Origin of the sequence: Stenomitos frigidus ULC18, assembly GCF_003003795.1 — a bacterium.
GTDB classification, from domain to species: Bacteria; Cyanobacteriota; Cyanobacteriia; order Leptolyngbyales; family Leptolyngbyaceae; genus Stenomitos; species Stenomitos frigidus_A.
Genome location: NZ_PVWK01000157.1, coordinates 1 through 54,495, shown reverse-complemented (window position 1 = coordinate 54,495; position 54,495 = coordinate 1). Strand labels below are relative to the sequence as shown.

Genomic DNA, 54,495 nt, shown 5'->3' with positions numbered 1-54,495 from the left:
CCTGCAAAAATAGCTCGGTGCCAGGTTAATTAATGACAACTAGAGCGGCATTCTTTCAATAAGAATGCCGCTCTAGTTGTGTCATACTTGCTTAAATTTAATTCGCTTTCTTGCTCTATCTATATGCAAGATAAAGAAGGTTTTTGGTTTTAACTGATGAATTTACCTTCTTTTATCTGGCTTTGGAAAATTGCGGCATGGTCAATGGGATTTGCGCTCGCAGCGTATTGCATATTGGCTATTACGGGTATATTGATCTTTGCTAAGCGGCAGCAACAGCAATTTCGCGCTTCTTGGTTACGCCCCTTGCACGCTACAACTGGTGGTGTAATGATAGTGCTAGTGTTGCTGCTTTTGGGCATTGGTATTGTTGGTACATTAGGGCACTTTGGAAGCTTAGGACATTCCTGGCACTTACTCGCAGGACTAGCTGTTGCCAGTCTGATGTTTCTCTCTGCGTGGAGTGCCATGCAAATCAATCTGATGCGTCCTTGGGCGAGGTCACTTCATGTCAGCACCAATTTAGTCTTGTTTCTTGGATTACTTTGGGTCTCATTAACGGGATGGGGTGTTGTGCAAAAGTATTTGCCTTGATTGACCTATTAGAGTCTTGCTGCGGAGGCTACCTTAGCATGTTTGTTGTGAATTAATTAAGCTAGCCTCATATTTAATTGCATCTACAAGAGATTTCATTTATGGCATCTAGCGTCACCGTTATTGGGCATCCTCTGATTCAACACAAATTGACTCTGATGCGCCGAGCTGAAACCAGCACTGCTAAGTTTCGGTTACTTATGACTGAGATTAGTATGTTGTTGGCTTATGAGGTAACGCGCGATTTGCCACTCAAGTATGAATCAATTAATACGCCGCTATGTCTTATGAATGCACCTGTGTTGGCTTCTGACAAAAAGCTTGTGATTGTTTCTATCATGCGTGCAGGGCAGGGTATTTTGGATGGAATGCTACAACTGATGCCGTCTGCAAGAGTTGGGCACATTGGCTTGTACCGCGAACCGACAACTCTAGAACCAGTGGAGTACTACTTTAAAGTGCCACATGATATTCAGGAGCGCGATATGATCGTAGTCGACCCGATGGTTGCTACAGGAAATTCTGCAGCTGCAGCAGTGCAGCGCCTGAAAGAAATTAACCCACGATCGCTCAAACTGGTGTGTCTATTAGCAGCACCTGAAGGTATCAGTAACTTTCACGAGCAGCATCCGGATGTACCGATTTTCACAGCAGCGATCGATGAGAAACTAGACGAACACGGGTATATTGTGCCGGGGTTAGGTGACGCAGGTGATCGTTTATTCGGAACGAAATAGGGTTTATGGTGCAGTACTGTACGTTTGTGCGAGTAACGAATAGAACGGTAATTGTATGGTAGAAAATGTTCTAAGTTCGGAGCAGTTGCACCAACTGTCGACAGAAGCGCTGAAGCAAGAACTATTGCGATTGACTGCAAACCGGGATACTGATTCTCTCAGTCAAAAAGTACAGTTTTTTAAGGATACGCTGAAACCAGTGTTTGACGAACTGAGTACCCGCAATCCTACTGTAAGAGTAGAAGAGCAAGTTCCGCTTGTCATCGGTGCCTGGAAACCGATTTGGTCTACCATTCCCTTTCAAGATACGATTCCTGGACGGCTTCGAGAGCAGTCTTACCAGATTTTTCATGATGACGGCTATTACGCCAACGTGGCTCGCTATGCTCCAGGAAAGCAGCTACCGTTGCTGAAGAACATGCCATCTTTTCTATTTGCCTACGACTTCATGATCCTTCAGAAATATCAAATAGTTGACGGGCATTGGTATATACAAAATGTTGTTATCAAGCAGAAGTTGAGATTTGGGCACGTGCCACTCAGCGTTGAACGAGCCGAGGCTTGGTTTACTAAGGTCGCTCAGGCGTCAACGTTTGCTGCTTTAGAAAAAGACTTTTTAGAAGTGCCTGACTTTGAAAATTTGGATCAAAAAACTGCTAAGAGGTTTGCAACAATCTTCAAGTCAAAGCCACAGCTAGAACATCTTTATATAGATCCAGAGTTTCGACTAGTGAAATCTCAACGAGAAGCTAAGCAGCGTCCTTCGTACACCATCACAGTGCGCTTGCGCTGACCACTACTTTCTCCTGAATCCCTGTTTTTGTTTGAGTCGTTGCTTTATGTGCGCTGAGCGATCGCGATCGCCCGATCCAAAACGGTTGCTTTATAGTTTTTCTCAGAGTACTGGTCAAGATGTTGAAAGAGGGCCAAGGGCGGCACCACTCGACAGCTAAAAAATTCGATCGCTGCTCTTCCATCAGCAAACAAGAGCACTTTAGGGGATAGATCTTTCGGTATTTCAATTTTCCATTGCCATTGTGCCTGTGCTGGCACGGCCTTAATGAGTCGATGGTGTGACCAATGACTAGCTTTGCCAAAACACCCAAACTCTGCCAGTTCGCGTTGTAGAAGAGAGGCAATGATAAAAGAAACTGCCGAGTGATCGCCTTCTACCGCTTCCATTAGGTTCGTGAAAGCCCCGGCGGGGCAAGGGGGATGGGTGCTATCGCCGCTGCCAGCCAGCGCTTTTTCCAGTTGGGCTGTGGTACTTAGCGACTCCGGGACTGCCCAAATGACCCCCCTTCCTTCCTCTAATTGCCGATGAAGGTAGCAGACTAGACGCACATCCGGTTTGAGCGTGAGGCCAGGAAGTTTCTGCAGCACTGAGCCCGGATTTGTAGCACTGATGAACCACTCTCCACGAGTATTTGGTGCATGGGTGGGCTCATCCATTGCACTGCCAAAATTAAACAGATCGCCCAGACCACTCAGCGAGTCTGGTTCCGGAATCTCTATTGCTTCATCGAATGATGCTAGAGATCGGGGGTGGTTCTCCGATTCAGGCAGTGCAAAGCCATGTTGAATATGCTGCCGAATTTTTTGAAGTGCTTCAAGCTGAATCTTTTGCACAGACATAGCTTTGTGACGCGCCTTAATGCTGAATGAACAAGCAGGTAAGCCTCTGCACCACCTACTTCACCTTTAGTATGCCCATTCCAGCTTGGGATCATTGATAGTACAGCCTTGAGTCATTGTTGAAGGAAGAGATTGGCAAAACTCTTCCCTATGGAAAAAAGCTTTCTCAATCCACTTGGATTGCGATATGCGCTGGTTACTTTGCCTGAAACGGCGTGTACTTACCACCCAGGCCTTCAACAATAGCTTTTGTATTCGCGATAAAAAACGTCTGGTAGGTATCGCCTTTGCTGCCCTTTTCACCCAGTCCATCGGCGAATAACTCTTGTTCTGCAACCTTAATCCCCGCTTCGTTGGCGACAGCTTCAATGAGCTTTGGGTTGATTGTTGCTTCGGCAAAAATTGTCGGGACGTTCGCGGCTTTGATCTCTTGAACCAATGTTTTCACCCTGCTCGGTGTGGCTTTCTCGTCGGTACTAAGCCCTTGTAAGGCACCAACTACGGGAATGCCATAGGCTTTGGAATAGTAACCAAAAGCATCGTGAGTCGTCATAAGTTTCCGTTGGCTGACAGGAATAGTCGCAATTTCTGCCTTGATCCAGGTATGAATTTGGGTCAATTCATCAGTCACTTTTTTGGTGTTGGCTGCGTATAGAGTTACCTGACTGGGTTGCAGTTGAATCAGACTTTTGCTAATGACAGTGGCGATTAACGCACCATTTGCGGCAGTGTGAAACACATGTGGATCGGTCTCAGTTTTGCCATGCTCTTCAAACTGTTGTGGTTTGGAGACGGCCAACTCATTCACAGCCACCTTGGGAGCCGTATTAGCGCTCGCTTGAATGAGCCTGATCGCTTCAGGCTCGAAATTGTAGCCCCCGTAGAGGATCAGTTTTGCTTGCTCGATCGCCTTGCTATCCTCTGGCTTCGGTTTATATTCGTGAGGATCAGCGCCCGCGTCAATCAGACATTTGAGCGTCACTGTATCGGCGGCAATCTGTCGCGTCAGGTCACAAACAACAGTGTTAGTGGCGACAACAAGAGGGCGATCGCTACTAGACGGAGCCTTGCTTGCCGATGAGGCGTTTGTTGGCTCTGATGCTGTTGGTTTGGCAGATTGAAGCGGTGCCGACACGCAACCGCTCAAGCTGAACACCAAAAATAGTCTAGCTAAGCCACTTAGATGGCTTGGCCGAGGGGGCAAAGGTTTACACAAGATGATACTTCCGGTATGGTGATGAAAATGATTCTCATTCTATCTAAATCGTCATGCTACAGGTTCAGCATCTCACTGTCAATTACCGTCGGTTACAAGCGCTTGACGATATTGGTTTCAGGCTACCCAGTGGCTCATTGGTGGGGCTGATTGGTCCGAATGGAGCGGGTAAGAGTACGCTTATTAAAGCGTTGCTGGGGTTGATTCCAACACAGGCGGGGCAGGTGCTTTATCGAAATAAGCCACTCAAACAGCAGCTTCGGCGAGTCGCTTATGTGCCACAGCGATCGCAAATCGATTGGGATTACCCGATTACCGTCTGGAATGTAGTAATGATGGCGCGCACTCCTCACACTGGGTGGTTCCGATCGCCCAGCCGCCAGTCGCGGGACATCGTCAGAGACTCGTTGCAACGCGTTGAAATGCTAGATTTGCGCGATCGCCCGATCGGATCGCTGTCTGGCGGGCAGCAACAACGGGTTTTTCTGGCGAGGGCGATCGCGCAGCAAGCCGATTTACTGCTGCTAGATGAACCACTTGCCGCTGTCGATAAGAAAACTGAAGCGTTAATTTTTCAAATTTACGACGAACTGAAAGCTCAGGGTAAAACCCTTCTGGTTAGCTGTCATGAATGGGGCGGTATTCTCAATCACTATGACCAGTTACTCTTACTCAACCAGCGGTTGATTGCACATGGATCACCAACAGAAGTGATGACTCAGAAAAATATTCAAGTTGCCTACGGCATTCCGCCAGCATTGCCGCATTTTCATGATTCATTAGAAAGTAATTTTTTCTGTTAGAAGCAGGATTCAGGAGTCAGTGGTCGGTAGCCGGTGGTCAAAGTTAATTCAAAACTCAAAATTCAAAACTCAAAATTCTCTTCATCCCTCATCCCTCTAACCTCTTATGCTCGACTGGCTACTTGAGCCGCTTGGCTTTGAATTTATGCGAAACGCTCTAGCCGTTGGCGTTCTGATTGGGATTCTATGTCCCATCATTGGGGCTTACCTGATTGTCCAGCGGATGTCGCTTCTGGGGGATGTGATGGCACATTCGGTGCTACCGGGACTGGCGATCGCCTTTTTTCTGCGAATCAATATTTTGATCGGTGCTTTTGTCTCTGGCATTATCAGCGCTTTTTTGATTGCCTGGCTGCGTTCTCAAACTCGCATTAAGGTGGATGCGGCGATGGCGATCGTGTTTAGCAGCTTTTTCGCGTTGGGTATTTTGCTGCTGACGCTTTTACGCAACAAGCTTGATTTAGATAGCTTTCTGTTTGGCGATATTTTAGGTGTGACCTGGCAGGATGTGGTGCGGACGGCGCTGATTACAGCGATGGTGTTGCTGCTGGTACGAGTTTTCTACAAAGAACTTTTATTTTATACCTTTGATCCGTTGGGTGCACAGGCGATCGGGTTACCAGTTGAGAGCCTTTATCTTGGTTTAATGGCTGCTGTGACGCTCACGATTATTGCCAGTATGCAGACTGTGGGCGTTGTGCTGGTCGTTGCTATGCTAATTGGGCCGGGCACAACGGCGTATTTGCTGGTGAAGGAACTGCATCAAATGATGGGCTTAGGAGCGGTGATTGGTGTGGTTGCCAGTGTTAGCGGCATGTATGTCAGCTATTACCTGAATGTACCGTCAGGGCCCTGTATTGTGCTGCTAAGTTTTGGCTTGCTGCTCTTGGCGTTGCTGTTCAGTCCTTCTCAAGGGCTATTGACTCAGCACGATCGTGCTTAATTAGCTACCACTTTGGAATTGGCAGCTAGGGAATGGCTTCTGGCCTTTCCTAAAGTTGAAACCCCTTAAAAAGTTTTTCCAGAGTAGACTTGGCACAATACCAGCCTTTCTGATTTGCATACCGTTAAATTAAATCTTAAGGAGTAGGGTGTCGCGTTTAACCTGAGATAGAATTGCAGCTAGTTTTAAGTCATTTCTAAAGCACTCGCACAAAGCAGGCTGTTTGTAGGGCGCACTACCCGTCCATACTCCTGTGATTGTGGTGAGAATTTTGCAGTAAGTTGCTCAGTGTCTCGATCCCGATGGGTATTGGATGCATCGCTTCTTCAAGTTTGTTGGAATAGGGCAGGGTTTTTGACAACACGCTTCCTTAACAGAAATTTTCGTTGGAATCGGTCACATCAACTGAGTGTGCGCATCTCACTCACGTCTGCGAGCAGGACGCTCGCACTGTGGCTGACCCATTTGCAACCGGCTGTAATAACTAAAGTCGCCACATTCGCCACACCTGGGGAGTCTCACTTTTAAGATGATGCTGGAATTGCTGCAGAATTTGTTCTCGCCCAATGCTTATATGCCGCATGGGTACTGCTATTTGTGGCAGACGCCATTAGTTGGGCTGCATGTTGTGAGTAATGCGCTGATTGCGATCGCTTATTTTTCCATCCCAGCCATGCTGGTCTACTTTGTTCACAAGCGTCAAGACGTCCCGTTCTCCAAAGTCTTCATCATGTTTGGGGCGTTCATTGTGCTGTGTGGCACAGGGCATTTACTAGACATTTGGACACTGTGGCATCCGGCCTATTGGCTGGCTGGTGGTGTGCGTGCGCTAACGGCTCTAGTCTCTTGCTATACCGCCTTGCAGTTGCTTACGCTGCTGCCTCAGTTTTTGGCGCTCAAAACACCTGACCAACTCGAGGCCATCAACCAGAAATTGCAACAAGAAATTGTTGAGCGTCAACGGGCTGAGGCGACGCTACAAAGTATTGTGGCAGGTACTGCTTCGGCAACCGGTAAGGCGTTCTTTCCAGCACTGGTAAAGCATTTGGCGATCGCGCTAGACGTGCCCTACGTGATCGTGGCACAACGATTGCCAGAGCAACCTACTGAGCTTAAAACGTTAGCGGTATGGGCACATGAAACGCTAGCGGAGAACCTAACCATCCCTCTTCTTGGCAACCCTTGCGGAGCCGTCATTCAAGACGGTTGTCTGTGCTATTACCCCGATACGTTACAAGAGCGGTTTCCCACATCTGCCATCGTCAAAGACCTGCAAGCAGAGAGCTATTTGGGTATGCCCTTAGTGAATGCAGCAGGGCATGTGATTGGGCATTTATCTCTGCTGCACTCACAGCCACTAGCCTTGGACGAAAACAAGTATGCCCTTGTGAGCGTGTTTGCAACTCGGGCGGCGGCTGAGCTTGAACGTCAATGGGCAGAGCAAGCCCGTAACTACGCGTATGAGGCACTGGAATTTCGGGTGGAAGAACGAACCACCGAGCTCATTGAAATCAACACAGCACTCGAAACCGAAATTCAGGAGCGGATCGCGGCAGAAGCAGAACTGCAACGCATGGCAGAACTGGAACGGGCAACCACTCGCGTAATTCTGCGGATGCGTCAGAGTTTAGATCTAGACGACATTTTCAGTACAACAACCATTGAAGTGCGGCAAGCGATGCGGTGTGATCGTGCTCTCATTTATCGCTTTAACCCAGACTGGAGCGGCAATGTGGTCGCTGAGTCGGTGGGGGCTGGTTGGAATGCGATCATCCCGTTTCGCCTTGACGATCCAGCACTGGTAACGACAGCTGTTGATCAGCCAGACTGTATTATCAAGCGCTTAGATGGCAACGCAGTTTTGATTCAAGACACCTACCTACAAGCAAACGAAGGTGGGCTCTACCGTGAGAAAGCAAACTATTGCTGTGTGCCTGACGTTTACGCAGCAGGGTTTGATACCTGCTACCTTGAACTCCTTGAATCTTTGCAGGCACGCGCTTATATCACCGTCCCGATCTTTTGCGGTAACCAGCTTTGGGGCTTGCTGTCAGCCTACCAGAACACGCTTCCTCGCCAGTGGCAAGAGGCAGAAATCCGAGTAGTCTCTCAAATCAGTAGTCAGCTAGGAGTCGCGGTACAGCAAGCTGAATTGTTTGCCCAAACGCAGCAGCAGTCAGTCGCACTGCAACAGGCGAAAGAACTTGCTGATGATGCTAACCGGGCGAAAAGTGAGTTTTTGGCAAACATGAGTCATGAATTGCGTACTCCTTTAAATGCAGTGTTGGGTTTTTCTCAGCTGATGTCCTGCGATGCGTCGCTGACGCAGAAGCAACAAGAGCATCTTCAGACTATCAACCGTAGTGGTGAACACCTGCTGAAGCTGATTAATGATGTGTTGGAGATGTCTAAAATTGAGGCGGGACGGCTCTCGTTAGACACTGATCATTTCGATCTTTATAATCTTCTGCACAATTTAGAGGAAATGCTGCAGTTGCGAGCTGAAACCAAACACTTACAGTTCACGATCGAGTGTTCAAACGATGTTCCTAAATGGGTCATTGCTGATGAAGGTAAGCTCCAACAAGTTTTGATTAACCTGTTAGGCAATGCGATTAAGTTTACTCAACAAGGGATCATTATACTAAAGCTTTCAAAAGGCATTGAGCTTCCTCGCTATCTGCATTTTAAAAAAGCAGCCTCCGAGCCCAGAATGATACTACATTTTGAGGTGGAAGACACTGGTGCAGGCATGACGCTGGCTGAACAGCAAAGCCTCTTTAAGCCGTTTGAACAAACTCGAGCTGGCTTATTGTCTGCAGAAGGCACAGGGTTGGGACTAGCTATCAGCCAAAAATTCGTGCAATTAATGGGTGGCGAAATTACCGTTACCAGTCAACGCGATCAAGGTAGCGTTTTTTCCTTTGACATTCCGGTTGGTTACGATCCATCGATCACCACCGACACGCTTCGATCAAGCACTCAAACGGTGATTGGATTGGCGCCCAATCAACCGATTTATCGCATTCTTATTGCTGAAGATAATGCTACTAATCGCTATTTGCTCTCACAAATATTGAACCTGCAAGGTTTAGAACTGAAAGAAGTGGACAATGGACTCGACGCGATCGCACTTTGTAGGGAATGGCGACCACACCTAATTTTGATGGACATGCGCATGCCTGTGCTGAATGGTGTTGAAGCAACGCAACAGATTAAAGCGGATGCCCACATCCAAGACACGATTATTATTGCTCTCACAGCCAGTGCGTTTGAAGAACAGCGGCAGGTATTTCTTGCCGTTGGCTGTGATGACTTTCTCAGCAAACCGTTTCAACGGCACACCTTGTTTGCCAAAATCAGTCAACACTTAGGTGTGCAGTACCTTTATGCAGTAACTGAGTCGGCACAAATACGCTCTCTCCAGCAACGCAATCAGCAAACCTCTCAACTGACTGAAGAGGCTTTGCAAGCCACTTTGGCCGCACTGTCAGCGACGTGGAGGCTGCAGCTATACCATGCAGCTTTAGAGTGCAGCGATGCGCGAGTACTAGAGTTACTGCAGCAAATACCGTCTGCACACACCGCCTTGAAAGATGCCTTGATTGAGCTTGCTGAAGGCTTTCAATTTGACCAAATTTTAACGATGCTGGCTATGCCTGACTTTGTCATTAACGACGCTGAATCGTTCTCAACCTGAAGGCCAATGATCGATAGATCATATGCGATCGAGCGAGGCTTAGAGAATGGCTGAGTAGACTCCAATTGCCCCTTACCGCATCAGCGTTCCTCACCTAAGTTCCTCACCTAATGGCGATAGCATCATGCTTTCCAATCGTAGTCAAACTAGCCTTCAAACGGCCGATATTCTCATTGTTGATGACACAGCAGAGAATATTCGCTTGCTCTCTGCTTTGCTGCTGCAACAAGGCTATGACGTCCGCAAAGCCATTAACGGTAAAATGGCACTGATGGCTGCTCAAACCACCCCTCCTGATTTAATTCTCCTAGACGTGAACATGCCTGATATGAATGGGTATGAGGTGTGCAAGCAACTAAAAGCGGATGCCAAAACTTCAAGAGTGCCTGTAATTTTCTTAAGTGCATTAGATGAGGTAACTGATAAAGTAAAAGCGTTTCAGGTCGGCGGTGTTGACTTTATTACTAAACCGTTTCAATTTGAAGACGTTTTGGTTCGCATTCAAACCCATCTGAAAATTCAAGATCTACAAACGCAATTACAAGCCAAGAATGATCAGGTTCAACAAGCCTTTGATCACTTAAAACAGATGCAAGCGCAGCTAATTCGCAAAGAGAAAATGTTGGGTTTAGGGCAACTGGTCGCTGGTGTTTGTCATGAGTTGAATAACCCAATGAGCTTCATTGTGGGCAATCTCAACCCAGCGAGTGTCTATGTGGAAACCTTGTTAGCAGTCGTCAATGCTTATCAGCAAGCATATCCAGAGCCGACACCAGCGATCGCAGCGATGCTGAAAGAAGCCGACCTAGATTTTGTGACTGCGGATCTAGAAAGCATCATTAAATCAATGCGAGGCGGTAGCGATCGCGTCTGCACGATTATTTCAGCCCTGCGCAACTTTTCCCGCTTGGGCGAAGCAGAGGTTAAAGCGATCGATATTCATGAAGGTTTAGAAAATACGGTTCTGCTGTTAGGCCAGCGGCTGGTAGATAAGCCTGATATGCCCTCGATCAACGTCATCCGAAACTATGCCAAGCTGCCGCTGGTAACGTGTTCGGTGGGTGAATTAAATCAAGTCTTTCTAAATTTGCTCAATAACGCGATCGATGCCTTAGAACGGCAGTTTGTTCAGTCACCAGCCCTCGACTTGTCGCCAACGATTTTGCTGAGTACAGAACTAACAGAAGCGCAAACTATCACGATTCGCGTTAAAGATAATGGCGTTGGCATTTCAGAAACTGTAGGCATGCGGTTATTCGAACCATTTTTTACAACAAAACCTGTGGGGCAGGGAATGGGGTTAGGTCTTGCGATTAGTTACCAAATCGTTGTAGAGAAGCATAATGGTCAACTGAGCTACCGTTCAACGCCCGGTCAAGGGACGGAGTTCGTCATGCAATTGCCCCTCACTTTAACTAACCACTGAGCACTAGCCATGATGGTCTAGCTGATGGGTGACAAAGACTGGTGTCTTCCTGCAATCATACAGCCTTAATTCTCCTGCACGGCCTCGCTAGTAAGGGCAAAATTTAGGGCAGTATAACGGTAGGAACGATCGTGAAAATAGGTAGAAATGCCATAGCAGGAGGCTCAGGGATGTCTATAGAAAGTGCGAATCGATTTCTTGAAGCGGTTGCCTATGACGAGACGTTGCGCGATCGGTTTGAAGGCGTGACGAATCCAGACGACTTTTTGAGAATCACGGAACAACTCGGCTATAGCTTTAGCACCGATGAGCTGATGGCGATCGCGAAAGAACAAAGCCAGGGCATCATGGTCAGGCGCAACACGGGTGTGTGGAAATGGCTACGCAGCATTAGTTGGGTTTAAGCAGCAGGACGCTCAGCTATCAGAACATTGCGCCCAATATGCTTCGTTGACTGCTTGCGCCTCTACTGTCAGTAGTGTGGCTACATGCAGATCGCTTATCTTTTGACTTTTTAAGCTTTACCGTGTAACTTGTTTTAAGTTGCCGTGTGATTTTAGCTGCATAGCGTCATTTGAGGGTGTGGCTATGCCCTGTTTCCTCAGCCCTGTCTGGCGTTAGAGCAGTCGTTCACATGGGTTGGGACGGGGTGCGGGAGTGGAACTCCTGGCTGCCTTTTGATCTCAACGCCTTAAGCTCTGTGACGACAGCTATAGCACGCGGTAGTTAAGACAATGTTTATGCCATCCTGGGTTAGCACAATGCCTGAAAATTTCTTGCTTTCTGCCAATGACGCCTCTCCTCTTGTCGTTAACACAACGCCTAAAGAGCAAACGTCCGATCGTGAACCTTTGCGCATTTTAGTCATTGGTTCTCGCCAAGGCGTGACGAACACGATTCAAACCTTGCATCGCCTGCGGTTTGCTGAAGTGCGTGAGTGGAGCCCATTGTTGCCTGGGCCTAACGCTGGTGAAGTGATGAGTATTTTGGCTCGGTATATCTCGTTGGTACGGTGAGTCAATGAACACATTCTACTGAGAAGGGTGCCGACTAGAATTGGATAGTCATTTTGAGTTTCGCTCACTATCCGGGTGCGAGCCATCGTTAGACATAGCATCCTTCACAGAGCAATGGATTGTCTTTACAGAACCTTCAATGTAGATGTGAAAAAGCGTTTTAACTTAGGGGATATTGCAGGGTGATGAATAAAAACGGTATAAAGTAAGACAATAAATCGTTTAGGTTGCCCAATGTTCGCCGATCGCCATAATCGTGCCTCCGACATTGCCTCATCCTCTGGCCTATCCTCAGCCGCAGCGATACTGGCGACCAGTCAGTTAGTGAGCCCAAGCAGCCCTACCAGTGACTTGAGTACGCTAAGCCTCAGCCCATCCAGTGCTTCTGGAGCGAGTGCTGCGACTCCTGATTCGCAGCCAGCTGTGGTGCCAACGGTGCCGACTGCGTCTTCGGCCCCACGTTCCCTTAACGTGGGGGCAGATTTCAATAATGATGGTCAGACGGATTTGCTTTGGCGCAACTATGCCACTGGAGAGAATGTCATTTGGTTTATGAAGGGCGCGGATCGGCTCTCTAGTGCATCGTTGACGACAGTTGGCGACATCAATTGGCGCATAGAGGGGGCAAATGATTTTAACGGTGATGGTAAGACCGATATTGTGTGGCGCAACTATGCGACTGGGCAGAATGTGATCTGGCTCATGGATGGTGCTGCATTGCACTCAAGCGTCTTTTTGACTCCACTTGCAAGCTCTAATTGGCAAATTCAAGGTACGGCAGATTTTACGGGTGATGGGAAGCCCGATCTTCTCTGGCGTAATTATGCGACTGGGGAGAATGCAATTTGGGCACTCAATGGCACGACCGTAAGCAACACAGCTTACCTACCAAGCGCCTTAGGAACCAATCTCAGAATTCAGGCAGCAGCAGACTTTAACCGCGATGGCAAGCCAGAAATTCTGTGGCGCAATGACCTTTCCGGTGAGACGTTTATCTGGTCATTGGGCGGCACCACGTGGAGCAACATGACGATTGCAAGCACCACTTTTTTGACTACGGTTAGCGACGTGAACTGGCAAATTCAGGGTGCTGGCGATAGCAATAACGATGGCAAAACGGACATTTTTTGGCGTAACGTTGCGACCGGGCAAAATGGGGTTTGGTTCCTGGATGACCTTAAGGATACGAACCAAGCGGCTAATCTGCCAGCAGTGAGTGACTTGAATTGGCGGATTGCTCTACAAGATACGTTGATCGCTTCCAACCCAATCAAAATTAGTAATTTCGCATTTAGTGGTCAAGAAGGTGATGGTGGGACGTTTAAAGTGGAATTGACGCAGGCTCCCACTACGAATGTGACCCTCACTTTCTCGACGGGCAGCTTTGTGGTGGTGGATGCTGATAGCACGGTTGTGAATGGGACGCAAAACACGCTTACGTTTACCCCTCAAGATTGGAAAGCGGTGCGCACGGTGTCGTTTATCGCTGAAGCTGACAACTCTAGTGCCGATCGTTTGCTAGGCAATACCGTTAGCTATACGCTCAGCGGTGGTTTAGCGGGTAGCGCTGTTTACGAACTGGGCAAAGTGACCAATACCTATGCTCCTGATCCGACGCGCTTCAACATTGATTTGGATTTCCGCAATGACCCGTTTGGCTTTTGGACACCTGAGCATCGGGCGATCGCCCAAAAAGCCGCTAATGATTGGGCTGCGCAAATTGCCAGCGAGTGGACTAATTTCCAGCTCAACAGCACGATCAGTAAGTTGGGTGCTAACTCCAGTCGTTCTTATAGCTTTACGAGCAAACGTTACGTTGATGATCTGCTCATTTTTCTGAATCCTTACCAGGGGAACGCTGGGCTGGAAGCCGCCAATGGTGGCCCTGATTATGAGTTTGGTGGTTGGATTTCTTCTCCAGACTTGATGCCGCGGGTCGGACAGATTGCAATCAATGCTGATACCTTTTCTGCTACTAATGATCCCACGGGCTGGCTGCTGTACCAGGTCGTGACGCATGAGATTGGGCATGTGCTCGGCCTCGTTGGGCTGAACTGGCAAGGCTATAACCTGACGGATCGCTCAACTCCTCAGACAGCTGTTTTCAAAGGAGAATATGCTAGGGCAGCCAATGGCGGCAACTACGTGCCTCTGCAAGCTCAGAACGGAGCCAACCCTGTGACGGGCACCTATGATTATTCCCATCCTGCGGATAGCGTTCAATCCATCCTGTCTTATGGGTGGCTCTATCGCCTGTATGCCCCCAGCACCATAGACTACGCCATGCTTGCCGATAGTGGCTATCGCGTTTATGGGTTTAATGCTTAATAGGAGAGTAGTCGATAGTCAGTAGTCGGTAATCGGCATTGGCGTCATAGCTGATTGCTGTTCTAGGCGTGGACAGTTTTTAGATACGCTCTTAGCGTAACCATGCTTAGAGAAAGGCTAGTGCTACTATCTCAGACTCTAATGAGGTCATATGGTATTGCGGGAAGAGTCGCTCTGAGTTGCGCCCGTTTTACTGCTGGGCCTTGTGACATAGCCATTCACCTCGGTCTTGGTATTTAAGAGCGGTAAGGTGACGGTGAATGTCGATCCTTGATCGACGCCTTCACTCTCTGCATGCACACTGCCCTCATGCTGTTCGACCAGATGCCGCACGATCGCCAACCCCAACCCTAGTCCATTTTGAGGGCGACTGGTCGTGCTGTCTGCCTGCCGAAAGCGATCAAACACGTGTGGTAAAAACTCTGGATGAATGCCACTGCCTGTATCGCTGATGCTGATTTGGGTGTAGTGTTTGCTGGGGTTCTGTCTGCTGTCGGCTGCTAATTGCGACTGCATAACTGCTAACCGCACTGTAACGGTGCCGTTTGCAGGCGTAAATTTGATGGCATTGGTCAGCAGGTTCCACACCACTTGTTGTAACCGAACAGAATCGCCCCAAACCTGCCCAACCGCTGGATCAAGAAACGACTCTAGCTGAATGGCCTTGACTTCAAGCATCGGGCGGACGGATTCAATCGCTCCTTCAACCACTGCTGCCAGGTTCAACGCCTGACACTGTAGCCGCAGTTTGCCGCGTACAATTTGCGAGACATCCAGAATGTCGTCGATTAACTGTGCTTGTGCTAAAGCGTTGCGTTCAATGGTTTCTAGCGCACGGGTGACGGTCTCATCGTCTAATTGGCGTGTGCGCAGCAAGCGAGACCAGCCTAGCATCGAGTTGAGCGGTGTTCGGAGTTCGTGAGAGAGCACGGCGAGAAACTCATCTTTCATGCGGTTGGCTGCTTCTGCTTCTTTTCGTGCTGCTTGTTCGCGAAAAACCTGCGTACGGGCTTCTTCTGCCTGTCTACGTTCTGTAAGGTCTTCAACAGTGCCAACATACCCAGTCAGTTCGCATAAATCAGAAAACAGCGGCGAGCAACGGGCGTAGACCCAGCGTACATTGCCATCACGGTGCTGAAAACGGTACTCAGTGGCATGCTCAGAGGCATGACCGTTTGTGTAAGCCTGCCATTCTTTCACCACGCGATCGCGATCGTCCACATGGATGCGTGTTGTCCAACCGTCGCCGAGCCCCTCTGAGAACGTAAAGTCGCCGATTGTTTGCAGGCAGGGATTCGTGTAGGTGCAGGAGCCAGTCGTATCGTTCATAAAAATACCGACTGGCGCATAGGCGCTGAGAGAGCGAAACCGTTCTTCACTTTCACTTAATTCAGCGTTAATCGTGGTAAGTTGTGCTGCCTGTGCCTTAACTGCTTCAGTTTTGCGAAATAAATCAACAAAGACCGTTACCTTAGAGGTCAAAATACTGGCGTTGATTGGCTTGTGCAGATAATCCACCGCGCCTAACGAGTAACCCTTGAACATAAGCTGTTCGCTGGTACTAAAGGCCGTGAGAAAAATGATGGGTGTCTGGCGCGATCGCTCTCGACTACGGATCAGCGTTGCTGTTTCAAAGCCATCCATATCAGGCATCTGGACATCCAGCAAAATGACAGCAAAATCCTGATTTAACAGGCACCGTAACGCCTCCTGTCCAGAATTTGCCCGCACTAGCGTTGCGCCCAGGTTGCCCAAAACCGCCTCCAACGCGAGCAAATTCTCTGGGTGATCATCAACAAGGAGAATGTTGACTGTAGATGGCAACGTCATGGCATTAACTCCGCACACGAGATAACAGATTGACCAGGTAAGGTGCAATGTCTGGCAGCGGTAAGATTGCATCCACCTTCGTTGTGGCGATCGCGGCTTGGGGCATCATGCCCGTTTCAGCCGTTGCTGGATCTTGGACTATCGTTAGCCCACCGCAGGCTTTAATGCGTGCCAGACCGTTGGTACCATCACGATTGGCTCCCGTTAAGATGATGCCAATGGCGCGATCGGCATAGGCATCGGCGGCTGATTCAAACAACACGTCGATCGAGGGTCGGGCAAAGCAGACGGGTTCGTCCACTGAGAGCGTTAGATAACCCCATTCGATGAGCAGGTGATAGTCGGCTGGAGCGAGATAAATATGCCCTGGTAGCAGTTCGTCTTTATCTTCTGCTTCAAGCACGGGTAGAGTTGTGTACTGCTGCATGTATTCACTCATTACATGGCCAGATTCTTTGTGCCGATGTTGCACGACCGCGATCGCTAGTGGAAAGGGGTCTGCCAGGCCACCTAACAGCACTTTAAGCGCCGACAACCCACCAAGGGACGTGCCAATGACGACCAATTCAAACGCCATTAGTCGAGCCTCCGATAGAGCCGCTCTCCCTTGACCACTTCTTCATAACAGGGCTCGTAAGGCGACAATTTTAGTGACTCTCGTCGCCCCAAACCCAAGATGCCAAACGAACAGAGACTATCGTAAAACAGTTGATGTACCCGTTGTTGCAGCGTGCGGTTGAAATAAATTAAAACGTTACGGCAAAGAATGACGTTGAACTCATTAAAGGAATGATCGGTCGCCAAATTGTGTTGTGAAAAGACAATATTTTCTTTCAAGGATGAGCGAAAGATGGCGTTACCGTAACCCGCTGTGTAGTACTCGGAGAACGATCGCTTGCCGCCTGCTTTCAAATAAAGCTGTGTGTATTCCTGCATGAGTGCGATCGGATAAATACCTTGTTTTGCTTTCTGTAAAACAAGCTCATTGGTATCGGTTGCGTAAAGGCGACAGCGATGATACAGCCCTTCTTCCTGCAACAGAATAGCCAGCGAATAGACTTCCTGTCCGGTCGAACAACCGGCATGCCAGACGCGAATAAAAGGATAGGTGCGTAGCAGCGGTACGATCGTCTCTCGAAAGGACGCAAAAAAGCTAGGGTCACGATACATCGACGTGACATTGACCGTTAAACCAAGCAAAAACCGTTCAAAACAGCCCGCATCGTGCAACAAACGATCTTGCAGCGCAGAGATGTTTGGCAATGCTTCTGCGGCCAAAATTTTGCGAATACGTCGCTTCATCGATGAAAGCGCATAGTCTCGGAAGTCAAAGCCGTAATAGCGGTAGATGCCCTCTAAAAGCAACTGAACCTCAATCTCTTCTAAATTAGGATCGGGCGGAGCCATGGGTTCGTCATTAAAAATACTGACTCCAAATCTACAACCTGTGGTGTACAGCTTGAGATAGATTAACCCATCGAACGTAACAGGTTTCAGCATGCTCTTAGCACTACCTAAAGATAGAAAGTGCTGGCAAGGGGATGCCCCCCAGATTCAGCAACGCCAGATCGTGAGCGATAGCGATACGAGCGCTTAACGGTAGAGCCACACCCGCAGTAAAGAGAGTAACTGTTCGGTATCAACGGGTTTGGTGATATAGTCTGACGCGCCTGCTTCCAGACACTTTTCACGATCGCCCTGCATGGCTTTTGCCGTCAAGGCAATGATGGGTAAGGAGCGAAAGGAGTCGATCTGACGAATGGCTCGCGTGCTTTCATAGCCATCCAGTTCCGGCATCATGACATCCATCAATACCACATCAATGTCGGGATGGTTTTGGAGTGACGCAATGCCATCAACCCCGTTCTCAGCGTAGGACACTTGCATCTGGTAGCGTTCTAGCAGGCTGGTAAGGGCAAAAATATTGCGTACATCATCATCCACAATCAGCACCTTTTTGTGCGCCAGCACTGGATCACTCTGATGCAATTGCTCCAGCATTTGTCGCTTCGACTCCGGCAACGCTGCCTGGACTCGATGTAAGAAGAGGGCGGTTTCATCAAGCAGCCGTTCAGGCGATCGTACATCCTTAACGATGATGGTTTCTGCCAGTCGTCTGAGCTGTGTTTCCTGCTGCTGGGTGAGTTCTCTGCCTGTGTAGACAATGATGGGTAGCCGCAAGAACTCTGGCTGTTGTTTAATTTGCTCGATCAAGTCGAAGCCAGTCATGTCGGGCAAACCGAGATCCAACACGACACAATCAAAGAGGCTCGATCGCAACGTTGCCAGTGCTGCGGCTCCTGTCCCCACGATGGTTGTCGAAACATCGCCATTGCCAATGAGTGCTCGAATGCTTTGTGCCTGTACTGGATCGTCTTCCACTACCAACAGGTTCTTCACCGGACGTTCCACAAACCCTTTGATATTGACAAGAGCTTGTGTCAGGGCTTGTGGCGAGACGGGTTTTTGCAGGTAGGCGATCGCGCCCAATTGCAAGCTGCGCTGCTGTTCATCGTCAACCGAGAGAATATGCACTGGAATGTGACGTGTCTCTGGGTCATGCTTCAGCCGATCGAGCACCGTCCAGCCATCCATATCCGGTAGACGGATATCTAGCATGATGGCATCGGGCTTAAAGACCTGTGCCAGCGCCAGCCCTGGCTGACTCCGTAATGAAGCCAACACTCTGAAGCCTTGCTGACGCGCCATCTCCATCAGAATGCGGGCAAAGTGCTGATCATCTTCAATGATTAGCAACACCCGATCGCCAGGCTGAATCAGGGCGCGATCGTCATCAACTTCGTTGGGAGCGGTAAGGGTTGAGGCGTGAGGCGTGAGTGGCGGTTGCGAGTGAGTTTTAAAAGCTGATGGCTGACGGCTGACCGCTGACCGCTCTTCTCTCCTCCCTTCTCTCTTCTCATCCCTCTCTCCTCTCTCCTCTCTCCCCTCTCCCATTAGCAGCACCAGCGTGAAAGTACTTCCCTGTCCTGGTTGACTAGTCAGCTCAATGCGACCGCCCAGTCGTTGAGCCAGTTCGCGGCTGATTGACAAGCCGAGCCCAGTTCCGCCATATTTGCGGCTGGTAGTGCCATCGGCTTGCTGAAACGCTTCAAAAATCACGGCTTGTTTTTCAGGGGCAATGCCAACGCCAGTGTCGGTGACGGCAAAGGCAATCATGGGTTCTGGATTGTTGGCGAACAGCGGCGCGCGATCGTCCGCTGCAGGGGTAATCTGTACGGTCACGCTGCCATGCTCAGTGAACTTAAAAGCATTAGATAAAAGGTTCTTGAGAATTTGCTGCAGACGTTTGGGGTCAGTCTGTATGGATGGGGGCAAGGCTGGGTCTAACTCGACGCGAAACTCCAGCTCCACATCGTGGGCCACCTGCTGAAACGTGCGCTCCAGGAATTGCTGTAAATCGGTTAAGCGGAGGTCTTCAACATCGATGGAGATAGTGCCCGATTCAATTTTGGCTAGATCGAGAATTTCGTTGATTAGTTCGAGTAGGTCGCTACCAGCCGCGTGAATCGTGCGGCTGTATTCCACCTGTTTATCGGTCAAGTTACCGTCGCCGTTCTCACTCAACAGGCGTGCCAGGATCAGCAAACTATTGAGCGGGGTGCGCAGCTCGTGCGACATATTGGCGAGAAACTCAGACTTGTAGCGAGAGCTGAGGGTCAGCTGTGCGGCTTTTTCTTCGATCGCCTGTCTCGCCAGTTCGATCGCTTGATTCTTCTGCTCGCCCTCTTGCTTTTGTTCTGCCAGCAGTTGAGCTTTTTCTTCCAGTTCTTCGTTCAATTGCTGCAGTTCTTCGTTTGTCTGCTGCAGCTCTTCCTGTTGCTCTTTCAGTTGTGCTTCCGATAAACGCAGCGTTTCGGTTTGTTCTTCGAGCAAGCGGCTGCTTTCTTGAATTTCATCTTGCTGCTGCTGTAGTTCCTCGGTGAGGGTCTGGGATTCTTGCAGCAGTTCATTTGTGCGAAGGTCGGCGGCGATCGTATTCAGCACTGCGCCAATGCTCTCACTTACCTCATCTAACAACGTCAGTTGGATCTCATTAAACCGTTGCAGAGATGCCAATTCCATTACTCCAGTCACTGCTTGCTCAAACAGAATCGGCAACACCACAATGTTGAGGGGTGGCGCTTCACCCAAGCCAGACGCAATGCGAATGTAGTCGCTGGGCACGTCGGTGAGCAGAATGCGCTGTTTTTCTAGAGCGCATTGCCCCACCAGCCCTTCACCCAACCGGAACTGATTAGCCAGATGCTTGCGTTCCCGATAGGCGTAGCTACTAAGCAACTTTAGCTGGGGCGGATGGGTGTCGGTCTCCATCAAGTAGAAAACGCCTTGCTGTGCGCCAATGAGGGGTGCCAGCTTGGAGAGGATCTGACGGGCGACGGCTTCTTGATCGCGCTGTCCCTGAAGCATGCGTCCAACGTCTGCCAGGTTTGACTTCAGCCAGGTTTGCTCGTCGTTCCGTCGATTGGTATCGCGTAGATTGGTGATCATCTGGTTAAAGGTGCGCGTGAGCGTGCCAATCTCATCCTGCCGATCGCTCGTCGGTACACTGACATCTAAATCACCGTCACCAATGCGATCGGCCACTTCGGAAACGTGGCGCAATGGCCGCGAAATATGTCGCGCTAACGCCCAGCCAATGAGAACCAACAGCAGCGAGTAAACGGGAATGCCATAGGTGACGCTATCGGTGGTTTGTTTGGCGGCGGCAGCAGCGTCTTGAGATCGTTGCTTTAGGAGCTTTCGCTCTTCAACTTCCATCTCTAAGAGTATTCTCCGGATGTTGCCCATCAGTTGGCTGCCACGATCCGTTTGAACCGCTTTTTGGGCAGCGGTAAACCCCTGTTGCCGGCGTAGCCTAATGCTCTCATCCAACTCAGTGAGCTTGGCTGTGATGATTGGGTCTACCGTTTCCAGGCGCTGCTGCTGCGTAGGATTATCTTGAATCAACACACGCAGTCGCTCTCTGGTTCTGCCATCAAGCACGCGAACAGCCGCGTTATAAGGCTCCAGATATTTTTCGTCGCCCGTAATCACATAGCCACGCTGCCCTGTTTCCGCGTCTTTTAAGTGCGATAAGAGGTCTTCTATTTGTCCAATCACTTCATACGTATGTGATTCGCGCTCGGCAGTGCCAATTAACTGATGGGTACTACGGTAGGAGATGGCTGAGAGCGCTACGAAAAAGAGTAAACCCAGTGCAAAGCTGGCTCCGATTTTGGTACCAATTTTCAAGCGATTTAGCATGGCGATCGACGAAAGATAACTAAAGTCATGGGACGCAGGACAGGGCAAGGCAAGCAAACGTGATGGCTGTTGCAGCCGTCTCTACTGTAGGTATGTTTCAGCTCATGACCTCAAGCGGTATGTCGAAGGCTGAAGCCTGTATGCAAACCGCCTTTGCTGCGCTACTGTTGATCCTTTCCCATTACCTTGTCCCGGTCTTTTATTGTAAGTTCATGTTCTTCCTATCTAAAGGGTAAATGCGACTGAGCGATCGGATCAAGCAGGTAAAGTCCAGTCAAAAATGGCTGAGTTAGCTATCAACACTAGGTTTTTCCTGGTGAGCCTGACGACCATAGCCGCAAAGATCAGCCCTAAGGTAGAATAGATGTCTACATTTTGAGCGGTGAAATACCCGTGCTAAAGGGCTTTTTTCTTCAGAAGATAGATTTGCTTCAAGCGGGTGATCTGTATGGCTATTTCTCAGTTATCGCCAATGTCTGATTTGAGCCAATTGCTCACTGAGCGATCGCACATCATTACAGAAGAGTGGGTTGAAGCCGTTTTCCAGGATCAGCAGATTAAAAGTGCTGATCCGCTTTTGCCAACCGCCATTCGTGACCATATCCCCTATATTCTGGCGGCGTTGGCAACGGTGCTGGCAGACACTCAGGAAAGCGATATTTCAACCATCATCCAGGCCAGTCTCAAGCATGGTGCTCTTCGTGCTGAGCAAGGGTTTGACCCCACTGAAATAGCCCGAGAATACCATCTACTGCGTGCGAAAATTCTCCAGGTACTGCAGGTGCCCTTACTGGAACGGACTGCTGAAGAGGTACTGCGAGCCGTCTCTCTGATTAATGCCGTTGTGGATGGCGCGATCGCCCAGTGCTTCAAAAGCTATGTTGGTGAACGTCTGCATGAATTGGAGAAGCTCCGGGGACAACTTCTCCTGACGCACCAGGAACTGGATCGTTTGGTGCAGTCGAATCAGGAGAATCTGTCGGTGCTCGCGCATGAGCTGAAAACCCCATTGACCTCGATCATTGGCTACTCCGAACTCTTTTTGCGGCAGCAGCGTCAGCCAGCCGTGCGTGACACGCTACATAGTTTGGAACATATTGAGCGCGTTGTACGGAATAGTCGCCAGCTTTTACGCCTGATCAACGACACATTAGAAATGTCGCGGTACGAAGCGGGGCAGATGACGCTGCGGTTGGAGTCGACCGATGTGCGTGGCATCCTTCAAACAGTTGCTGAGGTCATACAGCCCTTAGCAACGGCTAACAACTTAAAGCTGGTGCTAGACGATGAGCGGGCACCCGATCGCGTGATGACTGATCCGTTCCGCCTGCAGCAGATTCTGATGAATCTTGCTAGCAATGCTATACGCTACACCGAAGCTGGCAGTGTGACGATCCAGACCCGGTTGCTGTCTGATGGCTGGTGGTCGATCGCGGTGAGCGATACGGGTATTGGCATTGCGCCGAACGATCAGCCCCACATTTTTGAGCCCTTCTTTCAGGTGCTGCCGTCTGCACTCGATCGACTGCCGAATAGTACAGGATTGGGTCTGGCGATTGTGGCTCGCATGGTGAAATTGCTGCAAGGCGAAATTAGTTTGACCTCGGAAGTTGGCGTTGGGTCTACGTTTACGGTTGTGTTACCGCTAGAGATAACGATTGCCTGAGCGCGATCGTCGCTGAAGCTTGTAGGCCTCCGAGTGCGCAAAGAACTCGGAGGTCTTTGCGTTCATGAATGCTTTAGGATTGACTTAGCACAGTTTAAATGTGGCTACTACATCCGACTGGGTGAACTAATTAAACCCTGAGGTTCCTATTAGTAAGGTGATCGCTTTTTGTATGTAAACTGTTTGTGACAGTTGGAGAACAGACTCTTCTAAGAGACAGCTAATTCAAGCAAAACGCTATACCTAAGACAGAAGAGTTTGCTAGCTTTTACGTTTCAAATGAGCGGTATTACTCTTTTAAGAGAGCACACTCAACTGTTTCTGCCTGCTAGTGAAGCTATTACTCCAGATGGCATTTGGTTGATGGTAATCTCTGGAACATATCTCACACGTTTTTCGACTTTAGATTTAGCTGGATTCAACACCCTAACCTTGTGAGGAACTCTACCATGCTACTCTCTCAAACTCTTTCATCAGCCCTTCGCAAAGCCCTGCCTGCTGGTCTTGTTGCCCTATCCGCTTTGGCGATCTCGCCTGCCGTGATCTTTGCCGGCAACGCTTCTGCCCAACCCATTACCTTTAACGATAGCTATATTGGCGCTGGCGTTTCTTCTGGCGTCACCAATGGTGGGCAAAGTGGCGATGCTGCTACGATCGGCGGCAATATTCAAGGTCGTTTCGCCATTCCCAATGCGCCAGTTTCTGTGAGAGGCGCCGTTTTGTTTAGTGGTGAAAGTGCAGCGATTATGCCACTCCTGACGTACGATCTACCCGTTTCCAGCAACGCTAATATCTACGCTGGTGCTGGCTACTCCTTTGCCGATAAGGAAGGCAAGCCATCACCCTTAGGCAACAAAAATGCTCCTGTTCTGACTGCTGGCGCTGAAGCCGGACTTGGCAGAAACGTTGTTGTTTATGGTGATGCGAAATGGGGCATTGATGCGTATAAGAACAGCTCTGCTGATGCGGTCAGCTTCCAGGCCGGTGTTGGTTATCGCTTCTAGTCTCTGGTTAGCTGATGCTGCTTGGTTCTATGCCAATGGGCTCATTTGATTGACAGGATGCGGAGGGCACAAAGAATCATTCTTTGTGCCCTCCGTTTTTTTGCCGATCGTTGACGCCTCGATCTCAGTCTCACCGTCAGCCTTCGGTTTTTACCACTCGTTTTAGGACGGCTTTCCTACCGTAGGAGGGACGCTAACAGCCAGGGTCTTTGTCAGGATGGAGGTAAGCAGTCAGACAGCGCTGATAAAAGCACAGTTTCAAAGGCTCACTTTTGAGCATCGTTATTGGATAAGAGATCGCAAGATTTTTGAAGTTGAACGCGTCTTTGATCTGGCTGATGCTAACTAATTAATTTAGGAGTTTGTAACTATGTCTACTCCAGTGAAAGATAAGCTTTCAACCGAACTGAAGCAGGTAAAAGAAGTCGGCAAATTGCGTAGCGATCGCATCCGCGCTATTTTGCGTGCTGCCGTTTCACAAGTCACCGCTGAATTTAAGGAAGGTTCTGGTGATTTTCGTTCCATTGTGAAAGATGTCTTCTCGTCTGCGATCACAGGTTTGCAAGAAAGCGGCAAGGAAACCAAAGACGAAATTGCGGCCTCCATTGAAGGCATTGTGGATGGGATTAGCAGTGCGCGTCAGCAAAAAATTGCTGAAACCGAAGCAGAAGTAAAACGACTGCAAACCAAACTTTCGGCCCAGCAAGAAGCACTGGAACAGGAAATTACGACTGGCTTAGAAGGTGTTCAAGAAGCGGCCAACACAGCGCCAGACAAAGTTAAAGCACTGGTTGAAGAAGCGATCGCGACTGTCCAGAACAGTGAAGAAGCCTCTCTGCTGAAAAAACGCTACGCTCAACTGCAGGCTCAGGCAGCAATTTTGCGTGCGACCTTAGCGGCTCGTTCTGAGTCTTATTACGATCAGGCACAAGAGCATTTAGACGACGCTAAGCATTGGTACAGTAAGGCGCGTCCCAAAGCTGAAGCGGCGAAGGGGCAGGCAGACCAAAAGTTTGCTCAGCTTGAACAGCAAATTGGTGAAGCGGGAGCCGCTCTTGCCCGCCGAGAACGTGAAGTCCGCAACCTGTTAAGCGCTCTGTTGCGCCGTGCTTCTGAGACGGTGAGAGAGGAGGATGATACGCCCGATCGCCCTACACCTCAGCTTCCCCCAGCGCCACGCGATCGCATCGAACCATAGACGCTTACAGCAACAACGACTTCTGGGTCATTGACCATAGATTATCGCCCTGGGCTTCGGCCTGAGGGCGATAATCTATGGCGTTCAACGTTACAATCGTCAAAGTCTGACTTTTAAACATTCATGTCTTCACTACTCGCGAAGCGGTTGGGACATGTCTGAATAAGGAAAGCAGTGATAGGATCGTGTGGTATTTACATTATTCCGACCGTCTTGCTGGGATTTTGGTAATCCCCACGATCGCAGTAGTAATTCGTTGACTCCTCTTTTGTCGCCCTTCTGATGGTTAATACTCCAACGCCCGCCGCTGTCCGTAAACCCTCCAAGGTTGAAGGCCTCAAAGACCATAGCCATTTTCTCCGCGAACCTGTTGCGTCTGAATTGTTGCTAGACACAACGCATTTCACTGAGGACGCCATCCAGATTCTGAAGTTTCACGGTTCTTATCAGCAAGATAACCGGGACAACCGTTTAAAGGGACAGGAGAAGGATTATCAGATGATGCTGCGGACGCGTAGCCCTGGTGGTTACATTCCGCCAGAGTTGTACCTGACCCTCGATCGCCTTGCGGATGAGTATGGCAACCACACCATACGGGCGACCACTCGCCAAGGTTTCCAGCTTCATGGTGTGCTCAAACGGAACTTGAAGGCTACAATCGCGGCGATCGTCCAAAGCATGGGCTCGACACTCGGCGCTTGCGGCGACCTGAACCGGAACGTCATGGCTCCTGCGGCTCCCTACAGAAACCGCCCGGAGTATGAGTATGCCCGTGAGTATGCCAACAACATTGCTGACCTGTTAACGCCTCAAACAGGTGCCTACTATGAAATCTGGCTGGATGGCGAGAAGGCCATTTCAGCAGAAGAGCGCCCGGCCGTGATCGCTGCCCGTCAACGCAACGGTAATGGTACGCTTTCCCACGAAGCGGAAGAACCGATCTACGGCAAGCACTACATGCCCCGTAAGTTCAAAATCAGCGTCACGGTGCCAGGTGACAACTCGGTGGACTTGTATTCGCAGGATGTCAGCCTCGTTGTGCTCACAAACGCGAAGGGTGAGCTAGAAGGGTTTAACGTGTTCGCGGGTGGTGGATTGGGACGTACCCATAACAAGGAAGAAACTTTTCCTCGCATTGCTGACCCGATCGGCTACGTGGACAAAGCCGATGTGTATGACTTGATGAAGGCGATCGTGGCAACCCAGCGCGATTATGGCGATCGCACCGATCGTCGTCATGCACGGATGAAGTATCTGATCGAAGATTGGGGTGTCGATCGCTTCCGCGAGAAAGTGGAAAGCTATTTTGGCAAGGCGATCGCACCCTTCAAACCGTTGCCTGAGTTTAAGTATCTTGACTTCCTCGGCTGGCATGAACAGGGTGATGGCAAGCTGTTTGTGGGTATCTCCATTCAAAACGGGCGCGTCAAAGACGATGAGTCCTTACAGCTCAAGACGGCACTACGGGAGATTGTGCAGACCTTCAACCTGCCGCTATTGCTAACGCCCAGCCAGGATGCGATTCTTTACGATATTGTCCCCGCGCAGAAGGCTCAAATTCAGGCCATTCTCACCCGTTGTGGCGTTAAGGGCTTAGAGGATATTGATCCCCTGGTGCGCTACTCAATGGCATGCCCTGCCTTACCGACCTGCGGGCTGGCGACGGCAGAATCTGAACGGGTCATTCCTAGCATTCTCGATCGCCTTCGTACCCTTCTCGATCGGGTTGGGCTAGAGCACGAGCATTTCGTTATCCGGATGACGGGTTGCCCGAATGGTTGTGCCCGCCCCTATCTGGCAGAACTCGCCTTTGTAGGGAACGGGCCTGATACGTATCAGATCTGGTTGGGCGCGGCTCCCAATCAAACGCGGTTAGCGCAGGTGTATTTAGAAAAGCTGCACATCAACGATCTGGAAACTGCGTTTGAGCCGATCTTTGTTTACTTTAAGCAGTCTCGTCAGCCTGGAGAAAGCTTTGGCGATTTCTGCGATCGCGTGGGCTTAGCGTCCATCCATCAATATGTGGCGCAATATCAGCCCGAAAGCATCTCGGCCGCAACGGTTGAACCTTCTGCTGATCAGGGTGAGAGGCTGAAAGCTGGCAGTAAAATTCGTCGCCGCGTCACCCTCCAAGAGGACGTGTATGCACGGTTGCAAGCAGCGGCCTTGCGAGAAGGCAAACCCGCAAGCCAGTTGGCAAACGCTGGGATCGCGGCGTACCTGAGCAGTCTGGAGCAAGAATAGCTGAGGTTTTCTAGACCAAGCATGGGGCAAGCAGATGGCTGAGAATGCAGTACTTTCAGCCTATCTGTTTTGCCCCTCCCTGATCCCGAACTGATGTTCAATAGAACGAGCTTTTTTCTAGAGGAGTGATCCAGAAAGTCCTTCAGCTTTTGCTGGGGAAAGGGGCAGGTTTGAGTTGGAGGCTGCGTTGCTGACCATCACGAGAGACCTCGACAGACAACGCTTTATTGATCGCGCTTGCTTCGACTCGTTCCTGTACATCTGAAGCTGTTTTAACCAGCTTCCCGTCAATCTTTTGGATAATATCGCCCTGGCGCATCCCTGCTTGAGCCGCTGGGGAATGATCAAAAACACGCACAATCAACACGCCCTGATCCTGGTTCACCTTGAGCTTCGCATCACCGTCTTGATTGATTTCTTTGCGTAATGCTGGCGTCAGGTCAACCATTTGAATCCCCAGATAGGGGTGCTCCACTTTGCCTTTGGCAAACAGTTGATCGGCAACCCGTTGCGCGATTTCGATCGGAATGGCAAAGCCCAGGCCCTGTGCGTCTGCTCGAATCGCTGTATTAATGCCAATGACTTCCCCCCGGTCATTCAACAACGGGCCACCCGAATTGCCCGGATTAATCGCGGCATCCGTTTGAATAAAGCTGACGCGCTTGTCGGGCACACCCACCTGCGAACTAGACCGTCCTGTCGCACTGATAATCCCAGCAGTGACGGTATTGTCCAACCCTAAAGGATTCCCGATCGCGATCGCCCACTCGCCTGGAACCAAGTTATCCGATCGACCAATCTGCACCGTTGGCAGCCCTGATGCATTAATCTTGACGACGGCTACATCCGTTACGGCATCAGACCCGATCACGCGCCCTTCAAATGTGCGACCATCTTTCAGCGTGACCTCTACAGTATCGGCCCCAGTCACCACATGAGCATTGGTCAGCAAGCGGCCATCCCCGCTCAAAATAAAGCCAGACCCTGTGCCACGTTCGACACGCTCTTTCGGTACTGGCACTTCATCGCCAAAGAAACGCCGAAAGAGAGGATTTTGGAAAGCGTCCGGCAGACTATTGACGACTTTACGAGCCGCATCAATCCGTACAACCGCTGGGCCAATCCGTTCCACCGCTGTAGCGATAAAGTTGGCACCGCCTAGTTGACTATTCAATGCAGAAGGGGCTGAAGTAGTGGTTTGACTGGCTGGTTTGCTGGGCACTTTTACGATTGGCGTGTCCATAGAATTGGAGCTGATCCGCTCATGAGGCAACAAATATTGACCACCGATAATGCCTGCGCCGCTACCGATCGCCAGGAGCGAAACATAGGTTGCCAGCTGCTTCAAAGAGAGATTCATAAATTTAGTAGCCCAACAACAGCGGTGCTCAGCTCGAACATGGGCTTATTGTAACTGCTAAGGACAGAAGGCAAGGGGAGCAAGGGAAGCAAGGGAGGAGCAGAGTTCAAGAAGGCTGAAGACTGACAGCCATGTGCAAGTGCATCAGTCACAATCCTCTCCTAGCGGTTAGCAAAAAGCTGACCGCTGACCGCTGACCGCTCATTCAAAGCTGCGTTCCACCCAACTGAAAACCGCCGTAACTCAAAACTTTCTTCCCTTGCGCCCTCTGCTTCCTCCACTTCCCTCCAACTCTCTTCGACCCAAAGTCCGGATCAAGGCTGTGCTGCGAAGAAGGGCGTAAAAGGCAGAACGCTAAAGTGGAAGAGCAGCGTTTACATTGCACACGTCACCATTGGAACCCTGGCTCATATGAAGCGACTTCACTGGCTAGCACTTTCAGTCTGTTTTGGGATGTCCCTGACAGGTGTGGAGGCTGCACGATCGCAAGTCCTTGTACAGTCAATGCCAACAGCCGCGCAAGCGACCTGTACTGCGCCTGCGCTCTTGCGGATAGTGCGCCACAAAGTGGCCTCTGGCGAGACGCTAGAAGGGATCGCGCAGCAATACAACCTCATTCCTTCCACCTTAATGGGGTTCAACCCAGTTCTACGTAGCGGCAAAGCACCGATCGGCGCTGAGCTTTTAGTGCCTCCCTACAACGGCATTCGGGTTGAACTGAAGCCAAACCAAACCTGGCGAGAGGTGGCAAAGACCTATAATGTTCGCTCTGATGTGTTGTTTGAGGTAAACGGCTGTCAGCCAGCACCGAAAGTTGTCTTTGTGCCAGGCGTAAACTGGTCGCCAGTGGTGACGACAACGGCTCCCAATAACCCCGCTGCGGAACAGCCAGGGCAAATTTTGAACGCCTATCCGCTGCCGTCTAAACCATCGCGATCGACACTACTGCTTGCTTATGGTTGGGGTATTCAACCCATTACTGGTAAGGTTGGCTTTCATAGCGGCATTGATCTAGCAGCGCCTGTAGGGTTGCCAGTACTGACGGTTGCGGATGGTACTGTTGCCTTTGTGGGTAAGCAAGGCGCGTACGGCAATCTGGTAGTCATCAACCATGCTGAGGGTTTGCAGACCCGCTACGCCCAACTTGCCAGTTTTAAGGTCAAAGTGGGGCAAGTGGTGAGACGTGGACAGCCGATCGCAACGGTCGGTAGAACCGGAAACCCTAGTTCCAGGGAAGCGCATTTGCACTTTGAAGTGCGATCGCGCTCTCAACTTGGATGGGTTGCCAAGAATCCCGCACCTTATGTCCTCAATGCTCCTGCGCGACAGACTCAAGCGCAGAAGTGAGTAAAGCACGGCGGCGCTTACAAGAGTCATGCTAGATTAGCAGTCACCAACCAGAGTCTTTAAATGAACCGATCGACGCGCCCTCAGTCAGTTTTGGGCGCGATCTCGGGTTGCCACCACTGCCCAAAGGTTGGCAAACTTGCCGTCAAGCGCGAGAATGAGAGTAGTCCTGCCCTATCCTTTTGCTGTGAATAACGTCCGCACCGTCTCAGAAACCAAGAGAGCTTTTTACACCATCCATACTCGTCCGATTAATTCGATCTACCGTCGGGTGGTGGAAGAGTTAATGGTCGAGATGCATTTGCTGACGGTCAACGTAGACTTTCACTACGACGCCTTCTACGCGTTGGGTGTCTTTACCTCCTTCCATCGCTTCATGCAGTCATATCGTCCCGAACAAGATATTGCCTCCATTTTTGATGGTCTCTGTAAAGCACTACAGGACGATCCCCAGCGCTTTAGAAACGATGCAGAACGCCTCAAAGCCCTGGCAAGTCGATCGTCAGTAGACGCAATCCTTAGCTGGCTAGAGCAAGCGGGGTCGATCGCAGACTTCAACGATTTGCAAGCGCAGGCAAACACGATCGCCCACAACTCGGCTTTTAAGTACAGCCGCCTGTTCGCGATCGGATTGTACAGTTTGCTGGAGCTAGCCGATGCCGATCTAGTCAAAGATGAAACCAAGCTGAATGAGACACTCAAGCGTCTTTGCGCTGCTTTAAATCTGTCTGAAGACAAGGTGCAGAGAGATCTAGAGCTTTACCGCAGCAATCTTGAGAAAATGGCTCAGGCTCAGATTGTCATGGAAGATGTGCTGAAAGCAGAGCGCAAAAAGCGAGAAGACCGTGAGCGGGCAAAAATGGCTGCCAATACCGCTAACCCGTCTGATGCCACTGAAGCAAAAGGCGAACCGACACCCGGTTCCTAGCGATCGCTAGTTATGCACGGATACGGTGAGCACTTAAACGCATCGCTGGCTTCAGTCACAACGTTTACAACTAGACCTGAACAGGGTACCGATCTAGTTTAGAATGCTCTCTATTGGCGAGAGCATGGCAGCGTTCAACAGGGCGTGAATCCCTCTGCTGTTTGTCTCGCTACCTCCATCAACTCCAAACCCGACTCCAAAGGAAGAACATAATCAATGAGTGAAATTCTCAATGCTGCTCTACTAGCGCCTGTTTTGGTGCTAATTGGTCTCAGTGTCGGCTTCCTCTTGCTCAAGCTTCAGGGTGGCGAAGAGTAACAGCAACAGGCAAAAGTGAACATTCAACCTTTTGCCTCTACTGCACCATATTCTAGTTTTCCAATCACTTTTCCAGTTTTCCAATCACTTAGAGTCTTCATGCGTTGTCGCTTCGCCAGGCAGGTTGGCAAACGTTTGCTCTACAAGTTGCTGAGTTTTGTGATCAAGACGATGCCAGTCTATAGCTCCAGCGTCGTCAAATAGATCACCGTCAATTTTTACTCCTTGCTCGCTGCTGCTTTCTCCAAGAGCGTGAGATGTTCCGCTCGCAGCGTCATAGTTCTGAAAACAAATCTGGTAGCAGAGGCTCCAGAGGTCTACCGTTACCCTGTGCTCTTGCTGCTGAAGGTGCAAATGGTAGCCCGGGTAGGAAGATGGCAGTTGTGCCAGGGCAGCCTCGATCACGATCGCCTCATCGGCCGAAGCAGTCTTAAGCGCTCCCTGTAACTGCGCCACTCTGGATTGAACCTCTACACTCACCGCTTCAGCCCAAACCGGCACCTCTTCGTACGTACCTTGCCAGGTTGACTGTTCAAGCTGCTTACGAAGATTGTCAATCAAACGGATAAAGGCAGGCTGCATGAGTTGCTCTGCTTGCTGCCAGGTAGCTAAATCCTGGAACCTTGGCATAGTAAAACCGCAAAAATTTACGTAAAACTAGTGAATTGTAGCTTACGCAACAGAGTGCTATCGCCGCAAGAAAGCATTTGCTCAAGATTTGGTAACAAATTCGTAATAATTGGCACATGCAGCTACGAAGCATTTAGGACGGTTCTAGCTATGGAAACACCTTTCCTCAAAGACTTTTGCTGAGTTTACGACAGTAAGCTGCGTCATTGATTCAAAATATCTGTCGAAAAAGCGTCACAAGACAGCGGACAAAGTTTATTTAACTTAATAAACTGGGGTAATATAGCCGATAGGTACATATCCTTATTTAGTTGATTGTTTAAAACGTTTACTTAGTCTGTGCAAGAGACATCCGGTGAGTGCCGTGCCAGGTTGCAGCTTCATTAACCTTGAATGTAGTGATTCATACACGGCTCTCGCTGCTCAGTTATCAACTGCAAGCGCGTCTGGCAACGTCCAGTCCTCCACTTGGATAAGTGGGCTTCTCCGCGGATTAGGTTTGGGTTGCTTCTTGCTCATCATCCAGCAACCCCAAGGCTCTTTATCCCCGCAAATCGAGTAAGTTTTCAAGATGGACACCCAATTTCCTTGGCTCACAACCGTTACTTTGCTGCCTCTTGTAGCCTCCCTACTGATTCCAGTGCTACCGGACAAGTACGGTAAAACAATTAAATGGTACGCCCTTTCAGTTGCTTTGATTGACTTCGCCCTGATTGTCTACGCATTCTCGCAACACTACGACGTCCAGAATTCTGACTTTCAACTGGTTGAGACCATTGCCTGGGTACCCCAAATCGGCTTGAACTGGTCCTTGGCAGTCGATGGCATTTCGATGCCGCTGGTCGTGTTGTCCGCTCTCGTCACGACCCTGGCGATCCTGGCATCCTGGAAAGTGACTGAGAAGCCACGCCTTTTCTACTTCTTGATGCTGGCGATGTTCAGCGCTCAGATTGGGGTCTTTTGCGCCCAAGATATTCTGCTCTTCTTCTTGATGTGGGAGTTGGAGTTAGTCCCGGTCTACATTCTGATTTCCATTTGGGGCGGCCCAAAGCGCCTTTACGCCGCGACAAAATTCATCATTTACACGGCGATCGGCTCCATTTTCATCCTGGTTGCTGCCCTTGCAATGGCGTTCTACGGTGGCAACGTCACCTTCGACATGCGTGAGCTGGGCTTGAAGGATTATTCGCTGACGTTTGAATTATGCGTATATGCCGCCTTGCTCATTGCCTACGGCGTCAAGCTGCCCATTTTCCCTCTACATACCTGGTTGCCGGATGCTCACGGTGAAGCATCAGCGCCTGTGTCAATGATTTTGGCAGGTGTCTTGCTGAAAATGGGTGGGTACGCGCTCATCCGCATGAACATGGAGATGTTACCGGACGCTCACTTTTACTTCGCTCCAGTGTTGGCAGTGTTAGGCGTCGTCAACATCGTCTACGGTGCGATCGTGTCATTTGCTCAACGCAACCTAAAGCGTCGGATGGCCTATTCTTCGATTTCTCACATGGGCTTTGTCCTGTTAGGCATCGCGTCCTATACGGAAATTGGTCTCAGCGGCGCGGTGCTTCAAATGGTTTCGCACGGCTTGATTGCAGCCGCTTTGTTCTATCTGTCTGGTGTGACCTACGATCGCACCCACACGTTGGCATTAGATAAGATGGGTGGCTTGGCGAAATCGATGCCAACCGTCTTCGCTCTCTTCACAGTGGGTTCGATGGCATCACTAGCACTCCCTGGTATGAGTGGCTTTGTGGGCGAGCTCGGTGTCTTCCTTGGGTTTGCCACCAGTGATTCTTATACCTCTACCTTCAAAGTGGTGGTCGTCTTGCTGTCGGCGGTAGGTCTGATTGTGACGCCTATTTACCTGCTCTCGATGCTCCGTGAAATGTTTTACGGTGAAGAAAGCAAAGAACTTAAAGGTAGTTTTCTGATGGATGCTAAGCCTCGTGAGGTGTTCATTACGGCTTGCCTACTGCTTCCGGTGATTGGTATTGGGTTATATCCCAAGCTGCTGACTCAGACGTATGACGTGAAAACCGTTGAAATTTCCAGTCATGTGCGTGCTGCAGCTTCGACTGTGGCACACCAACCCTTAGAGGTCTTCTCTCAGTTTTCTGAAGTGCCAAGGTTTACTAAGTCTTCTTCCCCTGAGTTGCTCGGCATTGTGAGGTAACGTTTCTTCTATTTCCTCTCGATCGAAAATGAAGCAGCCCGAACGATCGCCCTTGATTGTTCGGGCTTTTTGGTCGAACAGGCTTGACGCGCGATAATCTGAAAGCGAGACGCTGCATTAAGTGAGTTGATTACTATGGCCGAGAGTTTGCGTGACATCCAGACACGGTTGGGTGCCGTCTTTGAGGAAAATGCCGTTGAGGAAAAGGCCTCAGTGCCTTTGAGTTTCGGCAATGAGCCAACCGCAATTCAGGCAGCGCGGACCGGTGTAGCCATTTGTGATCACACTCACTGGGGACGCATTCAGGTTGCTCGAAGCGATCGTCTCAACTTTTTGCACAACCAGAGTACCAACGACTTCAATCGCCTGAAACCGGGAGAGGGTTGTGATACCGTTTTTGTCACGTCTACGGCTCGTACCATTGATTTGGCGACAGCCTATATTCTGGAAGACACCATTCTGGTATTGGTTTCACCCAACCGTCGTGCACACCTGCTGAAATGGCTCGATCGCTATATTTTCTTTGGTGATCAAGTCACGTTGACTGATTTGACCGAGCAAACCTCGACGTTTAGCCTCATTGGCTCCGAAAGTAGCGCCCTCTTGCAGCAATTAGGCCTTGATGACCTGTCTAGTCAGCCCTACGCGAGCCATCGCCTTATGACATTGGGAGGACATGTCGTACGCATCGCGGTCGGTAGCGGTTTAGCTTTAGAAGGCTATACCTTGACGATGGCTACCAGCGCTATGGCAACGGTTTGGAGACTACTGACGGAAGCGGGTGCAGTACCACTCGGCGATCGCGCCTGGGAGCATCTACGGATTGAACAGGGCAGACCCGCACCCGATCGTGAGCTGACTGAGGACTACAATCCACTGGAAGCAGGGCTATGGCAAATGCTTTCTTTTGATAAGGGCTGCTACATCGGGCAAGAGACGATCGCCCGTTTGGATACGTATAAAGGGGTTAAACAACAGCTTTGGGGCATCCGTCTCAAGAGCATTGCCGCGCCAGGAAGCATCATTACTAGAGAAGAAGAAAAAATTGGGACTTTAACCAGCTTGACTGAAACAGAACAAGGAGCCGTTGGGCTAGCCTATATTCGCACTAAGGCTGGCGGGGCGGGTTTACATGTTCAGGTCGGCGATACAGAAGGAGATATCGTTGAGGTGCCGTTTGTAAAACATGAGAGAGTGAGCCTCTGATCGCCAGTGCTGTGATGCGACAAGGAGCGTCAGAACGTAGTAACGAAGCTCCAATGCACTCTAGTGATAGAAGGCAGCAAAGGCAAACGCCGCAAGGAGGGGTACCAGAATTGGCACTGCGACAACCAACCCCCACTTACCCAGACGAATCGGTTGACCATCAGCTTTCATCAAGGCGACCACAGCGACACTACCCGTTGCAACCCAAAGCACGCCAAAAGCAAGAAAAATAGCGTATTTAGAGTTTTCCATCCCTATGTCGCCAATACCTGTGTCGCCAATAGATTTCCGCTCTAGGCTTGTTCTAGCGAATGGACCCGCAAGTAGACTCTGCATAGGGAGCGATCCATCGGGCAAAGAGAGCGTATTAGCAACCAGAACACACATCACTAGAGTTTCACAACAGGCTGATTGCTCGGGCATAAGCTAGATCAGTCGATCGTCCCCGGAGTCGTAAAGTTTGCACCAAGGTAGTTTCTACGCCAAGCAACAGGTGCATCGTACTGCCACGTCAAACAAATTCACTCTCTGGCAAAAAGCCGTAGCACAAAGCCACTGGCGAATCCGATACACCATTCATACCGCACTCTTTGCGCCCGCATTGAGCACAGTTTGATTGCGTGGGCAAAATTAGCTCAACCGCAGGATAAACGCTGATCCCCTGATTGATAAAGCCCTGTGCTTCCAGATCCGAAATCGCGCTGCAAATTAAAATCGCCTGACCAATACCAAGCGCTTCTCGCTGGTAATTGATTTGCTTTAACGTTTCCCCAAAGCCTTGCGAGTCAGGCTTAATCAATATCAGCACCTTTTGCGCCAGACTGATAAAACAATTCGGGTTATCTTGTTCAAAAAAATCTTTATATTGCAGCGTGAAAGTGCCATCGGGAAAGCGTAAGGTGCGAATCTGCCGCAGAAAGGGCAGGGTGAAGTTGCCGCTGGGGTCGATCGCATACCACCAGGATTTGTGCCATGCATCATACGGCAAGTGCAGAATGTCCTCAATTTGCTCCGGGAGAAACCCCGACTCGGCCAGGAGAGAAACCGTCAGTGCCAGTGGTAAATTACTCCCTAACATCTGCAAATCAGACTCATGCTGAGTCAATCTTGCCAGTGCCCGACTTTCAAGTGTGCGGCTGCGATGCATCCCCGAAAGCTCAATCTGCTCTCCAGGCGCTGCCAGCCTGCACCGCTTCGACTCAAAATGCACAATGCCGTCAGCCGTTTGCTGATTGCCTGTAGGCACACCCACTTGAGTCGAGATGGTATGAATATGCTGTCCTTTGACAAGAGACGGGATGCAATTTTCGAGCAGCGACTGCAGCACATGGCGATCGGCGATCGCCAACGCAATCTGGATCTGATCGTGCAGATTCTGTGCTTGAGCTGAATCGCTAGTCGGATAAAACAGAGGGTTCGTTGGCATTGTTGATGTAACCCGTCACTACTGCCGCTAGCGATCATTGTGGAATAGTTTTAACAGAAGGATTCTTTTGTTTGCGCTTCTCTTAAGAAATCGATAGCTTCTACCTGCCAAATGGTAGCCACTGCTACGAAATTTTTCACCTTGCCAGAGAAAATCTGGTTCCGTCCTGTTGACATCGGCCGGACTAGAAATAGCGCGTCCCAAACGGTCAATGATTGACTGATAGCCCACTGCTGCTTACTCTATCCACTAGCTATGGCCACTGCATTTCTAGCTCAAACCCAGTGATTTTGCGAAAAATGATGTTGCCTGGATGCGCGATGTCATAATGGAGCCACTGACTGCTTACATTCAATTCGCAACCCGCTATACGTTATGTCACAAGGACAGGGATTTGGCTTCGGTCTCGGCAAAATGAAAGAGCTGACGGAAGCCTTCAAGAAAGCACAACAAGTTCAAGAGGGAGCCAGACGGCTTCAAGAAGAACTCGAACAGATGGAAATTGAGGGCGAATCCGGTGGTGGATTGGTAAAGGTTGTCCTTAGTGGTAATCAGGAACCCCTCAGCGTCACAATTTCGCCTGATGTCCTCGGTGAAGGTGCAGAGGTGCTCTCAGATTTAGTGACGGCAGCCATGAAGGATGCCTACAATAAATCGACCACCACCATGCGAGAGCGGATGGAAGAGCTAACTGGTGGACTCAATCTGCCTGGCATGTAAGGCTTTTGACCAAACAACAGACATGGGCTGACAGCATCGCATCGCGTGAAGCATCGCTTCTAGAGGTTCAACGCTGAAAGTCCGTGTCTGTAACTTAATTCTGCGATGCATTAATTTTATTGAAACTATTTGGGCATAGCCGATGCCTCACAAGCTGTTATTCGTTTGTCTTGGTAATATTTGTCGCTCTCCCTCAGCGGAGAACATTATGAACCATCTGATCGCTCAAGCAGGTTTGAGCGATCGCATTATTTGTGATTCGGCAGGCACTGCTGGCTACCATACTGGTAGTCCACCTGATCGACGCATGGCGATCGCAGCCCAAAAGCAGGGCATCATTTTATGTGGCAGTGCGCGGCAGTTCATCCGTTCAGATTTCGAGGCGTTCGATCGCATCCTGGCGATGGATCGAGACAATCTTGCCGATATGCTCGCACTTGACCAAACTGGCAAACATCGCGATAAAGTGCGGCTGATGTGTGATTTTTGTACTCGCCATACCCTGCGAGAAGTCCCCGACCCCTATTACGGCGGGACTGAGGGCTTTAATCAGGTTATTGATCTGCTATTCGATGCCTGCGAAGGGTTGCTAGCTGATGTGACCAATGAGCTAGCAATCAGCCAATAGCGTTTAAGGCAGGAATGCTCAATCATTTGCGACCAAGACTCGGTTTTTTAGCGGTCACCTATCAGCGGTCAGCTTGTTCTGTCTGTTGACCGCCCATGCCAAGCCGATCGCACTATAACGCTTCGATCGCTTGTTTTAGATCAGCCGTCAATAATTGAGCGCTTTGCTTCGGTGTCCTGAGATTATACGCTGCAACACGGAGGGGTTGTCCGATACAAACCTTGACTCGGCATCGCCAAGGGGCAAACGGTCTGCTGTAGTAAAGCCGAATGGGCACAACCTTGATATCAAGATTCGGATGACTGGCTTCTGCTTGTAACGCCAGTCTTGCCAGCCCTGGTTTGAGCCGCTGTACTTGCGTTTCACGAAAAATATTGCCTTCAGGAAAGATCACGAGGGATTGACCATCTTGTAATAGATCAACACCATGACGCAAACTGGCGATCGCTGGACGACTGGTGTCGATCGGAAACCCACCTAAGCGTTGAATGAACCAGCCCTGAAGCCCCCTGACCTCATCGGCCGAAACCATAAAGCGTAAGTGACGACCTGTAATATCGTGCCCTGCCGCATAGGGAACCATGACAGCGTCCCAACGGGAGCGATGAGTTGGCGCAAGGATTACAGGCCCTGAGCGGGGTAGGTTTTCGTGTCCAACCACCTCAATACGCCCAAAGTAGAAGGGCACGACGAGATAGCGACCGAGCGGATACACCAGCGAGGCTAACCACGAAGAGCATTGAGAGGCCGCTGGAACTGCCACTGCCTTGCCATGAGGGGCAGTGCCTTTCAGCAATCGCACGACTAATGAAGTGTCCGATATTGCCTGCCTGACAGGAACATCAATATCAACATCATCGGTGTGGACGTATTCTTGACAAAGTTTCTGCTCGTAGCCGAGTGGACTCACCTGAGTATCAGAATCGGTTGGCAGTTGCTCTACAGCATAAAGCGGTCTAGTCGGATCAAGCGAGTTCATAGCGTACACAACGGCAGACGAGATGCGAAAACAACACGTCTATCTACCGTAAAGGGCGCTGGGATCGTCGTCGTCTACTCTAAGGACACTTTTTGGGGTGGCATGAGCAGGCATGAGGAGTATTATTAAACCGAACGATCGTACTCAGAATGACTACGACGCAGTGCAAACCAAGACTGTAGCTGCTCACGACAGGGCGCTTCCAGAATACCACCCAGCACAGAAAGATGGTGGTTAGAACAAGCGCTATCAGGGATGTTCAGGATCGATCGCACCGCACCAGCTTTCGGATCATCGGCTCCATACACTAACAGTCCCAACCGTGCCAATACTAGTGCTCCTGCGCACATAGGGCAGGGTTCTAGCGTGACATAGAGAGTACATTGGGTCAGATGCCAGTTACCCAGAGCACGTCCAGCCATACGTAATGCCAGGATTTCGGCATGGGCTGTTGGATCATGATCCCGTTCGCGACGGTTTTCAGCCTCAGCGATCGCTTGTCCATCTGCACTCACAACAATCGCACCAACCGGAACGTCACCTGCGTCTCCAGCTCTTTGAGCAAGCGACATCGCTCGCTCCATCCACTGTCGATGTCGTAGGTATTCGGGGTGATCGAAGGCGGAGGAGGATGGCAAAGGGGAGGAGGGGAGAGGGGAGAGGGGAGAGGGGGGCAGGGGGGATGAACTTGAGATTAGCCTTTAGCCTTTAGCCTTTAGCCTTTAGCCTTTAGCCCTGCCTCCCCCTCTTCACTACTAAGCGGCAGCTAGCAGTGCGTCGAGTTGACCGTTTTGATCTAACTGATAGAGGTCATCACAACCACCGATGTGTTGCTGATTGATAAAAATCTGCGGCACAGAGCGTTTTCCATTGGCGCGTTCTGCCATTTTGGTTCTGGCAGTGTCATCCCCGTCAATTTTATACTCTGTAAAGTGAACGCCTTTCCACCACAAAAGCAGTTTGGCACGTATACAGAAAGGACACGTTTGCCAAGTGTAGATTTCGACGTTGGCGTTGACTCGTTCGGGATGGCGTTTGAGTAGGGAGTTGAGGGTTTTAAGCATAAATTGATCACTCCACGAGAGCATCTATTTATCTTCCAAAAAGATAGTCTTCGAAAAAACAATCTTTCAAAAAGAAGGAAAGGGAACTACTACCAGTATGCCAAGTCCGGCAAGAGCGATCGCGATTGAAAACGCCAGTAACGTCAGTCGGTTTTGCCAAGGCTTGGGCACAGGCAAGGGTGACGCATCTGTTTGATGCGATCGAGCTTGAACCGTAGGGCTCAGCCAGAGGAGTAAGCTGCCCAGCACCATGAGGCTGCCTAAGGTAGCTGCCGTGCCAGCAACCCAGGCCAGAACCAACCAAAGGATCTGTGACATGAGACGATCCTGCGACGATGAAGCCGCGACGACGGACACTCTAGAGTTTACCGCCAGTCCACAAAAAAGCCCCCAGTGTCAGACCAGGGGACGTGCAATTTAAGCAACAAAGGCTTAGCTCAACTCAGACTGCAGCTTAAACATCGTAAATGCGACATTCGAGAGCATCTGGGCGTTCATCACAGTAACGATCGAGGCTCGTTTTGAGGTGAAGTCGGCGATCGGCAGACGCCGCTTGCACTTCTTCTACGGCATCCCAAGCAGCTACACACTCACTAGATAAATCACCATTTGTGCTGCAAGCGATACGCGCCTGTTCTAGCATGGACGGTAGCTGCTCTTCGAGAGGTGCAGTGCTGTTCGTTTCAAGTGCGTTGGTCTCGAGTAACTTGGACATGTTGCATGAATCTCCTTTAACCGGGTTTCTGTGGCGTTAACCCGCTGATCTGCACTGACGTAGCGAGTGCTTCATTCCACTCTAGCGCTGCTGCTATGGTTTGGCAGTGGAGAAAACTAGCAGTCGAAGTTCGGTAATCTGGCTGGCTCGTATAGTGCAACACGGAGAAGGAATCGTACAAAGGCACCGCTCAGCTCAGTAAAACTTTACACAATCAAGCCACGAGATTGCTGTCAAGCGCGTCTCCCCCTTTTGGTAGACTTAAAGACTGAGAACAGAATTTATAAAGCCGCGCAAATCAAGCAGTTGGAGGATTTACTTCGTGGAGAATACGCTCGGTCTAGAGATTATTGAAGTGGTTGAACAAGCTGCGATCGCGTCTGCCCGCTGGATGGGTAAGGGTGAGAAAAACATTGCAGACCAGGTTGCAGTGGAAGCCATGCGCGAACGGATGAACAAAATCCACATGCGGGGACGGATTGTCATTGGTGAAGGTGAGCGAGATGACGCGCCCATGCTTTACATTGGCGAAGAAGTCGGCGTTTGTACGCAACCCAATGCCAAAGATTTCTGCAACCCCGACGAGCTGGTCGAAATTGATATTGCGGTAGATCCCTGCGAGGGCACTAATCTAGTCGCCTACGGACAACCTGGCTCTATGGCAGTGCTCGCAATCTCTGAAAAAGGCGGACTGTTTGCAGCACCAGACTTTTACATGAAGAAGCTAGCCGCACCACCGGCAGCGAAAGGCAAAGTAGACATCAACAAATCGGCAACCGAGAACCTCAAGATTCTGGCTGAATGCTTAGACCGGGAGATCGAAGAACTAGTGGTCGTCGTGATGAAGCGTGAGCGCCATAGTGACTTGATTAAGGAAATTCGTGAGGCGGGTGCTAGAGTCTCGCTCATCAGCGATGGTGACGTCGGCGCAGCCATTTCCTGTGGCTTTGCGGGTACTAATATCCATGCGCTGATGGGCATCGGTGCTGCACCGGAAGGTGTCATTTCTGCGGCAGCAATGCGTGCCATGGGTGGGCACTTCCAGGGTCAGCTCATTTACGACCCAGCGGTTGTGAAAACAGGGCTGATTGGTGAAAGCAAACAGGCAAACATCGATCGCCTCAAGAGTATGAACATCACCGATCCCGATAAAGTGTACGACGCTCACGAACTGGCATCTGGTGAGACCATCCTCTTTGCTGGCTGTGGCATCACCTCCGGCAACTTAATGGAAGGAGTTCGCTTTTTTAGCGGCGGCGCCAGAACGCAGTCGCTAGTGATCTCCAACCAGTCCAGTACAGCTCGTTTTGTAGACACCATCCATATGTCTGGACAGCCAAAAGTTGTGCAGTTGCACTAAGTAGTTAGTGGTTGGTTGTGAGAAAAATTGCCACTCTAAAGCCAAAACTGGCCGCGATCGAGCCTACGCTGGTGTAGTTAGTTGTTGGTTGTGAGAAGCATTGCCTAGCAATTAGCAACTAACAACCAGCAACTGAGAAGATTCGGTTCACATAAAAAGAGCATATTTCAAGATGAACATTGCCGTTGTAGGGTTAAGCCATAAAACAGCCCCGGTTGACGTTCGAGAAAAACTGAGTATTCCTGAAACCCTTTATGATCGAGCGATCGCGCAGCTTTGCTCTTGCCCTCACCTGGAAGAAGTTGCTGTTCTCAGCACCTGCAATCGTCTAGAGATTTATCTCGTGACCAGTGAGACGGAACAAGGCATGCGCGAAGTTACCCAATTTTTAAGCGATCACAGCAAGCTGTTTCTCCCTCAGTTACGTCCCCATCTCTTTACGCTGTTGCATCAGGATGCTGTGATGCACTTGATGCGAGTGGCCTCTGGGCTGGATAGCCTGGTCTTGGGCGAGGGGCAAATCCTGGCGCAGGTCAAACACTGTCATAAACTAGGGCAGCAGCATCAGGGCATTGGTCGCGTGCTTAACCAGCTCTTTAAACAGGCACTAACAGCCGGTAAGCGCGTTCGCACTGAAACCAGTATTGGCACTGGGGCCGTTTCGATTAGTTCCGCAGCCGTAGAACTGGCACAAATTAAAGCCCAAAATTTAGCCGCCTGTCGTGTTGGCATTCTGGGCGCAGGCAAAATGTCGCGGCTCCTCGTGCAGCACCTACTGTCGAAAGGCGCAGTCAATATCTCGATCTTGAATCGTTCCCTTGAACGAGCAAAGGAATTAGCAAAGCTTTTCCCAGATGCAGAGCTGCATCTACATCCGTTGTCCGATCTGCCCACGGTATTGGCAAATTCCGATATCGTTTTCACCAGTACAGCGGCAACCGAACCCCTGATCGATCGCGCGAAGCTAGAGATGGTGTTAGACCCGGCGCAACCGCTGATGCTATTTGACATTGCCGTACCGCGCAACGTCCACACTGACGTCAACGAACTATCTCATGTGCAGGCGTTTAATGTGGATGACTTGAAGGCAGTCGTCGCGCAAAACCAGGAAAGCCGTCGTCAGATGGCGATGGAGGCAGAGTCACTGCTGGATGAAGAGGTCGATACCTTTGATAGCTGGCTACGATCACTCGAAACGGTCTCTACCATTAGCAGCTTACGTGAAAAAGTGGAGACCATTCGCGCTCAAGAACTCGAAAAAGCGCTTTCGCGACTGGGCACCGAATTTGCCGAAAAGCATCAAGAGGTGATTGAAGCCCTCACCCGTGGCATCGTCAACAAAATTTTGCACGACCCCATGGTACAGCTACGAGCACAGCAAGATATTGAAGTCCGGCGGCAGGCAATGCAAACGCTTACAACCCTGTTTAATCTCGAAACAAGCTCGAATAAACAGTTTGGGTAACGCTTGCGATCGCTGACTGCAAGCAGCACGGGGGCTGAGGGACTCAGCAGTCAGGAGTCAGCAAAGCATGGCATTGCTAATGCAATTACGCTTTACTGACTCCTACGCCGCTTGAAAATCGCCTAAAATCCTCACCTCTGGCACCAACTGTAGCGACCAGTGTTGCTCAACTTGGTGCTGCGCGTGACGAATTAAGCGAAAGATATCGCTTGCCATCGCGTTGCCGCAGTTAAGAATAAAATTAGCGTGACGCTCAGCAATCTGAGCACCACCAATCTGGTAACCTTTCAGCCCAGCCTGCTCAATCAGCCAGCCGGCTTTGTAGTCGTTGCTTGGATTACGGAAGACGCTGCCGCAACTCGGCAAGTGATAGGGCTGAGTTGTGCGACGGTGGTTGTAGTGCTGGCTAGTTAAAGCAGTGAGTGCGACCGGATCGAAACCCGGTTGGAGCTGGAACGTTGCTTGGGTCACTAGCCAGTTTTTCCCTTGCAGTGCTGAGCTGCGATAACGATAGTGCAGTTCTTGTGGAGTCAAGATTTTCGTAGTGCCATCTGGTAACAGCACCTGGGCATTGACCAGATAGTCGGCGGTGCAACCGCCGTGAGCACCAGCGTTCATGACAACCGCACCGCCGATAGTGCCTGGGATGCCAACCGCCCATTCCAACCCCTGTAGACCTCGTTCAGCTGCGTGCCATGACACCAGCGGAAGGGGTTCACCCGCACCAACGGTCACTTGTCCCGATTCTGGGTCAAATTGGTTCTGGCGGAGACGACGAGTGCTGATGACCAAACCAGGCAAGCCACGATCGCTAATCAGCAGATTGGAACCTGCCCCCAAGAGCGTCACTGGCAAATCATGAGCGTGTGCCCAATCAAAACTTGCCTGCAATTCAGCGAACTGTTTAGGCGCCACGTACCATTGGGCAGGGCCGCCAACGCGGAAGGAGGTAAAGGCTGCTAGTGATACTTGAGGTTTAATAATACAGTCATTACTTAGCCGAATCGGTTGGGTACCAGCCCGTTGGGCGCTGCTTTTGAGTGATTCAAAACTCAGCCGGGCTGTACCAGGGATAGCCACTTTGGGGGGATCGTACGAAAGCGTCATGGTAGTAAATCGTTTTTTTGACCCAACAAGTCAGCGCTAGTGGGTGCGTTGGTCTAAAGTTGTAGCGATGCGGCGGCGTTAGGCCTGGTTACACCATGCCTGCGATCGCCCTTGCTCAAGAGTCTGATGAAAGGCCATGACTTCGGGAATCAGTTGGTTAAGATTCCCTGCTCCCAAAAAGAGGGCAATATCTCCGGGCATCAACAGTTCAGTCAAGCGTTGGCTAACCGCCTGGAGAGACGGTTGGTAGTCTACTTGAGGATGATGGTTTGCGATTGAATTCGCAACCTGCTGACCACTGATATTTCCTGGATTTGTTTCACCAGCACTGTAGATGTCACTGATCACGACGACGTCGGCATCGCTAAAAGAGGTCGCGAAGTCTGCTAAGAACGTCAGCGTACGACTATAGCGATGAGGCTGAAAGATCGCCACCAAACGGCGCTTTGAGGTACGGGAGGTGCCGTTAATCTGCAGCCGAGCCGCTGCCAACGTGGCTTGAAGTTCGCTGGGGTGGTGAGCGTAATCGTCAACAAAGAGGATGTCATTGTACTCCCCACGCCGCTCAAAGCGTCGTCGAGCGCCTTCAAAGGTCGCGATCGCCTGAGCGATTGTCGCAAACTCTAACTTTAATAGACGACCAACGGCGACTGCTGCCAACGCATTACTGAGATTATGTTTCCCCAGGAGCTTGACATTCAGGCGGCCCAAGATCACACCGCGCTCCCAAACTCTCGCTGTGGTGCCATCGGCACGACAGGTCACGCAATCAACGGTGTAATCAGCGCCCGAATTCACATCCAGGCTATAGCTAATCGTAGGCTGCAGTTGTTCTCGGACAATTGTGCAATCAATAGAGCCGATCAGCGTTTGGCAGCGTTTGGCAAAGGTTTTGAAAATATCGATCACTTCATCCAGATTGTTGTAGTGATCAGGATGATCAAGCTCGATATTCGTCACAATACCGACGTTGGCGGCCATTTTGACCAAGGAGCCATCCGACTCATCCGCCTCAGCCACCAGGTGCGGGCTCTGACCCAGACGCGCATTTCCTTCCCAGGCGTTGACTTCACCGCCGACCACGATCGTCGGATCAAGCCCTGCTTGCAAGAGCATATAGCCAATCATGCTGCTGGTTGTCGTCTTGCCGTGAGTGCCTGCAACCGCAATGCTGTCGTATTCTTGCATCAACCCTGCTAGCACATCAGAGCGATGGAAAATCGGACAACCTGAATCGCGTGCTGCAAGATACTCAGTATTTTCAGGATGAATGGCTGTCGAGCAGATGACTTGTGGCAATCGCACTGACGCTGGGCTTGTCAAGGCTCTAGATGTCGTTGCTCGTTGTGAGCGAACCTTCACTGGAGCAAGCCCAACCGCAGCAGAAGCGACGGGCTCCTGTGCAGCACTGGTAGGCGCTTGAAAAAATTCTAAGTTGCTAGGATCCTGACTCCAAAAGATATGGGCGCCTTCTTCCTGCAATCGTTGCGTAATACGACTGAGATGCAAATCAGACCCAGACACGGGTAGTCCACGTTTCGCTAAGACATAAGCAAGGGCTGACATGCCAATGCCGCCAATGCCAATGAAATGAAATGGTCTACCGCTGAAATCGACGGAATTCAGCATTTTCACTCCTCACACACCACACCAATATCTCGCGCTATCATATCAAGGATTATCTTTTCGGGATACAGCCTTTCTATAAATCTCGCAGCTCGACAATAAAGGCTTGATGTCGATGCGTGAGACTTAATCATCTTGAAAGTTATATCACCTTAGTATTTAGAAAGCCGCTAACGGTATTCAAAGAGCTGTCGACATAAAATCAGCTTGAATGCTTGGATTGTACCCGCAAAGCGGCGTTCAGTTGAACCAAACACCTCACTTACAAAATGATCCGCTGATCTATTAGCTACACCACTGCTTCAAGAGTTTCCTGATCAATAGCCATAAAATTCATTAAACCTTGTCTTCATCCAACAGCGCTTTACTGGTACTAGCTTGCAGAGAGACGGTTCCGTCAGCGCACACTGATTGCAGCAGCTTCATGGCTTACGACCGATAGGATGCCTATTTCAAGGATACCCAGGTTTTAAGATGCCTAAAATTGCGATCTTTGGCGGCACCTTCGATCCGATCCATTGGGGGCATCTTCTGATTGCGGAAACGGCTTTCGATCAGTTTCAGCTTGATCGTGTGATTTGGGTGCCTACGTTTCGCCCATCGTATAAAGCGCATCCACTGCTAGCATTTGAGCAACGCATGGAAATGGTGCGGCGCGCGATCGCTGACCATCCTGCCTTTACAGTCTCTGCGATCGATGAACAGCAAGCAGGCACCTCGTATGCGATCGCAACTTTCAACGCGTTACAAGCACTTGAACCAAATACGGTTTGGTACTGGATTGTGGGCAACGATGCCTTTCAAAGTTTGCCCAAATGGCGAGGCAGCCAGTCTTTAATCGCACAATGTATCTGGCTGGTGGCACCGAGAGGGTCGGAGGATGAGGTAAGGAGAGAGGGGAGAGGGGAGAGGGGAGAGGAAATGGAGAAGAGGGGAGAGGGGAGAGGCGTCAGAAGACAGGAGTCAGGAGTTAAAGTGATGGGCTCTAAAAGCGAAGTTGAGGTCAATCACTTTAAAAGTAGCCAGGAGGCGGAGCAAGCGATACTCAAAAACCTACCCCCTTCAATCCTTCCACTTTCCCCACTACCACTTCCCACCCCCTCCTCGCTTACGCCTTTACCGTCACTCCGCTGGCACCAATTGCAAATGCCATCTGTAGCAATCTCCTCTAGTTTGATTCGACAGCGCTGCCGTGAGGGGCATTCGATTCGCTATCTGGTGCCAGAAGCGGTACATTCCTACATTGTTGGACAAAACCTGTACCAAATGAGTTAAAATACCTACTCAAGGCTGTTAATGATACGAACAGTAATTTCAGTTAAAGTCGTACGCTGAGGCTAAGGCTGTTAGCAGAAGCGCGATCCGTTGCTAGTTAGCCGCGTTTAGAGGCCACGACCATAGAGCGAGTTATTGCACTCGTATCCTTAGAGTCTTATGATCAATTTGACTATCAGGAATCTCTTTAATAGACAGAGGGCAAGACGCAGTGATTAGAGTAGCGATTAACGGGTTTGGACGTATCGGACGCAATTTCATGCGGTGCTGGTTGACTCGCGCCAACAGTCAGATCGAAGTCGTCGCCATTAACGACACCTCTGACCCCAAAACGAATGCCCATCTCTTGAAATACGACACCATGTTGGGCAAGTTCGATGCTGATATCAGCGCCGATGAAAACACCATCACCGTTAACGGGCATACAATCAAATGTACGTCTGATCGAAACCCTGAGAACTTGCCCTGGAAAGCTTGGGACATTGACCTTATCATTGAATCAACGGGCGTGTTTGTGAGCAAAGAAGGTGCTTCCAAGCACATCACAGCGGGTGCCAAAAAGGTACTCATTACGGCTCCTGGTAAAGGTGATGATGGAACGTTTGTGGTTGGCGTTAACCAGCAAGACTATACCCATGAAAATCATTGGGTCATTAGCAATGCCAGCTGCACTACCAACTGTCTTGCGCCGATCGCCAAGGTAATGCACGAAAATTTTGGCATTATCAAGGGCGTGATGACGACCACTCACAGCTACACAGGCGATCAACGTCTTCTGGATGCTAGTCACCGGGATTTACGTCGAGCGCGAGCTGCTGCTATGAACATTGTACCGACCTCTACGGGAGCCGCTAAAGCCGTTGCGATGGTGCTGCCTGAACTGGCGGGCAAACTGAACGGCATTGCCTTGCGCGTACCGACACCTAACGTCTCGATCGTTGATCTAGTTGTACAGGTCGAGAAAACAACGTTTGCCGAGCAGGTAAATGAAGTACTCAAAGAAGCATCCGAAAACTCGCTGAAAGGCATCTTGAAGTACTGCGATTTGCCACTTGTTTCCAGTGATCACGCTGGCACTGATGAGTCTTCTATTATCGACGCGGCTCTGACGATGGTTATGGGCGGTGATCTAGTGAAAGTCGTTGCCTGGTATGACAACGAGTGGGGCTATAGTCAGCGCGTGGTTGATCTAGCCGAGTTAGTCGCCGAAAAGTGGGTCGCTTAGCTCCGTCAGTACTTTAAGACAGCTGCATTGATAGCCGTTGCTCAATGAGCTTCCAGTCACATAGTCATAAGCTGTTTTCACCGCTGCTTTCATTCTGAACATTCAGACTGAGGTCAGCGGTGAAGGCTTTTTAGAGGCGTTTTGCGCACTTCTACCACTCCAGGCACTTGATCGCCTTTGTTGTCACAAAGCTTAGGGGTCGTGCCCCCAGCCAGGGGTTCCACCCCTCCACCCCGTCCTAACCAGCATGGCTATATGTCAATGTCAGGAACTACGATCGCCGCTATTGCTACTGCCATTGTCCCCGCGCAAGGCAGTGTCGGCATCGTGCGCCTATCCGGAGCAGAGGCAGTGGCGATCGCTCGCACACTGTTCCATGCACCTGGTCAGCAAGCCTGGGAAAGCCATCGCATTCTGTACGGCTACGTGCGACATCCAGCGACACAGGACGTTGTCGATGAAGCGCTTTTGTTGCTGATGCTCGCGCCTCGCTCTTACACCCGCGAAGATGTAGTGGAGTTCCACTGTCATGGCGGCATTATGCCTGTGCAGCAGGTGCTACAGCTCTGTTTAGAGCAAGGGGCTCGCTTAGCACAACCTGGAGAGTTCACGCTTAGAGCCTTCTTGAATGGACGACTGGACTTAACCCAGGCGGAAAGTATCACCGATTTAGTGGGCGCACGATCGCCCCAGGCAGTTCAAACCGCACTAGCTGGCTTACAAGGAAAGCTCGCGCAGCCGATCCGCAAGCTCCGCGCTCAGTGTCTCGATTTGCTGGCAGAGGTAGAGGCACGCATTGACTTTGAAGAAGATTTGCCACCTCTGGATGAAGTTGCCATCAAAGCACAAGTTGACCACTTGCTGCTAGATATGACCCACCTTCTAGCAACGTCCGATCGCGGCGAACTGTTGCGAACTGGGTTGAAGGTCGCTATCGTCGGCCGTCCCAATGTGGGCAAATCCAGCTTGCTCAATGCCTGGAGTCAGAGCGATCGCGCGATCGTGACTGATCTTCCCGGCACCACCCGCGATGTGGTTGAATCCCAACTCGTCGTCGGCGGCATCCCCATCCAGGTGTTAGACACCGCAGGCATTCGTGACACGGAGGATACCGTCGAGAAAATTGGCGTGGAGCGATCACGCCTCGCCGCTCAAAGTGCTGATCTCGTACTGCTGACGATCGACGCACAGGCAGGCTGGACGGATGCCGATCAAGCCATCTACGAACAGGTGAGTGATCGTCCCTTAATCTTGATCCTCAACAAAATCGATCTGGTTCATCCCTCTACCCGACACCCGACACCCTCTACCCTACACCCCACTATCCAAACCGCCGCTGCCCTCAATCAGGGCATTGATGCCTTGGAAGCTGCAATCCTGGAAACAGTGCAAACGGGAACCCTGCAGGCAGCCAACCTCGATATCGCGATTAATCAACGACAGGCAGCCGCCCTGACACGAGCGAAAGCAGCGTTAGAACAAGTGCAAGAGACGATCGCGGATCAATTGCCGCTTGATTTCTGGACGATCGATCTCCGCAGCGCTATTCAAGCCCTTGGCGAAATTCTCGGTGAAGACGTAACCGAATCGGTGTTGGATCGGATCTTCAGCCGTTTCTGCATCGGCAAATAGCCGCATTAAGGGTTGCGTTGCAGAATAGAGGGATGAGTACAGCCCATTCCTTGCTATCAGGATCACGCACCGCCTAGGTTGGCCTCAGCGTTGCGCCATAGCTGGGTAGCGCGACTGCTAGCTCTTCCGGCAATGCTTCTTAGCACCTGATGGCAGGAAGCCGCTTCTAGGGGAAGATGGCGCTGCTATCTTCGCTGATTAAGTTCATCTAGCTTCAATGACTGAGTTTGCCTAATCTCAGATCAATTGAAATTGGTATCAATTAAAGTCCGGTAAAGGACAGGGGAGCGATCGCTCGCTCGTTGAGAGAACTCAAGACCTGAAGGCGTATCGGGCTTCATGCTTTTGACGCAGTTTGTGAAGTTGAGGTCAAGCTACCATCTACAAGAAACATTGTAAGGATACAGGCAGTTTAAAGACTTAAGTTAAGCATCTATGCAATTCCAACTTGCAACTTCAACTTGCAACTTCAACTTGCAACTTCAATGTCTAGAAGAGGTAGAAATTAATGTCACGTTCACCTTCAGTTACATCTATGAGTAAGCGTCTGTTCACTGCAATGAGTCTTGCTGTACTTGCTGCGATTCCTGTTACTGCGGATGCCTTTGCCCTTACATCTCAAACAAGCACTTTAGATGGAGCATCGCTTCAAAAGGATGCTGCTAATCCCCATCAGTGGTTAATGGCAGATAAAGATGACAAGGATGACAAGGATGATAAGAAAGGTCGCAACAATCGTTATCGGAGAGGCGATCGTGATGATGAACGAGAGGTGCGTATTGACCTGAATCGAGCTAAAAATCTGGCTCGTCAAGCAGCAGAAGCAGCAAATGGTGGCCTTCGCTATTATCGTGCGGAAGACTCGATGCACGGTCCCGCTCAACGTTGTCCGTTTGTTGATAATGGTGATTCGTGGACGTTTACCTTTTCAGGTATTCGTGTCGGTTCGGTCACTAGAACGGTTCAAAGCGTTGTGACGGTCTACAAATACACCAGCCGGATTTTGGTTGCTTATAACGGCCCTATTCGCAATGTGCAACAAGTTGAGTTTGTCAGCTTTTCAACGAGCCAGCGCACGGTACTAGTTGATCTGCTACGCGGCGACTGTAGCTGTAATAATTTGTTGAGCAATTCTATCAGAACTGAAATTATTAGCCAATCACGATCGTTGCCTCCTGGCATTCAAAAACGATTGCTACGCGGTAAAGGGCTGCCTCCCGGTATCGCGAAGAAGTTGGTGAAGTTGCCAAAGCAAGTTAACACTTACATCAACTTGCCAACCTATTATGATCTGGTTGTTATTGGCTCTAATGTAGTCGTGGTTGATCAGGTGAATTACGTTGTAGTGGATTACATCTCTAACGTGCTTTTGTAAATCGCTTGCATTGCACGATCACTTCTGCTGTCAGCTAGACACTTAGGATCGTGGATTAAATAACCTGAACGATCGCTCGGCTCTAGGGGCTTGGCATTGACAAGCCCCTACCCCAGAATTGCATCTTATTAAATTCTCGTTCCTTAGCTGGGCATGAGTGATGGATGCTAGCAGCCTTCTGTGCTAACATTTGTTAGCAAATTCCTGATGGGGTGATGCTTTTGTTAACCTGAATATGATTTTATGGTCATTAACTTACTCTTCAGGTTATGCCTACATCGGCTCACTCAATACCCGATATCACCCAGTTCGACATTAATCCTATTGACGATCCGGATGTATCTACCGGAGTCCCTGGTTACTATATTAGTAGCACTGCCGCTATTAATATTGAGGATAATCCGCTGCCGACTGATAATACGTTGGTCGCAGCTAAAATTAACGCCATTGCCGATTATTTAATTGCCAGTACTGAGCCGCAGGTTGTAATTTCGATTCATGGTTATGGCACCCAACGATCGGACGCTCAACGACGGTATCAAAAGATTCATAAACATGCTGCGGCTGTCTGTAAGCCGCACACCGCTGTTTTTCTCGGTTATCTTTGGCCCTCTGAAAAGCCCACTGGCGATCTATCCCTGGGAAGCTCGTTCCAGACGAAGCTACGGGATACTGTTAGTGCGCTGCCTGTGCTGCTAAGTGGTGTGATTAGCGGTAGCTTGATCGTCAGTTTGATTGCAGCCATCTTACTATTTAGAACAGATGATTTTAATGCCTTACTAACGCCAATTTTGATCGTCTCTGTGCTGGCTTTTGCGAGCGTATTAGTTCTAATACTTTTGCGGCTTTCTACCTATTTTCGAGACAACTACCGTGCGACAAATTATGGTGTTCTAGATCTCGTTGAGCTCATTCGGCAACTTGACCAAGCTGTAGTGGATAAGAGAGGAACAGAAGACCCACTTAGTAAAGCAAAGAGAATCAAGCTTTCGTTTATTGGTCACAGTATGGGTTGTTTTGTTGTGACCAATACGATTCGGATTCTTTCCGATGTTTTTGATCCTGGTTCGATCGCGCAAAATCCACCCGCTGATATTGGTCGCGTGTTTTCCTTGGGTCGACTCATCTTAGTGGCTCCAGATATTCCCACAGAGTCAATTATGCCTAGACGGGCTAACTTTTTGCGATCATCCCTACGACGATGCGAAGAGGCTTATGTCTTCAGCAATGAAGGCGATTTGGCCCTACGCCTTGCTTCCACGACTGCCAATTACTTTAGTTTTCCAGCACGGAAACGCTCTAGTGGCTATCGACTAGGTAATATAACCGCTAGACACTTTACAGATGAAACGGATCACCAAAAGCGTATTCTTGGACCTGAAAGCTACGGCATTATTAACCTGAAAGAGGGCAAGCCAGAACTGCCATCTCAATGGTTAGAAGTGCGGGCATCCGATCGTGAACATCAAACTTTAGAAGAGCTAAGAGATAACAAGGTGCCAACAGAAAAGATGGGTGCCGCTCAAGGTGTGGTGGTGGCTGACTTGTTCACTTACTTTGATTGCACAGATTATGTTGATTTCCAGGATGATTTGAAGCCATTGGAGATAAAAGATCAACCAAGAGGTGTTGTGAGTTTTGCACTCAAAAAAGCAGCACTTAATCTGTGGGATTATGTCTGGCTGAATCTTTCATACTTCAAACAAAGCTCTGGCAAGGGTGGTGTGAACGTACATGGCGGCTATTTCAGCGGTCAGTGGAGCCAGCAGCTTATTTATGGACTTGCTTTTGTGGGCTTTCGGCAATTTCTGCTATCACTACCTCAAGCTAAATTGTCTGATGATTCTCCTGATGCAATGAAAAAACGGTTAGACCAATTAGCTGCGCAATGCCAACAGAGAGGCATTCAAGTTGTGCTCGCTCCGATTCGCTACGAGAAAGACATCTTGGGAGTCCAACCACTGTCTACTTTAGACATCCAGCAACCGCCACTCTAAAGCAAGCTGTACGGGTCGGTTTGACCAGACAAGCCCTAATGGCATGCAGCGTTCAGTAAATCCGCCCTTATCCAATCCTCGAACTTATTTAATTCTCATTCCTTAAAACCGATGATGGGATGACGTGATGATGAGGGTTTTCCATTCTCCTGCCTCCTGTCCTTTCGTCATCCTGTCCTCTCTAGTACTGCCGAATGGCTTAATACTTAGAACCTGTTTGAAAAGGTAGTCATGTAGAGTAAAGGGGTCGATCAGAGACCCCCAATGACACGACTAGCATACGACACAGACTTGAGTGCTGACCAGTGGGTCTGTCTTGCCCCTTATCTGC

45 protein-coding genes and 1 pseudogene are annotated in these 54,495 nt (G+C 50.1%); 28 read left to right on the top strand and 18 right to left on the bottom strand.

Annotation, left to right across the window (positions count from 1 at the left end; all coding sequences use genetic code 11):
• Positions 1–156: 156 nt before the first annotated feature.
• The 3 genes from C7B82_RS29030 to C7B82_RS29020 all read left to right on the top strand — a co-directional run bounded on the left by C7B82_RS29030 (position 157) and on the right by C7B82_RS29020 (position 2,124).
• Positions 157–594: a DUF4079 domain-containing protein gene (locus tag C7B82_RS29030; RefSeq protein WP_106260601.1), complete on the top strand. Its 438-nt coding sequence runs from the start codon at positions 157–159 to the stop codon at positions 592–594.
• A gap of 101 nt (positions 595–695) precedes the next feature.
• Positions 696–1,331 carry a uracil phosphoribosyltransferase gene (gene upp, locus C7B82_RS29025; RefSeq protein ID WP_106260600.1) on the top strand — a complete coding sequence of 212 codons (636 nt, stop codon included), beginning with the start codon at positions 696–698 and terminating at the stop codon, positions 1,329–1,331.
• Positions 1,332–1,386: 55 nt separating this feature from the next.
• A complete protein-coding gene (locus C7B82_RS29020; protein ID WP_106260598.1) occupies positions 1,387–2,124 on the top strand; it encodes a hypothetical protein in 738 nt (245 codons plus the stop codon).
• Positions 2,125–2,168: 44 nt separating this feature from the next.
• On the opposite strand, the gene C7B82_RS29015 is transcribed toward C7B82_RS29020, so the two are convergent.
• Entirely contained in the window at positions 2,169–2,966 is a 798-nt protein-coding gene (locus tag C7B82_RS29015) for a hypothetical protein (RefSeq protein ID WP_106260597.1), read from the bottom strand.
• A gap of 196 nt (positions 2,967–3,162) precedes the next feature.
• The gene (locus C7B82_RS29010) at positions 3,163–4,101 is read right to left on the bottom strand and encodes a metal ABC transporter solute-binding protein, Zn/Mn family (RefSeq protein ID WP_245940149.1); all 939 of its coding nucleotides are present in this window, start codon (positions 4,099–4,101) and stop codon (positions 3,163–3,165) included.
• Positions 4,102–4,235: 134 nt separating this feature from the next.
• Between C7B82_RS29010 and C7B82_RS29005 the strand changes: the two genes are divergently transcribed.
• The 7 genes from C7B82_RS29005 to C7B82_RS28975 all read left to right on the top strand — a co-directional run bounded on the left by C7B82_RS29005 (position 4,236) and on the right by C7B82_RS28975 (position 14,398).
• A complete protein-coding gene (locus C7B82_RS29005; protein ID WP_106260595.1) occupies positions 4,236–4,985 on the top strand; it encodes a metal ABC transporter ATP-binding protein in 750 nt (249 codons plus the stop codon).
• Between the two features lie 106 nt (positions 4,986–5,091).
• Positions 5,092–5,928 carry a metal ABC transporter permease gene (locus C7B82_RS29000; protein WP_106260594.1) on the top strand — a complete coding sequence of 279 codons (837 nt, stop codon included), beginning with the start codon at positions 5,092–5,094 and terminating at the stop codon, positions 5,926–5,928.
• Positions 5,929–6,460: 532 nt separating this feature from the next.
• Positions 6,461–9,628 (top strand): GAF domain-containing protein, encoded by a 3,168-nt coding sequence (locus tag C7B82_RS28995; protein ID WP_106260592.1) that lies wholly within the window; start codon positions 6,461–6,463, stop codon positions 9,626–9,628.
• A gap of 124 nt (positions 9,629–9,752) precedes the next feature.
• The gene (locus tag C7B82_RS28990) at positions 9,753–11,054 is read left to right on the top strand and encodes a sensor histidine kinase (RefSeq protein WP_106260591.1); all 1,302 of its coding nucleotides are present in this window, start codon (positions 9,753–9,755) and stop codon (positions 11,052–11,054) included.
• 170 nt (positions 11,055–11,224) lie between these two features.
• The gene (locus tag C7B82_RS28985) at positions 11,225–11,458 is read left to right on the top strand and encodes a Nif11-like leader peptide family natural product precursor (RefSeq protein ID WP_106260589.1); all 234 of its coding nucleotides are present in this window, start codon (positions 11,225–11,227) and stop codon (positions 11,456–11,458) included.
• A gap of 357 nt (positions 11,459–11,815) precedes the next feature.
• A complete protein-coding gene (locus C7B82_RS28980; RefSeq protein WP_106260588.1) occupies positions 11,816–12,070 on the top strand; it encodes a hypothetical protein in 255 nt (84 codons plus the stop codon).
• A 234-nt stretch (positions 12,071–12,304) separates the two neighbouring features.
• Positions 12,305–14,398 carry an FG-GAP repeat domain-containing protein gene (locus C7B82_RS28975; protein WP_106260586.1) on the top strand — a complete coding sequence of 698 codons (2,094 nt, stop codon included), beginning with the start codon at positions 12,305–12,307 and terminating at the stop codon, positions 14,396–14,398.
• A gap of 147 nt (positions 14,399–14,545) precedes the next feature.
• On the opposite strand, the gene C7B82_RS28970 is transcribed toward C7B82_RS28975, so the two are convergent.
• The 4 genes from C7B82_RS28970 to C7B82_RS28955 all read right to left on the bottom strand — a co-directional run bounded on the left by C7B82_RS28970 (position 14,546) and on the right by C7B82_RS28955 (position 21,493).
• Positions 14,546–16,228 (bottom strand): sensor histidine kinase, encoded by a 1,683-nt coding sequence (locus C7B82_RS28970; protein WP_106260584.1) that lies wholly within the window; start codon positions 16,226–16,228, stop codon positions 14,546–14,548.
• Between the two features lie 4 nt (positions 16,229–16,232).
• Entirely contained in the window at positions 16,233–16,805 is a 573-nt protein-coding gene (locus C7B82_RS28965) for a chemotaxis protein CheB (RefSeq protein ID WP_106260583.1), read from the bottom strand.
• The gene (locus C7B82_RS28960; protein WP_245940148.1) at positions 16,805–17,728 is read right to left on the bottom strand and encodes a CheR family methyltransferase; all 924 of its coding nucleotides are present in this window, start codon (positions 17,726–17,728) and stop codon (positions 16,805–16,807) included. Before C7B82_RS28960 ends, C7B82_RS28965 begins: the two co-directional genes overlap by 1 nt.
• A 93-nt stretch (positions 17,729–17,821) precedes the next feature.
• On the bottom strand, positions 17,822–21,493 hold the full coding sequence (locus C7B82_RS28955; RefSeq protein WP_106260609.1) for a response regulator: 3,672 nt from the start codon (positions 21,491–21,493) through the stop codon (positions 17,822–17,824).
• A 448-nt stretch (positions 21,494–21,941) separates the two neighbouring features.
• Here C7B82_RS28955 and C7B82_RS28950 point away from each other — a divergent pair, with 448 nt between their 5' ends.
• From C7B82_RS28950 to sir, 4 genes are all read left to right on the top strand, one after another.
• Positions 21,942–23,159 (top strand): sensor histidine kinase, encoded by a 1,218-nt coding sequence (locus C7B82_RS28950; RefSeq protein ID WP_245940147.1) that lies wholly within the window; start codon positions 21,942–21,944, stop codon positions 23,157–23,159.
• A 449-nt stretch (positions 23,160–23,608) separates the two neighbouring features.
• Positions 23,609–24,163: an outer membrane beta-barrel protein gene (locus C7B82_RS28945; RefSeq protein WP_106260582.1), complete on the top strand. Its 555-nt coding sequence runs from the start codon at positions 23,609–23,611 to the stop codon at positions 24,161–24,163.
• Between the two features lie 370 nt (positions 24,164–24,533).
• Positions 24,534–25,361 carry a histidine kinase gene (locus C7B82_RS28940; protein WP_106260581.1) on the top strand — a complete coding sequence of 276 codons (828 nt, stop codon included), beginning with the start codon at positions 24,534–24,536 and terminating at the stop codon, positions 25,359–25,361.
• A 282-nt stretch (positions 25,362–25,643) separates the two neighbouring features.
• Positions 25,644–27,605, top strand: a complete 1,962-nt coding sequence (gene sir / locus C7B82_RS28935) for a sulfite reductase, ferredoxin dependent (protein WP_106260580.1) — start codon at positions 25,644–25,646, stop codon at positions 27,603–27,605.
• Between the two features lie 142 nt (positions 27,606–27,747).
• Here the strand turns inward: sir and C7B82_RS28930 are convergent, their stop codons facing one another.
• Positions 27,748–28,965 carry an HhoA/HhoB/HtrA family serine endopeptidase gene (locus C7B82_RS28930; protein ID WP_106260578.1) on the bottom strand — a complete coding sequence of 406 codons (1,218 nt, stop codon included), beginning with the start codon at positions 28,963–28,965 and terminating at the stop codon, positions 27,748–27,750.
• A gap of 411 nt (positions 28,966–29,376) precedes the next feature.
• Here C7B82_RS28930 and C7B82_RS28925 point away from each other — a divergent pair, with 411 nt between their 5' ends.
• The 3 genes from C7B82_RS28925 (at position 29,377) to petM (ending at position 31,558) form a co-directional block, all read left to right on the top strand.
• Positions 29,377–30,312 carry a LysM peptidoglycan-binding domain-containing M23 family metallopeptidase gene (locus C7B82_RS28925; protein ID WP_181357758.1) on the top strand — a complete coding sequence of 312 codons (936 nt, stop codon included), beginning with the start codon at positions 29,377–29,379 and terminating at the stop codon, positions 30,310–30,312.
• Between the two features lie 157 nt (positions 30,313–30,469).
• Entirely contained in the window at positions 30,470–31,240 is a 771-nt protein-coding gene (gene psb29, locus C7B82_RS28920; RefSeq protein WP_245940146.1) for a photosystem II biogenesis protein Psp29, read from the top strand.
• 216 nt (positions 31,241–31,456) lie between these two features.
• Complete coding sequence (gene petM, locus C7B82_RS28915; protein ID WP_106260575.1) at positions 31,457–31,558, top strand: cytochrome b6-f complex subunit PetM; 102 nt, start codon at positions 31,457–31,459, stop codon at positions 31,556–31,558.
• Positions 31,559–31,642: 84 nt separating this feature from the next.
• Here the strand turns inward: petM and C7B82_RS28910 are convergent, their stop codons facing one another.
• Positions 31,643–32,188 (bottom strand): hypothetical protein, encoded by a 546-nt coding sequence (locus tag C7B82_RS28910; protein WP_106260574.1) that lies wholly within the window; start codon positions 32,186–32,188, stop codon positions 31,643–31,645.
• 571 nt (positions 32,189–32,759) lie between these two features.
• On the opposite strand from C7B82_RS28910, the gene C7B82_RS28905 reads away from it, so the two are divergent.
• Positions 32,760–34,364, top strand: coding sequence for an NAD(P)H-quinone oxidoreductase subunit 4 (locus C7B82_RS28905; RefSeq protein ID WP_106260572.1), 1,605 nt, complete (start codon positions 32,760–32,762; stop codon positions 34,362–34,364).
• A 135-nt stretch (positions 34,365–34,499) separates the two neighbouring features.
• Entirely contained in the window at positions 34,500–35,570 is a 1,071-nt protein-coding gene (gene ygfZ / locus C7B82_RS28900) for a CAF17-like 4Fe-4S cluster assembly/insertion protein YgfZ (RefSeq protein WP_106260571.1), read from the top strand.
• Between the two features lie 60 nt (positions 35,571–35,630).
• Here ygfZ and C7B82_RS28895 read toward each other — a convergent pair whose 3' ends face one another.
• Together C7B82_RS28895 and C7B82_RS28890 are read right to left on the bottom strand one after the other, a co-directional pair.
• On the bottom strand, positions 35,631–35,822 hold the full coding sequence (locus C7B82_RS28895) for a hypothetical protein (RefSeq protein WP_106260604.1): 192 nt from the start codon (positions 35,820–35,822) through the stop codon (positions 35,631–35,633).
• A gap of 259 nt (positions 35,823–36,081) precedes the next feature.
• Positions 36,082–36,996 carry a hypothetical protein gene (locus C7B82_RS28890; protein ID WP_106260569.1) on the bottom strand — a complete coding sequence of 305 codons (915 nt, stop codon included), beginning with the start codon at positions 36,994–36,996 and terminating at the stop codon, positions 36,082–36,084.
• A gap of 375 nt (positions 36,997–37,371) precedes the next feature.
• Between C7B82_RS28890 and C7B82_RS28885 the strand changes: the two are divergent.
• Positions 37,372–37,653, top strand: a pseudogene (locus C7B82_RS28885) (YbaB/EbfC family nucleoid-associated protein); the annotation flags it as partial.
• A 205-nt stretch (positions 37,654–37,858) separates the two neighbouring features.
• A complete protein-coding gene (locus tag C7B82_RS28880; RefSeq protein WP_106260566.1) occupies positions 37,859–38,344 on the top strand; it encodes a low molecular weight protein-tyrosine-phosphatase in 486 nt (161 codons plus the stop codon).
• Positions 38,345–38,456: 112 nt separating this feature from the next.
• Here C7B82_RS28880 and C7B82_RS28875 read toward each other — a convergent pair whose 3' ends face one another.
• The 6 genes from C7B82_RS28875 to C7B82_RS33435 all read right to left on the bottom strand — a co-directional run bounded on the left by C7B82_RS28875 (position 38,457) and on the right by C7B82_RS33435 (position 41,289).
• Positions 38,457–39,323 carry a lysophospholipid acyltransferase family protein gene (locus tag C7B82_RS28875; RefSeq protein ID WP_106260564.1) on the bottom strand — a complete coding sequence of 289 codons (867 nt, stop codon included), beginning with the start codon at positions 39,321–39,323 and terminating at the stop codon, positions 38,457–38,459.
• Between the two features lie 125 nt (positions 39,324–39,448).
• On the bottom strand, positions 39,449–39,895 hold the full coding sequence (tadA, locus tag C7B82_RS28870; protein WP_245940145.1) for a tRNA adenosine(34) deaminase TadA: 447 nt from the start codon (positions 39,893–39,895) through the stop codon (positions 39,449–39,451).
• A 183-nt stretch (positions 39,896–40,078) separates the two neighbouring features.
• A complete protein-coding gene (gene grxC / locus C7B82_RS28865; RefSeq protein WP_106260603.1) occupies positions 40,079–40,387 on the bottom strand; it encodes a glutaredoxin 3 in 309 nt (102 codons plus the stop codon).
• 66 nt (positions 40,388–40,453) lie between these two features.
• Positions 40,454–40,705, bottom strand: coding sequence for a hypothetical protein (locus C7B82_RS28860; RefSeq protein WP_106260561.1), 252 nt, complete (start codon positions 40,703–40,705; stop codon positions 40,454–40,456).
• A gap of 136 nt (positions 40,706–40,841) precedes the next feature.
• Entirely contained in the window at positions 40,842–41,102 is a 261-nt protein-coding gene (locus C7B82_RS28855) for a Calvin cycle protein CP12 (RefSeq protein ID WP_106260559.1), read from the bottom strand.
• Positions 41,103–41,118: 16 nt separating this feature from the next.
• Positions 41,119–41,289 (bottom strand): hypothetical protein, encoded by a 171-nt coding sequence (locus tag C7B82_RS33435; RefSeq protein WP_219904756.1) that lies wholly within the window; start codon positions 41,287–41,289, stop codon positions 41,119–41,121.
• A 135-nt stretch (positions 41,290–41,424) separates the two neighbouring features.
• On the opposite strand from C7B82_RS33435, the gene glpX reads away from it, so the two are divergent.
• Positions 41,425–42,462, top strand: coding sequence for a class II fructose-bisphosphatase (gene glpX / locus C7B82_RS28850; protein ID WP_106260558.1), 1,038 nt, complete (start codon positions 41,425–41,427; stop codon positions 42,460–42,462).
• Positions 42,463–42,634: 172 nt separating this feature from the next.
• Positions 42,635–43,927, top strand: a complete 1,293-nt coding sequence (locus C7B82_RS28845; RefSeq protein ID WP_106260556.1) for a glutamyl-tRNA reductase — start codon at positions 42,635–42,637, stop codon at positions 43,925–43,927.
• A 102-nt stretch (positions 43,928–44,029) separates the two neighbouring features.
• On the opposite strand, the gene murB is transcribed toward C7B82_RS28845, so the two are convergent.
• Entirely contained in the window at positions 44,030–45,034 is a 1,005-nt protein-coding gene (murB, locus tag C7B82_RS28840; protein WP_106260554.1) for a UDP-N-acetylmuramate dehydrogenase, read from the bottom strand.
• A gap of 78 nt (positions 45,035–45,112) precedes the next feature.
• On the bottom strand, positions 45,113–46,663 hold the full coding sequence (gene murC, locus C7B82_RS28835) for a UDP-N-acetylmuramate--L-alanine ligase (RefSeq protein ID WP_106260553.1): 1,551 nt from the start codon (positions 46,661–46,663) through the stop codon (positions 45,113–45,115).
• 471 nt (positions 46,664–47,134) lie between these two features.
• On the opposite strand from murC, the gene nadD reads away from it, so the two are divergent.
• From nadD to C7B82_RS28810, 5 genes are all read left to right on the top strand, one after another.
• On the top strand, positions 47,135–47,935 hold the full coding sequence (gene nadD / locus C7B82_RS33430; protein ID WP_219904755.1) for a nicotinate (nicotinamide) nucleotide adenylyltransferase: 801 nt from the start codon (positions 47,135–47,137) through the stop codon (positions 47,933–47,935).
• A gap of 211 nt (positions 47,936–48,146) precedes the next feature.
• On the top strand, positions 48,147–49,160 hold the full coding sequence (locus tag C7B82_RS28825) for a type I glyceraldehyde-3-phosphate dehydrogenase (RefSeq protein WP_106260551.1): 1,014 nt from the start codon (positions 48,147–48,149) through the stop codon (positions 49,158–49,160).
• 255 nt (positions 49,161–49,415) lie between these two features.
• Entirely contained in the window at positions 49,416–50,792 is a 1,377-nt protein-coding gene (gene mnmE / locus C7B82_RS28820) for a tRNA uridine-5-carboxymethylaminomethyl(34) synthesis GTPase MnmE (RefSeq protein ID WP_106260550.1), read from the top strand.
• 535 nt (positions 50,793–51,327) lie between these two features.
• Complete coding sequence (locus tag C7B82_RS28815; protein ID WP_146141307.1) at positions 51,328–52,167, top strand: hypothetical protein; 840 nt, start codon at positions 51,328–51,330, stop codon at positions 52,165–52,167.
• A gap of 269 nt (positions 52,168–52,436) precedes the next feature.
• The gene (locus C7B82_RS28810; protein ID WP_106260546.1) at positions 52,437–54,164 is read left to right on the top strand and encodes an alpha/beta hydrolase; all 1,728 of its coding nucleotides are present in this window, start codon (positions 52,437–52,439) and stop codon (positions 54,162–54,164) included.
• Positions 54,165–54,495 lie beyond the last annotated feature (331 nt).

What these genes read in the sequence shown, in the direction of transcription:
- C7B82_RS29030 (WP_106260601.1), top strand. Translation starts at nt 157, where the DNA reads ATGAATTTACCTTCTTTTATCTGGCTTTGGAAAATTGCGGCATGGTCA.
- upp (WP_106260600.1), top strand. Translation starts at nt 696, where the DNA reads ATGGCATCTAGCGTCACCGTTATTGGGCATCCTCTGATTCAACACAAA.
- C7B82_RS29020 (WP_106260598.1), top strand. Translation starts at nt 1,387, where the DNA reads ATGGTAGAAAATGTTCTAAGTTCGGAGCAGTTGCACCAACTGTCGACA.
- C7B82_RS29015 (WP_106260597.1), bottom strand. Translation starts at nt 2,966, where the DNA reads ATGTCTGTGCAAAAGATTCAGCTTGAAGCACTTCAAAAAATTCGGCAG.
- C7B82_RS29005 (WP_106260595.1), top strand. Translation starts at nt 4,236, where the DNA reads ATGCTACAGGTTCAGCATCTCACTGTCAATTACCGTCGGTTACAAGCG.
- C7B82_RS29000 (WP_106260594.1), top strand. Translation starts at nt 5,092, where the DNA reads ATGCTCGACTGGCTACTTGAGCCGCTTGGCTTTGAATTTATGCGAAAC.
- C7B82_RS28995 (WP_106260592.1), top strand. Translation starts at nt 6,461, where the DNA reads ATGCTGGAATTGCTGCAGAATTTGTTCTCGCCCAATGCTTATATGCCG.
- C7B82_RS28990 (WP_106260591.1), top strand. Translation starts at nt 9,753, where the DNA reads ATGCTTTCCAATCGTAGTCAAACTAGCCTTCAAACGGCCGATATTCTC.
- C7B82_RS28985 (WP_106260589.1), top strand. Translation starts at nt 11,225, where the DNA reads ATGTCTATAGAAAGTGCGAATCGATTTCTTGAAGCGGTTGCCTATGAC.
- C7B82_RS28980 (WP_106260588.1), top strand. Translation starts at nt 11,816, where the DNA reads ATGCCTGAAAATTTCTTGCTTTCTGCCAATGACGCCTCTCCTCTTGTC.
- C7B82_RS28975 (WP_106260586.1), top strand. Translation starts at nt 12,305, where the DNA reads ATGTTCGCCGATCGCCATAATCGTGCCTCCGACATTGCCTCATCCTCT.
- C7B82_RS28970 (WP_106260584.1), bottom strand. Translation starts at nt 16,228, where the DNA reads ATGACGTTGCCATCTACAGTCAACATTCTCCTTGTTGATGATCACCCA.
- C7B82_RS28965 (WP_106260583.1), bottom strand. Translation starts at nt 16,805, where the DNA reads ATGGCGTTTGAATTGGTCGTCATTGGCACGTCCCTTGGTGGGTTGTCG.
- C7B82_RS28960 (WP_245940148.1), bottom strand. Translation starts at nt 17,728, where the DNA reads ATGCTGAAACCTGTTACGTTCGATGGGTTAATCTATCTCAAGCTGTAC.
- C7B82_RS28955 (WP_106260609.1), bottom strand. Translation starts at nt 21,493, where the DNA reads ATGCTAAATCGCTTGAAAATTGGTACCAAAATCGGAGCCAGCTTTGCA.
- C7B82_RS28950 (WP_245940147.1), top strand. Translation starts at nt 21,942, where the DNA reads ATGGCTATTTCTCAGTTATCGCCAATGTCTGATTTGAGCCAATTGCTC.
- C7B82_RS28945 (WP_106260582.1), top strand. Translation starts at nt 23,609, where the DNA reads ATGCTACTCTCTCAAACTCTTTCATCAGCCCTTCGCAAAGCCCTGCCT.
- C7B82_RS28940 (WP_106260581.1), top strand. Translation starts at nt 24,534, where the DNA reads ATGTCTACTCCAGTGAAAGATAAGCTTTCAACCGAACTGAAGCAGGTA.
- sir (WP_106260580.1), top strand. Translation starts at nt 25,644, where the DNA reads ATGGTTAATACTCCAACGCCCGCCGCTGTCCGTAAACCCTCCAAGGTT.
- C7B82_RS28930 (WP_106260578.1), bottom strand. Translation starts at nt 28,965, where the DNA reads ATGAATCTCTCTTTGAAGCAGCTGGCAACCTATGTTTCGCTCCTGGCG.
- C7B82_RS28925 (WP_181357758.1), top strand. Translation starts at nt 29,377, where the DNA reads ATGAAGCGACTTCACTGGCTAGCACTTTCAGTCTGTTTTGGGATGTCC.
- psb29 (WP_245940146.1), top strand. Translation starts at nt 30,470, where the DNA reads ATGAGAGTAGTCCTGCCCTATCCTTTTGCTGTGAATAACGTCCGCACC.
- petM (WP_106260575.1), top strand. Translation starts at nt 31,457, where the DNA reads ATGAGTGAAATTCTCAATGCTGCTCTACTAGCGCCTGTTTTGGTGCTA.
- C7B82_RS28910 (WP_106260574.1), bottom strand. Translation starts at nt 32,188, where the DNA reads ATGCCAAGGTTCCAGGATTTAGCTACCTGGCAGCAAGCAGAGCAACTC.
- C7B82_RS28905 (WP_106260572.1), top strand. Translation starts at nt 32,760, where the DNA reads ATGGACACCCAATTTCCTTGGCTCACAACCGTTACTTTGCTGCCTCTT.
- ygfZ (WP_106260571.1), top strand. Translation starts at nt 34,500, where the DNA reads ATGGCCGAGAGTTTGCGTGACATCCAGACACGGTTGGGTGCCGTCTTT.
- C7B82_RS28895 (WP_106260604.1), bottom strand. Translation starts at nt 35,822, where the DNA reads ATGGAAAACTCTAAATACGCTATTTTTCTTGCTTTTGGCGTGCTTTGG.
- C7B82_RS28890 (WP_106260569.1), bottom strand. Translation starts at nt 36,996, where the DNA reads ATGCCAACGAACCCTCTGTTTTATCCGACTAGCGATTCAGCTCAAGCA.
- C7B82_RS28880 (WP_106260566.1), top strand. Translation starts at nt 37,859, where the DNA reads ATGCCTCACAAGCTGTTATTCGTTTGTCTTGGTAATATTTGTCGCTCT.
- C7B82_RS28875 (WP_106260564.1), bottom strand. Translation starts at nt 39,323, where the DNA reads ATGAACTCGCTTGATCCGACTAGACCGCTTTATGCTGTAGAGCAACTG.
- tadA (WP_245940145.1), bottom strand. Translation starts at nt 39,895, where the DNA reads ATGTCGCTTGCTCAAAGAGCTGGAGACGCAGGTGACGTTCCGGTTGGT.
- grxC (WP_106260603.1), bottom strand. Translation starts at nt 40,387, where the DNA reads ATGCTTAAAACCCTCAACTCCCTACTCAAACGCCATCCCGAACGAGTC.
- C7B82_RS28860 (WP_106260561.1), bottom strand. Translation starts at nt 40,705, where the DNA reads ATGTCACAGATCCTTTGGTTGGTTCTGGCCTGGGTTGCTGGCACGGCA.
- C7B82_RS28855 (WP_106260559.1), bottom strand. Translation starts at nt 41,102, where the DNA reads ATGTCCAAGTTACTCGAGACCAACGCACTTGAAACGAACAGCACTGCA.
- C7B82_RS28845 (WP_106260556.1), top strand. Translation starts at nt 42,635, where the DNA reads ATGAACATTGCCGTTGTAGGGTTAAGCCATAAAACAGCCCCGGTTGAC.
- murB (WP_106260554.1), bottom strand. Translation starts at nt 45,034, where the DNA reads ATGACGCTTTCGTACGATCCCCCCAAAGTGGCTATCCCTGGTACAGCC.
- murC (WP_106260553.1), bottom strand. Translation starts at nt 46,663, where the DNA reads ATGCTGAATTCCGTCGATTTCAGCGGTAGACCATTTCATTTCATTGGC.
- nadD (WP_219904755.1), top strand. Translation starts at nt 47,135, where the DNA reads ATGCCTAAAATTGCGATCTTTGGCGGCACCTTCGATCCGATCCATTGG.
- mnmE (WP_106260550.1), top strand. Translation starts at nt 49,416, where the DNA reads ATGTCAATGTCAGGAACTACGATCGCCGCTATTGCTACTGCCATTGTC.
- C7B82_RS28815 (WP_146141307.1), top strand. Translation starts at nt 51,328, where the DNA reads ATGAGTAAGCGTCTGTTCACTGCAATGAGTCTTGCTGTACTTGCTGCG.
- C7B82_RS28810 (WP_106260546.1), top strand. Translation starts at nt 52,437, where the DNA reads ATGCCTACATCGGCTCACTCAATACCCGATATCACCCAGTTCGACATT.